The sequence below is a fragment of the Streptomyces pseudoechinosporeus genome, from assembly GCF_054783935.1.
Window position 1 is genome coordinate 113,254 of record NZ_BAAGPS010000005.1, and the last position, 57,048, is coordinate 170,301.

General features: G+C 70.3%; 47 protein-coding genes, 1 tRNA gene and 2 pseudogenes (2 of these 50 cut by a window edge). 27 read left to right on the forward strand and 23 right to left on the reverse strand.

Annotated features, from left to right (window positions below; genetic code table 11):
- The 4 genes in view from ACYVO6_RS07165 to ACYVO6_RS07180 are tightly spaced (at most 9 nt apart) and all read left to right on the forward strand, a layout consistent with a single transcriptional unit that may run on beyond the window.
- Window positions 1-1,535 carry the 3' portion of a hypothetical protein gene (locus ACYVO6_RS07165; RefSeq protein WP_461058428.1) on the forward strand. The gene continues 781 nt to the left of window position 1, outside the view, so 1,535 of the gene's 2,316 nt are visible here — the last part of the coding sequence; its start codon lies off the left edge, out of view; its stop codon occupies window positions 1,533-1,535.
- A gap of 6 nt (window positions 1,536-1,541) precedes the next feature.
- Complete coding sequence (locus ACYVO6_RS07170; protein WP_461058429.1) at window positions 1,542-3,437, forward strand: hypothetical protein; 1,896 nt, start codon at window positions 1,542-1,544, stop codon at window positions 3,435-3,437.
- Between the two features lie 5 nt (window positions 3,438-3,442).
- Entirely contained in the window at window positions 3,443-5,782 is a 2,340-nt protein-coding gene (locus ACYVO6_RS07175) for a WD40 repeat domain-containing protein (protein WP_461058431.1), read from the forward strand.
- A gap of 9 nt (window positions 5,783-5,791) precedes the next feature.
- A complete protein-coding gene (locus ACYVO6_RS07180) occupies window positions 5,792-7,402 on the forward strand; it encodes an Hsp70 family protein (protein ID WP_461058433.1) in 1,611 nt (536 codons plus the stop codon).
- Window positions 7,403-7,439: 37 nt separating this feature from the next.
- On the opposite strand, the gene ACYVO6_RS07185 is transcribed toward ACYVO6_RS07180, so the two are convergent.
- The 4 genes from ACYVO6_RS07185 to ACYVO6_RS07200 form a co-directional block, all read right to left on the reverse strand.
- Window positions 7,440-7,856 carry a PIN domain-containing protein gene (locus tag ACYVO6_RS07185; protein WP_461058435.1) on the reverse strand — a complete coding sequence of 139 codons (417 nt, stop codon included), beginning with the start codon at window positions 7,854-7,856 and terminating at the stop codon, window positions 7,440-7,442.
- Window positions 7,853-8,068 (reverse strand): type II toxin-antitoxin system VapB family antitoxin, encoded by a 216-nt coding sequence (locus ACYVO6_RS07190; RefSeq protein WP_461058437.1) that lies wholly within the window; start codon window positions 8,066-8,068, stop codon window positions 7,853-7,855. Before ACYVO6_RS07190 ends, ACYVO6_RS07185 begins: the two co-directional genes overlap by 4 nt.
- A gap of 130 nt (window positions 8,069-8,198) precedes the next feature.
- Window positions 8,199-9,593 (reverse strand): Tat pathway signal sequence domain protein, encoded by a 1,395-nt coding sequence (locus tag ACYVO6_RS07195; RefSeq protein WP_461058439.1) that lies wholly within the window; start codon window positions 9,591-9,593, stop codon window positions 8,199-8,201.
- 288 nt (window positions 9,594-9,881) lie between these two features.
- Window positions 9,882-11,171, reverse strand: a complete 1,290-nt coding sequence (locus tag ACYVO6_RS07200; RefSeq protein WP_461058441.1) for an RNA-guided endonuclease InsQ/TnpB family protein — start codon at window positions 11,169-11,171, stop codon at window positions 9,882-9,884.
- 28 nt (window positions 11,172-11,199) lie between these two features.
- Between ACYVO6_RS07200 and ACYVO6_RS07205 the strand changes: the two genes are divergently transcribed.
- Window positions 11,200-11,352, forward strand: a complete 153-nt coding sequence (locus tag ACYVO6_RS07205; protein WP_461058443.1) for an Arc family DNA-binding protein — start codon at window positions 11,200-11,202, stop codon at window positions 11,350-11,352.
- Here ACYVO6_RS07205 and ACYVO6_RS07210 read toward each other — a convergent pair.
- Window positions 11,279-12,469 (reverse strand): DUF6397 family protein, encoded by a 1,191-nt coding sequence (locus ACYVO6_RS07210; RefSeq protein ID WP_461058445.1) that lies wholly within the window; start codon window positions 12,467-12,469, stop codon window positions 11,279-11,281. The two genes, ACYVO6_RS07205 and ACYVO6_RS07210, sit on opposite strands and share 74 nt — an antisense overlap.
- Before the next feature lie 284 nt (window positions 12,470-12,753).
- Window positions 12,754-13,119: a YybH family protein gene (locus ACYVO6_RS07215; protein WP_461058447.1), complete on the reverse strand. Its 366-nt coding sequence runs from the start codon at window positions 13,117-13,119 to the stop codon at window positions 12,754-12,756.
- A gap of 98 nt (window positions 13,120-13,217) precedes the next feature.
- Between ACYVO6_RS07215 and ACYVO6_RS07220 the strand changes: the two genes are divergently transcribed.
- From ACYVO6_RS07220 to ACYVO6_RS07230, 3 genes are read left to right on the forward strand one after another with little or no spacing between them, the layout of a single operon-like run.
- Complete coding sequence (locus tag ACYVO6_RS07220; protein ID WP_461058449.1) at window positions 13,218-14,108, forward strand: LysR family transcriptional regulator; 891 nt, start codon at window positions 13,218-13,220, stop codon at window positions 14,106-14,108.
- 50 nt (window positions 14,109-14,158) lie between these two features.
- Window positions 14,159-14,437 (forward strand): hypothetical protein, encoded by a 279-nt coding sequence (locus ACYVO6_RS07225; RefSeq protein WP_461058451.1) that lies wholly within the window; start codon window positions 14,159-14,161, stop codon window positions 14,435-14,437.
- Window positions 14,434-14,826 carry a type II toxin-antitoxin system VapC family toxin gene (locus tag ACYVO6_RS07230; protein ID WP_461058453.1) on the forward strand — a complete coding sequence of 131 codons (393 nt, stop codon included), beginning with the start codon at window positions 14,434-14,436 and terminating at the stop codon, window positions 14,824-14,826. The genes ACYVO6_RS07225 and ACYVO6_RS07230 overlap by 4 nt, the downstream gene beginning before the upstream one ends.
- 287 nt (window positions 14,827-15,113) lie before the next feature.
- On the opposite strand, the gene ACYVO6_RS07235 is transcribed toward ACYVO6_RS07230, so the two are convergent.
- Complete coding sequence (locus ACYVO6_RS07235) at window positions 15,114-17,198, reverse strand: hypothetical protein (RefSeq protein WP_461058455.1); 2,085 nt, start codon at window positions 17,196-17,198, stop codon at window positions 15,114-15,116.
- Between the two features lie 201 nt (window positions 17,199-17,399).
- Complete coding sequence (locus ACYVO6_RS07240) at window positions 17,400-18,587, reverse strand: lipase family protein (protein ID WP_461058457.1); 1,188 nt, start codon at window positions 18,585-18,587, stop codon at window positions 17,400-17,402.
- Window positions 18,588-18,980: 393 nt separating this feature from the next.
- Between ACYVO6_RS07240 and ACYVO6_RS07245 the strand changes: the two genes are divergently transcribed.
- From ACYVO6_RS07245 to ACYVO6_RS07275, 7 genes are all read left to right on the forward strand, one after another.
- The gene (locus ACYVO6_RS07245; RefSeq protein WP_461058459.1) at window positions 18,981-21,338 is read left to right on the forward strand and encodes a GMC oxidoreductase; all 2,358 of its coding nucleotides are present in this window, start codon (window positions 18,981-18,983) and stop codon (window positions 21,336-21,338) included.
- Complete coding sequence (locus ACYVO6_RS07250; RefSeq protein ID WP_461058461.1) at window positions 21,331-22,848, forward strand: patatin-like phospholipase family protein; 1,518 nt, start codon at window positions 21,331-21,333, stop codon at window positions 22,846-22,848. The genes ACYVO6_RS07245 and ACYVO6_RS07250 overlap by 8 nt, the downstream gene beginning before the upstream one ends.
- A 155-nt stretch (window positions 22,849-23,003) precedes the next feature.
- Window positions 23,004-23,426, forward strand: a complete 423-nt coding sequence (locus tag ACYVO6_RS07255; protein WP_461058463.1) for a hypothetical protein — start codon at window positions 23,004-23,006, stop codon at window positions 23,424-23,426.
- Window positions 23,416-24,072, forward strand: a complete 657-nt coding sequence (locus ACYVO6_RS07260) for a hypothetical protein (protein ID WP_461058465.1) — start codon at window positions 23,416-23,418, stop codon at window positions 24,070-24,072. The genes ACYVO6_RS07255 and ACYVO6_RS07260 overlap by 11 nt, the downstream gene beginning before the upstream one ends.
- A 2-nt stretch (window positions 24,073-24,074) precedes the next feature.
- Window positions 24,075-28,847, forward strand: coding sequence for a putative T7SS-secreted protein (locus ACYVO6_RS07265; protein ID WP_461058467.1), 4,773 nt, complete (start codon window positions 24,075-24,077; stop codon window positions 28,845-28,847).
- Between the two features lie 13 nt (window positions 28,848-28,860).
- A complete protein-coding gene (locus tag ACYVO6_RS07270; protein WP_461058469.1) occupies window positions 28,861-29,619 on the forward strand; it encodes a hypothetical protein in 759 nt (252 codons plus the stop codon).
- Window positions 29,620-30,144: 525 nt separating this feature from the next.
- The gene (locus ACYVO6_RS07275; RefSeq protein WP_461058471.1) at window positions 30,145-30,483 is read left to right on the forward strand and encodes a hypothetical protein; all 339 of its coding nucleotides are present in this window, start codon (window positions 30,145-30,147) and stop codon (window positions 30,481-30,483) included.
- A gap of 10 nt (window positions 30,484-30,493) precedes the next feature.
- Here ACYVO6_RS07275 and ACYVO6_RS07280 read toward each other — a convergent pair whose 3' ends face one another.
- On the reverse strand, window positions 30,494-30,910 hold the full coding sequence (locus tag ACYVO6_RS07280; RefSeq protein WP_461058473.1) for a heavy metal-responsive transcriptional regulator: 417 nt from the start codon (window positions 30,908-30,910) through the stop codon (window positions 30,494-30,496).
- Window positions 30,911-30,986: 76 nt separating this feature from the next.
- Here ACYVO6_RS07280 and ACYVO6_RS07285 point away from each other — a divergent pair, with 76 nt between their 5' ends.
- Both ACYVO6_RS07285 and ACYVO6_RS07290 read left to right on the forward strand, forming a co-directional pair.
- Window positions 30,987-31,706 (forward strand): tRNA-dependent cyclodipeptide synthase, encoded by a 720-nt coding sequence (locus ACYVO6_RS07285; protein WP_461058475.1) that lies wholly within the window; start codon window positions 30,987-30,989, stop codon window positions 31,704-31,706.
- Window positions 31,707-31,716: 10 nt separating this feature from the next.
- Entirely contained in the window at window positions 31,717-33,915 is a 2,199-nt protein-coding gene (locus tag ACYVO6_RS07290) for a heavy metal translocating P-type ATPase (RefSeq protein ID WP_461058477.1), read from the forward strand.
- 82 nt (window positions 33,916-33,997) lie between these two features.
- Here the strand turns inward: ACYVO6_RS07290 and ACYVO6_RS07295 are convergent, their stop codons facing one another.
- From ACYVO6_RS07295 to ACYVO6_RS07320, 6 genes are all read right to left on the reverse strand, one after another.
- The gene (locus tag ACYVO6_RS07295; RefSeq protein WP_461058479.1) at window positions 33,998-34,642 is read right to left on the reverse strand and encodes a class I SAM-dependent methyltransferase; all 645 of its coding nucleotides are present in this window, start codon (window positions 34,640-34,642) and stop codon (window positions 33,998-34,000) included.
- 128 nt (window positions 34,643-34,770) lie between these two features.
- Complete coding sequence (locus ACYVO6_RS07300) at window positions 34,771-35,034, reverse strand: cation transporter (RefSeq protein ID WP_461058481.1); 264 nt, start codon at window positions 35,032-35,034, stop codon at window positions 34,771-34,773.
- Complete coding sequence (locus ACYVO6_RS07305) at window positions 35,034-36,173, reverse strand: urease accessory protein UreH domain-containing protein (protein ID WP_461058483.1); 1,140 nt, start codon at window positions 36,171-36,173, stop codon at window positions 35,034-35,036. Before ACYVO6_RS07305 ends, ACYVO6_RS07300 begins: the two co-directional genes overlap by 1 nt.
- Before the next feature lie 122 nt (window positions 36,174-36,295).
- On the reverse strand, window positions 36,296-36,727 hold the full coding sequence (locus ACYVO6_RS07310; RefSeq protein WP_461058485.1) for a hypothetical protein: 432 nt from the start codon (window positions 36,725-36,727) through the stop codon (window positions 36,296-36,298).
- Between the two features lie 191 nt (window positions 36,728-36,918).
- The gene (locus ACYVO6_RS07315; RefSeq protein WP_461058487.1) at window positions 36,919-37,173 is read right to left on the reverse strand and encodes an SHOCT domain-containing protein; all 255 of its coding nucleotides are present in this window, start codon (window positions 37,171-37,173) and stop codon (window positions 36,919-36,921) included.
- A gap of 196 nt (window positions 37,174-37,369) precedes the next feature.
- Window positions 37,370-38,101 (reverse strand): hypothetical protein, encoded by a 732-nt coding sequence (locus tag ACYVO6_RS07320; RefSeq protein WP_461058489.1) that lies wholly within the window; start codon window positions 38,099-38,101, stop codon window positions 37,370-37,372.
- Window positions 38,102-38,293: 192 nt separating this feature from the next.
- Between ACYVO6_RS07320 and ACYVO6_RS07325 the strand changes: the two genes are divergently transcribed.
- The 5 genes from ACYVO6_RS07325 (at window position 38,294) to ACYVO6_RS07345 (ending at window position 41,815) form a co-directional block, all read left to right on the forward strand.
- A complete protein-coding gene (locus ACYVO6_RS07325) occupies window positions 38,294-38,434 on the forward strand; it encodes a hypothetical protein (protein ID WP_461058491.1) in 141 nt (46 codons plus the stop codon).
- Window positions 38,435-38,462: 28 nt separating this feature from the next.
- A complete protein-coding gene (locus ACYVO6_RS07330; protein WP_461058493.1) occupies window positions 38,463-38,684 on the forward strand; it encodes a hypothetical protein in 222 nt (73 codons plus the stop codon).
- Window positions 38,681-38,926, forward strand: a complete 246-nt coding sequence (locus ACYVO6_RS07335; RefSeq protein WP_461058495.1) for a hypothetical protein — start codon at window positions 38,681-38,683, stop codon at window positions 38,924-38,926. Before ACYVO6_RS07330 ends, ACYVO6_RS07335 begins: the two co-directional genes overlap by 4 nt.
- Complete coding sequence (locus tag ACYVO6_RS07340) at window positions 38,923-40,878, forward strand: copper resistance CopC/CopD family protein (RefSeq protein ID WP_461058497.1); 1,956 nt, start codon at window positions 38,923-38,925, stop codon at window positions 40,876-40,878. The genes ACYVO6_RS07335 and ACYVO6_RS07340 overlap by 4 nt, the downstream gene beginning before the upstream one ends.
- A gap of 73 nt (window positions 40,879-40,951) precedes the next feature.
- Window positions 40,952-41,815 carry a F510_1955 family glycosylhydrolase gene (locus tag ACYVO6_RS07345; protein WP_461059316.1) on the forward strand — a complete coding sequence of 288 codons (864 nt, stop codon included), beginning with the start codon at window positions 40,952-40,954 and terminating at the stop codon, window positions 41,813-41,815.
- Between the two features lie 813 nt (window positions 41,816-42,628).
- Here ACYVO6_RS07345 and ACYVO6_RS07350 read toward each other — a convergent pair.
- On the reverse strand, window positions 42,629-44,482 hold the full coding sequence (locus tag ACYVO6_RS07350; RefSeq protein WP_461058499.1) for a sensor histidine kinase: 1,854 nt from the start codon (window positions 44,480-44,482) through the stop codon (window positions 42,629-42,631).
- Entirely contained in the window at window positions 44,472-45,173 is a 702-nt protein-coding gene (locus ACYVO6_RS07355) for a response regulator transcription factor (protein WP_461058500.1), read from the reverse strand. Before ACYVO6_RS07355 ends, ACYVO6_RS07350 begins: the two co-directional genes overlap by 11 nt.
- 92 nt (window positions 45,174-45,265) lie before the next feature.
- Between ACYVO6_RS07355 and ACYVO6_RS07360 the strand changes: the two genes are divergently transcribed.
- From ACYVO6_RS07360 to ACYVO6_RS07380, 5 genes and pseudogenes are all read left to right on the forward strand, one after another.
- Window positions 45,266-45,916 (forward strand): hypothetical protein, encoded by a 651-nt coding sequence (locus tag ACYVO6_RS07360; RefSeq protein ID WP_461058502.1) that lies wholly within the window; start codon window positions 45,266-45,268, stop codon window positions 45,914-45,916.
- Entirely contained in the window at window positions 45,903-47,219 is a 1,317-nt protein-coding gene (locus ACYVO6_RS07365; RefSeq protein ID WP_461058504.1) for a hypothetical protein, read from the forward strand. The genes ACYVO6_RS07360 and ACYVO6_RS07365 overlap by 14 nt, the downstream gene beginning before the upstream one ends.
- Window positions 47,216-47,926, forward strand: a complete 711-nt coding sequence (locus ACYVO6_RS07370; RefSeq protein WP_461058506.1) for an ABC transporter ATP-binding protein — start codon at window positions 47,216-47,218, stop codon at window positions 47,924-47,926. Before ACYVO6_RS07365 ends, ACYVO6_RS07370 begins: the two co-directional genes overlap by 4 nt.
- Window positions 47,923-49,170, forward strand: coding sequence for an ABC transporter permease (locus ACYVO6_RS07375; RefSeq protein WP_461058508.1), 1,248 nt, complete (start codon window positions 47,923-47,925; stop codon window positions 49,168-49,170). Before ACYVO6_RS07370 ends, ACYVO6_RS07375 begins: the two co-directional genes overlap by 4 nt.
- 140 nt (window positions 49,171-49,310) lie before the next feature.
- Window positions 49,311-49,628 (forward strand): annotated as a pseudogene (locus tag ACYVO6_RS07380) (tyrosine-type recombinase/integrase); the annotation flags it as partial.
- Window positions 49,629-49,704: 76 nt separating this feature from the next.
- On the opposite strand, the pseudogene ACYVO6_RS07385 reads toward ACYVO6_RS07380, so the two are convergent.
- The 6 genes and pseudogenes from ACYVO6_RS07385 to topA form a co-directional block, all read right to left on the reverse strand.
- A pseudogene (locus ACYVO6_RS07385) lies at window positions 49,705-49,836 on the reverse strand (IS630 family transposase); the annotation flags it as partial.
- A gap of 355 nt (window positions 49,837-50,191) precedes the next feature.
- Window positions 50,192-50,265 (reverse strand) — tRNA-Thr (locus tag ACYVO6_RS07390).
- A gap of 102 nt (window positions 50,266-50,367) precedes the next feature.
- Window positions 50,368-51,969, reverse strand: coding sequence for an alpha/beta hydrolase (locus ACYVO6_RS07395; RefSeq protein WP_461059318.1), 1,602 nt, complete (start codon window positions 51,967-51,969; stop codon window positions 50,368-50,370).
- Between the two features lie 213 nt (window positions 51,970-52,182).
- On the reverse strand, window positions 52,183-53,388 hold the full coding sequence (locus ACYVO6_RS07400) for a DNA polymerase III subunit delta' (protein WP_461058510.1): 1,206 nt from the start codon (window positions 53,386-53,388) through the stop codon (window positions 52,183-52,185).
- 145 nt (window positions 53,389-53,533) lie between these two features.
- Window positions 53,534-56,713, reverse strand: coding sequence for a dTMP kinase (tmk, locus tag ACYVO6_RS07405; protein ID WP_461058512.1), 3,180 nt, complete (start codon window positions 56,711-56,713; stop codon window positions 53,534-53,536).
- A gap of 124 nt (window positions 56,714-56,837) precedes the next feature.
- Window positions 56,838-57,048 carry the 3' end of a type I DNA topoisomerase gene (topA, locus tag ACYVO6_RS07410; protein ID WP_461058514.1) on the reverse strand. It continues 2,609 nt past the right edge of the window, so 211 of the gene's 2,820 nt are visible here — the last part of the coding sequence; its start codon lies beyond the right edge, outside the window; the stop codon is at window positions 56,838-56,840.

The following is a 57,048-nucleotide window of genomic DNA, read 5'->3' on the forward strand; positions in this document are numbered from 1 at the left end:
GGCATTCCGCACAGGACGACTTCGCTTCGCTCACTGGGCAGGAGCGCGCCTACTTGGTACGGCAGTTGGCTGATCTGGGTGACTGGGAACGCCTGTGGCCCCTCATCCTGCTGTTGCCGCTGACCGAGGCCGTGATGGCCGTCCGCGGGTTCGGCGACTGGCGGCCCTCCGGCGAGGACGACCGCCGTGTCTTCGAGGCACTGCGCGCCGCGGATCCACAGACTGTGGACGGCTCCGCGAGCACCCTGCTCGGAGCGCCCGAGCCTTCGCCTGTCCCGCACACCCGGATCAGGGTCTCTGACCTCGACGAGCGGCTCAGCGATATCGTTGACCTCGATTTCTCGCCGGATGGTAGCCAACTCGCTTTGGTGGGCGGCTTTCGGGGCGAAACGATCCCCTGGGCGGGGATCGTCGACCTTGGCTCGCGAACGCTGTCGCGGCTGCATTTCGACTTCACCCTTCCGCTGCACCGGGTCGCGCATCTGGGCTCCGACACCATGGTTGTCACGGAGGACGGTCTGTACGACATGGACCTGGCCTATTCCCGCACGGCAAAGATCCACTATGTGGACCGCATCGGCGTAAAGACACTTGACCCGGGCGCCCGCGGATTCCACGGCCTGGTGCGGATTGCCGGACACCTCGCCTTCGCCGTGTCCGCAGTGGTCGGCGACGCGGGTGGTCACAAGCGTCCGGAGTTGTTCATCGGCGGGCCCTTCGGCGACCTCGTCGCGAGCGGAGTACTGGACGATCTGGTCGAAGACTTCAGACCACTGATCGCCGCGGTGGATCCCGACGGCAGGTTCGTCGCCGTATTCGACGGCGAACTTGTGGAATACCCCGAATATCCCGTGGTCGCCGACCTCGGCAGCGCTGTGGTGAACAAGATCAAAGACGACCAGGAAGCGTGGAAGCTAAACATCCCCACACCGCCCGTCGCCCTGTCGCCTTCCACCCTCGTCAGATGCACCGACGCGGGCGACCTGAAAGTGTGGCACGAGCCGCTCACCTCCACCGAACCGTCGATGACGATCCCAGCCTGGTCAAGGGCGACCTGTCCCACCGCCCTCGAATGGTCGTCCGCACTGAACCGGTTCGTCGCGGTCAACTTCACCTCCGAGCCGCACCTGGAATTCCTTGATGTGCCGCCGACCCGCGACGCTCCCGTGCCCGACGAGCTCGTATCCGAGCGAATGTCACTTGCCGACGAGGTTCGCATCGACCCCATCGCGCGGCTGTCGCCGAAGGGCGACGTGCTGGCCGTGGGAGGTTCGGACGGCATCATCGACCTCTACGACCTGACCACCCTCACCCTGCGCCCGTTCATCGCCCGGCCCATGGGCCTGATGACCCATCAAGAACTTGCACAAGTGGTCGAGGTGCACGAGCACTCGCTGCTCGACGAGGCGTCCCGTACGACGCTGGCGCTGCTACGGACCTGCCTGGAGCACCGGTTCCGGCACGACGTGGGCATAGGGGACACGGCGGGTACAGCGCTCGCGGGGGACTCCGAGATCGAGCTGGGCGAGGTGTAGGGGGCGATGGTGCTCAGCACGGAAAGAGCAGCCCGGCTGATGCGGCGGGCCGCGCGGCGGCGGTCGGACGGATCCCGGGGGCCGTGGGCGCGGGGAGCGTGGCAGCGGCTGGTGCGGGAGTGCGCGGAGGGTGATCCGGCCGCGCAGGAGGCGGTACGGGCCGTGGCCGCCGATCTGCCCGAGGCCGATGTGCAGGAGCTGCTGGCTGCTGCACCGGAGGAGCCAGCCGACGCCGCCGCGTATCTGGTCCTCATCGGGCAGGGCGACCAGAGCCGGGCGCTGGATCCGGAGGGGGCGCTGCTGGCCCTGGCCTACCGGGCCGCGGCCCCGGACCTCCGCGATCAGCTGCGTACGGTCATGGCCGCAGAGGTCGATCCCGAAGTGATCCGCGTGGTGGTCACCGGCGACCAGCGCGACCGGATCGCCGAGATGTCGTACGCCGAACTCGACTACCTCGGCCACCAACTGGCCGAGCACCGGCGCTGGGCCGAGCTGCGCCGGCTCGCGCTCGACCTGCCCTTGGCCAAGGCCGCGGCAACCGCGCGTGTCCTGCCCGCCGATGAGCGAGGGGCGCTCCTCACCGCGCTTGCCGAAATCCCTCCCGAGCGGCTGGCCGCCACCATCGAGAGGCTGCCCCGAAAGAGAGTGACCTCGTGCGCCGGCGGAGCAGGAGGACCGGTTTCCTTCTCCCCGGACCAGGCCGAACTTGCCGTGGCCGCGCCGCAGACGCTGCCCGGCATGCCCGCCTCCACCGCTCTGCCGACTCCCACCGATCTGATGGAGACCGTGCGGCTCGCGACCGGCGAAAGCACCGTGCACGTTCTTGACGGGCAGCCAGAGCGTGGGCTGGCAAAGGGCGTCCTCACGCCGGGAATGAAGGCCACCTCGATCCTGCATCTGGGCGACGAGCTCTACCGGATGGATTCGTTGCTGTGGTGGCGTCATGACGGTGATGCCATCACCCGTGTCCATCCCGCATGCGACACGCTGCCTCTGGCGCGCCCGCAGGTGATGTCGGGAATGGGCCGGGCGAGCACGGGTGTTGTCGCGGTCACGACGGCCGGGCTCGTCTTCTTCGACCGCGGCGTCTTCTGGCCCCGGTACGTCTCCGTTCCCCGGATCACCGAGGAGGCCGGCGCGCTCCCCGGGCGTCGGCTTCCAGAGCTTGTCAAGTGCTGGATCGCGACGCTGCCGGAATCCCGGCTGATCGCGATCTCCACCTACGGCTGGATACTCGTGGTGGACGAGCAGGGGACCGTGCTCCACTACAAGCACGGCGGCGCGATCGCGATGAGCTTCCTCGGCCCGGATGCGCTGGCGTTCATCCCGATGCCCGAGGATGACGAACCCAGCAAGGTTCAGCTCCTCTCGGCATCCCATGGCATGCCGCACGATGCCGGACATCCCTCGTACCAGGGCGCGTTCGACAGGATCCAGACCCTCGCGGCAGGCAGCAGAGGAGATGCGGCGTTTCGGAAAGCCTTCGAGGGGCTACGGGAACATCCCCTCGACGCTCATTTCGCCTCGGTGTTCTACTCGTTGGGCCATGCCCAGGGCCGGCCGCCGGTCGCGGTGTCCGCGTACGGAGACATGATCGTCACTTCCGCACAGGCGCACGGCGAACCCGAGAGCAGCGCCCCAGGCGGCCTCGAGGTGCACAGCCCTCATCTGCCCTCCGCACGCGAACTGCTGGAACAGCCCCTGCTGTACACCGGACCGCACGATGTGCAGCGCATACGGGAACTGCGCCCGAAGATCGGCGACCCCGCGGTGCAGGAGACGCTCGATCTGCTGGCGCGCGCGCTCGAGGATCGCTTCGGCGCGGACATCGCTCTCGGCACCAGCCCGGTGTCCCCGGGAGGGCCGCACGACATCGCGCTCGGCGCTGAAGGGACGGAGTGAGGCCGATGGGGGTACGGATCGCCGTGCTGGTGCTGCGGCTGCGGGCCACCCCGGACTCCCAGCTGGGCCGCCGGGCCCTCGGTGCCGTGTTGCGTGCGGCGGATTCCGGCGCGCCCGCGGCCCTGCGCGCCGTCTCCCGCGCCATGGAGACCCACGGCCAAGAGGCGGTGCTCCGGTTGTGGCTGACACCGTCGGTGTCCGGCCCGTCGCCGAAACGGTGGGCCTCTCCCCTTGTGGCGGGACTCGCGCAGGGCTCAACACCCGTACCCACCATGCTCGTTGACGCCGCGTGGCAGGACTGGCTCGACCAGCACGGTGCCCAACTGTGGTCACTGCTGCGGCGCTGGGGCCCCGCCCCGACGACCTCCGAGCCCCGAGTGCGCTCCCTCAGCCGCCTGGCACTCGGCGCCGACGACAGCGACGTACCCCTGGAACCTGGCACGCTCGTCGATGCCGCGCTCCGCTTCGACCACCCGATCGGAGAACATGCCCGGGCCCGGCTGCTCGCGCCGGTCGAACCCGAAACCGTCGACCTGTTCTGTGCGGCGGCACTGAACTCGCCCGAGGCGGCGGCCTTCTGCGCCGAGCACCACCTCGCGCCCGCCGATCAGGTCCAGCGCGCCATGTTCTTCGTACGTACCGGGCAGCTGGAGCAGTACCGGGCGCTGGACCCCGACGGCTCGCTCCTGGCGCTCGGCTACCGGGCTGCTTCCGCCGAGGACCGCTCGGCTCTGCGGGACGCGATGAGCGGACTCGGCATCCTGGATGTGCTGCGTGTGCTGGCGGGACAGGGTTCCCAGCAGGAGGACTTCACCTCCCTCGACGAGCATGAACGTGAGTACCTGGTACAGCAGTTGGCAGATCGGCGGGACTGGGACCGCTTGTGGTCCCTCACGCTGCTGATGCCGCTGCCCGAAGCGGTGCGGACGGCCGACGAGTTCGGTGACTGGCGGCCGTCCGGCGAGGACGACCGCCGCGTGTTCGAAGCACTGCGTGCCGCGGACCCGGATGCCGTACGCCGATTCGTGGGCGCCCTGGCCGGCGCAGGTCCGCTCGACGCACTGCGTGCCGCGGAGTCGGATGCCGTAACCCGATTCGTGGACAGCCTGGCCGACGCAGGTTCGCTCCACTCCATCCCCCGCACCCGGATCTGGCCGACCGACACCGATGAGCAGTCGATCGCGGTTGACCATCTCGACTTCTCCCCGGACGGCACACAACTCGCCTTCGCCGGGCGAGGAACCGAACATTGCGCCGGGATCGTGGATCTCGGCAGCCTGACACTGGTGTGGCTGGACGACGAGCTCCCACATCCGGCACAGCGGATCGCGCATCTGGGCTCTGACGCCATGATCGTCGTGGCGGACAAGCAGATTCACTACGCCGACGAGAGCGGCACGCGGGCGCTCGACGACCGGCCCGTCGATGTACGCGGCGTGGAGCGCATCGCCGGAGACCGTGCCTTCATCGTGACCGCAGCGGACACCCAGACGGTGACCGGATGGACGCTGTTCGTCGGCAGCTCCGACGGGCCTCTCACCGACAGCGGCATGCTGCGCGGGCAGAGGCATACCCGTCCGCGGACCTCCGCAGTGGATGCGGAGGGGCGGCTGATCGCCCTGGTCGATGCAACCGGCAACATCGTGGTCGCCGACCTCGCCAACCCTGCTCTGAACAGTCTCATTCGCCCCGGAACCTTGAGAGACGGCATACAGTCGGCCGCCATCTCACCTTCCGCGCTTGTCTGCGGCACCGGTTCCGGCGGCCTGCACGTGTGGCACGACCCCCTCGCGACCTCACAGGCGCCGATCACGACCCGTCCCTGGACGTACGGGACATCCCCGGTCCACCTCGCCTGGTCACCCGCACTGAAACGGTTCCTCGCCGTTACGGGAACGCATCTCCAACTCCTCGACGTACCGCCGACGCCTGACACGCTCATGCCCGAAGATCCTGTGTCCGAGCAGGTCCCCCTACTCGCCGACAACCCTCGTGCCAGGGCGCGTTGCGCACAGGTGTCACCGAGAGGAGACCTACTGGCGGTGGGGGGCCTGGAGGAGGGCACCGTCGACATCTACGTCCTGACCGCCCTCACCCTTCGCCCCTTCATCGCCGAACCCATGGGCGTGATGACCCACAAGGACCTGACCAAGGTGGTCGCGGTGATGGAGCACCCGGTCCTGAACGAATCGTCCCGGCAGGCGCTGGGTCTGCTGCGGACATGCCTGGAACACCGCTTCCGGCACGATGTCGGGATCGGCGAGGCGACGGGAGTGCCGGCCCCGGCGGGCTACGAGATCGAGCTGGGCGAGGCTCTGGAACGTAAGCGAGCGTCAGGAACGTAAGGGAGAGGCATGACCACCCGTATAGGCATCGACTTCGGCACCGCCAACACCGTCGTGGCGGGCTGGGACCACGAGGCGGGCCGCGGCGTCCCGATCCCGTTGCCCGGTGTCGACGTGCTGCGCGAGGCCGGGCCGGGTCCCACCCAGCGGGTCGTGCCCTCGCTCATCGCCTACTTCGACGACGGCGGTACGCGGCGCCTGGGCGCGCAGGTCGCTCCGGATCTGTACGAGACGGCCGGGGTCACCGTCTTCGCCTCCACGAAGATCAATGTCGCGGGGCACGTCTATGACGCGGCCCGCCCGGTCGGCGATCGCAAGATCACCGGGCGGGAGGCGGCCACCCAGTTCCTCAGCGACATCATGGCGCTGGCCCTGCTCACCGTGGAGGACGACGACCTGGAGATCGTGGCCACCGCGCCCGTCGAGTCCTTCGACGGATACCGCGACTGGCTGGTGCGGGAGGTACGCGAGGGGCTGCCCACCGCCCGGCTGCGGGTGGTCGACGAGGCGACCGCCGCCGCCGTCGGCTACAGCGCCCGGCTCAACCCCGGCGACGCCTTCGCCGTGTTCGACTTCGGCGCGGGCACCCTCGACATCTCGGTCGTACGGGTGCAAGAACCCGACGCGGCGGGGTCCGGCGCCGGCGTACGCACCCTCGCCAAGAAGGGCCTGGACCTGGGCGGCAACACCATCGACGCGCTCCTCGCCGAGCACGCCCTGGCCCAGCTGTCCCTGCCGCAGGGCGACCAGATCGGCCGCAACCAGGTGTTCCGCCGCCTCCTGGCCTCCGCCGAGCAGGCCAAGCGCGCCCTGGCCACCGCCGAGCACGCCACCATCACGGCGCGCGCCGCACGCACCGACGCGGAGCACCAAGTCACCGTCACCCGCGGCGAGTTCGACGCGTTGCTGCGCGACAAGGGCGTACTGCGCCGGGTGAACCAGGCGCTGCGCTCCTGCCTGGACGCGGCCTCGGCCCGCGGTTACGGCGTCGACGACATCCGGCAGGTGTTCCTGGTGGGCGGCAGCTGCCTCATCCCCGCCGTGCAGGACGTGGTGCATCTGCACTTCGACCCCGAGGTCGTACGCCTCGACCGCCCGCTGGAGGCGGTGGCGGCGGGCGCGGCCGGTATCGCGGGCGGCAGCGAACTGTACGACCACATCCAGCACGACTACGCCATCCGGCACGTCAACCGCGACACCGGCGCCTACGAGTTCGAGGCCCTGGTGGAGGCGGGCACCGCCTATCCCACCGAGGACCCGGTGAAAACCCTCACGGTCAAGGCGGTGCACGAGGGCCAGCGCCGCCTCGGTCTGGCCGTCTACGAACTCGCCCACGCCACCTACCGCGACGCCGGCGCCGACCTGGAGATCGCCTTCGACGCGGGCGGCGGCGCCCGCACCGTGGCAGTCACCCCTCAGCAACGCCAGCAGCGCTCCATGCTCTGGCTCAACGAGGACAGCCCCACGTTCCTGGAGGCCAACCCTCCGGCCACCGCGGGCGAGGACCGCTTCCGCCTCGAGTTCCGCATCGACACCCACAAGCGGCTGACAGTGACGGCGTACGACTTGCGCCGCCACACCGTGGTCCTGGACCGGCAGCCGGTGATTCGGCTGGCTTGAGCGGCTGGCGCCTTGAGGCGTCCGAAGGCCGTGGCCGTCAGTCAGCTGTTCCGGGCGGGAGGACCCAGCGCATCGGCTGGCCGGTCACGCTCGCGATCATGTCGTAGTCGCCGTCGTAGTGCAGGACGGTTACGCCATTGCGTTCAGCGGTCGCTGCGATGACCAGGTCCGAGACCGACAGGGCCTTCCAGTTCCCCGTCGCGATCAGCCTCGTCTGCACGTCCAGCGCCCGGTCCCACGCCTCGTCGGGCGTCGGCAGCCAGTCGAAACCCCGCATCTCGTCGCGGATGCGTTCCGCGTCCGACTTGGACCGGGTGCTGTGCAGGACCTCAAGCTCGACAGCCCCGCACACGGCCAGCAGACCCGCGTTGTGCAGCGGGTCGATCACTGCGCGGACGGCCGGCTTCGGGTAGCGGGCGAGGGCGGACTTGTCGATGAGGAAGCGGTCACTCATGCGGCCTGATGGGGTTCGTCAGCCGCCTCGACCGGGCCGGTCAGGTCAGGCAGCCCGCCTTCCGCGAGCCAGCCCAGGAACGACGCACGCTTCCGCCGCTTGATCGCGTCCTCCAAGGCCGCGTTCACGGTCGCGACTTTGGTCGTGGTGCCAAAGATCTCAGCCGCCTCGGCGAGCATTTCATCGTCGACATCGATGACGGTTCGCGCCATGCGTCCTCCTCGATCCGGGTGCCCCCAAGACCCTCACGATATCAAAATCTGCGGCAGATGATATCGACTCCTGGTCAAGGCCAATACCCACCGCCAACCAGCCTCTGGTCACACCCGGGCCCGCCATCGGTCAGGCCCGCAACGGGTTGGAGCGTGCCGCCGCCAGCAAGTACCAGGCGGTCGCCCCCGTGTGCCGGTACGGGTAGTAGCCGAAGCCGAAACCCGTGTCGAGCGGGCTGCTCGCCGAGACGACCCCGGCCCGCGCGGGAAGCGCCCTGCCGCCGACGGTCTGGTCGCCGCCGAGCAGGTCCTGGGCCCGCTCGATGGAGGCGATCAGCCGATGGGCGCGCGCCTCGTCGCCACGACCGTGCCGGTCCCGCAGGGCGAGCGCGAGGTGGGCCGTTCCCTCGAACCACACGCCGTTCCGGTCGGGCTTGGGCTGGAACTCGGCGATCGGGGCATCCTCGTCCGCCAGGAGACTGGCGGAGCTGAAGGTGACTCCCTCGTACGTCTGGCCCGCCGGCACCGTGCTGTTGGGCCGGTCGGCGTGGTCCAGAACGGCCAGCTCGGCCGCAGCCCAGTCCAGCGACCGGGAGTACGAGCGCGAGTCGAGCGCGAGGTGGGTCCAGGTCTGGGTGTCCGCCGGGATCGGCGACTTGTTGACGGTCACACCGTCGTTGGTGCCGGTGTAGAAGAAGCCGCCGGACGGCTCCCACATCTTCCTGACGAAGGCTTCGGCACGCGCGCGCCGCTCCAGCCACACCCGGTCGCCGGTGAGCCGGGCGAGCCGTCCGAAGAGGCAGACCAGGTCGGTGTTGTGCTCGGCCGAGGTGAAGGGCAGTTTCTCGTCGGCCCCGTTGACCCCGAACTTGTAGCCGCCGAGGGGTTCGTCGGTACGGCCGGTCCGCTCGATCCACGTACCGATCCGCACGGCACCGTCGAGGAAGCGAGGGGCCCCGGTCCGGTGGGCCAGTGCGCTCAGCGCGATGCCCGCCCAGGCCATGTCGCCCACGGCCGTGCCGGTGAAGCCGAACTGAGTGCCGACGTTGGCGGTGCCGTCCGCCCGTACGAAGCCGTCCGGCTGCCGCGAACCGTCGAAGAAGGTGTACGGCCCTACGTTGTAGGCCTGGCGGAGCCTGCCGTCGTCGTACGCGGGGTCGTGGGCCTGGGCATAGAGCAGCGCGTCGCCGAGCACCCCGGCTCTGGCCCGGCCGTCAGCGGTACGTGCCGCGAGGTGGGCCAGGATCGCGAGGGCGTTGTCGTAGGTGAACGCGGTGCTGAACAGGCCCGCCTGGTCGGTGTAGCTCTGGGTCAGGCGGATGCTGCCGTGGTCGGGATAGGCATCCATGGCGGCGGCGAGAAAGGCGTACCCCCGGCGCTGGGCGGAAGTCCCGGCGGCCGCCGCGGATCCGGCCGCGTGGGCCGCGCCGGAGCCGACCGCCGCGGTGAGCACTGCGGCGGCGGCACCGAGGCCGGTACCGATGAGCGTACGGCGGCTGGGCCCTGGGCCTTGTCTGCCGGTCATGGGTCTCCCTTGCGGAGTGTGAGAGCGCTCTCATGAGTGCGGGATCATTGTGCTGGTACGCCTGGAGCGGGTCAACGCACTTGGCATGCACGCTGGTTGGCGAGGGGGAAGGGGATGGGACAGAGGAGGGAAACGCGGGGTGTCCTCCACACCGGCGTTGCCATGACCGCATGCGCAGCGGCGCCGCGTAGACGCCACTCCGCCCGGCCTCGGCGCGGGCGGCCAGCAGGGCGATGGCGTCGTGTGTCTTGCCGGAGCTGGTGGGGCCCAGTTGACATCCTCCCCCTCTTAAAAGAGGGGGATTCCAACCCGTGCGGGTTGAGGTTCACGGGCGCTCGAACGGCCGGTGGCCGCTGTCACCCCTCCGGCACCGGCTGAGCGCCGGGGGCGGGGGATCCCGCCCTGTCCTGCCGCGACGTTGGTTGCTGCATTGGTGTCCGCGTTGCAGGTGAAGCCGCAGGATACGCAGACGAACTCGGCTTGGCTCTTGCGCGAGTTCTTCTCGATCCATCCGCAGGCGCTGCATCGCAGGCTGGTGTACGGGGCGGGTACGTCCTCGACGCGGCCGGGGGCCTTGTGTTCGGTGCGCTGACGCAGGAGGCCCCAGCCCTGGGCGAGGATGGCCCGGTTGAGTCCGGCCTTCTGCCGGACGCTCGTGCCCGGTTCGGCGACGGTGCCCTTGGCCGAGCGGGTCATGTTCTTGATGTTGAGCTTCTCGAACCGGATCAGGTCACAGGTGCGGGCGAGCATGGTGCTGGTCTTCTCGCACCAGTCCTTGCGCCGGTCCGCTTCGCGGGCCTTGAGCCGGGCGACCTTCGCGTAGGCGGCGGACTTCTCCGGGCTGCCCTTTTCCGCCCGCGCTGCGCGCCGCTGGTGTTTGCGGATCTGGGCCCGCTCCTTGACGGTGAGCTGGGGGCAGTTGAGGGTGCGGCCGTCGGAGAGGGCGGCGGTGATGGTGACGCCCCGGTCGATGCCGATGACCTCGCCCGTTGCGGGCGCGGCGATCGGCTCGGGGATGGCGGCGAACGCGATGTGCCACTGGCCGTTGCGGTAGGTGACGCGGAACGTCTTCGCGGCGGGCACCTCGGCCCGGGTGAGGCGGAAGCGCACCCAGCCGCAGCCGGGCACCCTGACCTGTGCCCACCGGCGGTTCAGCTTCTGCACCACCACGGAGCGGCCCATGACCTGCTTGCCGGTCTTGGCGTTCAGCTTCGGCGATCCGTCCCCTTCGGACTCCGGCATGCGGTCGGTGCCGATGACGCGGAAGCCCTCGTGCACGAACTTCCTGCGCCAGGTCGGCTCGCCGAACCCGGAGGTGAACCGGGCGTTCTTGGCCTTGGTGAAGTCCTTCAGCGCCTGCTGCTGCACGTCGGCGTTGCCCTCGCGCAGCCATGCGTTCTCGCGCCGGGCCTCGGTGAGCTGGCGGCACTGCTCGGCGAAACCGGGCGCGGCCTTGCGTCCCTTGCGCCAGTGCGAGTGCTGCTCGACCGCCAGGTTCCACACGTACCTGGCGTGCGCGCAGTGCAAGAGCATCTGCTCTTCCTGCGCGCGCGTCGGGTACATCCGGAAACGTGACATGGCCTCAATCTAGCCTCATACTGAGGTCATGGTCAACTTCACGTTCCGTATCCCCGAGGACCTGTACGCCAAGCTGAAGGCCCTCGCCGCCGACGACGACCGCTCCGTCAATGCCGAGTTGCTGTATCTCGTGCGACGCGCTGTCGCGGATGGTGAACGCCGTTCCGCCCAGGGGGCGTAACGGCTATTCCTGCCCTGCTCCGCAGGAGCTCGCATTCGCCCCCGGCCTGAAGGCCGGGCACCCTGCGAGGAAACGAGGTGGAAGGTGACCCTGGGGTCGGCTGTCCGTTCCGGACGTGGGCGCGGGCACGCGCGGCGGCTGCGTGCTCGCGCCCCTCTCGCAGCCGCTTGGCGGCCTGTTCTGCTTCCCGGGCCGCCTGCCGCTCGTCCTTCCGGCGCTGCGCGTCCCGCTGTTTACGCACCGCCGCGACCCGCGCCGGGGCGGGCACCGTGGCCAGGCCATCAGCCACGCTCTGCTCGAGAAGATCCACGGGGACGCCGCGGTCGCGGTACTCGTCCGGGATCTGCTCCACAGCGCAACCGAGTCGCGCCGCCGCATCGGACGGGGCAACCAGCTCGGGCGCAGGGCGACTGCGCCGGGCCCTGCGCAGCGCGGCCTTGAACTGCCGGGCAGCCTCTGCCTGCTCCTCGGAAGTGACGGGATTCGCATGCGAGCCCAGCACTTCGGTCAGTCCCTCCTCCGCGGCACGCCTTTCCAGATGGACGGCCTCGGCCTGGCTGAACTGCCCACCGTCGACGGGCGGCTGTGCGGAATCCAACCAGTACGACCACGCGGCGGCCTTCGTCCAGGGGTCACGCAGCATCAGCAGCGCCTGGGCACGAAGCCGCGAGCGGTGGCCCTCGGCCCGGCGGTCGGCGCCAGAGGCCAGTTCGGCCAGGTAGGGGCCGGGCAGCCGGGCCCCGAGCAGCTCGGGACGGCGCTCGGGCAACTGGCGGGCGTCAGCGGCCGAGTACTGCCAGACCTCGGCGTGATAGCGGTTGGTGTACGACCGGACCGGCCGGATGGCCCCGGCGCGCGCCAACTGGTCGAAGCGGTGCCTGCTGATCCCCGCGAGCCCGGCAGCCTCCGTCGCGTGCACCAGGCGGGTGAGCTCGGCGAGTTCACCCGGGGCCGCGCGCCATCGGACGACCTCGCCTGCTCTGACGCACAGCTCGCCCCCGCTCCAGCACGTACGGATCACGCCGTGCTCGATCCCCAGGGTGAACTCCTCCCGCCTGAGGCCGAGTTCCCTGCGTGCCGCTTCGAGCGTGAGGCGCTGTGCTGTCGTACCGGTCATGATGTCCCTCCCCCGTGATCACCCTGCTCCCCACTGTGACACCTGGGTCTGACAATCGGTGACCGCTCCGTCACTGGAGGCGAGCTGGGTCAAGGAACAACCAGGTCACCCGACGCCGCGGGCCGGGCCGTGTGCCCCGGTCAGCGGCGCCGTGGGCCCAGCCCGTGTGCCCTGGTCACCGGCGTCGCTTGCTGCGCTTCTTGCCTGCGGTGCGGCGGGCGTTGCGGGCGCGGCGCCCGATGCGGCCCGCGCCCGGGCGGCCAGTTGCCTGGGCGTCGAGGGGCTCAGCGGGTGGGAGGGACGAACTCGGGTTGGTCGAGCAGGCGCAGCCAGCTTCCGTCGGGCTGGCGCCGGACGACCTGCGCCCGGGCACCGGCCCCGTCCTTCGGCGGGGTCGAGGTGAGGGCGATGTCTCCGCTGACCAGCGTCGGCAGCGGTTGTTCCGGTTCGAAGCGGGGACGGTTGGCCAGCACCTTCTCCCACAGCGCACGGATCGCCTCGCGGCCCACCGTCTGATTGCCGGGCGGGTAGGCCATCACCGCATCCTCTTCGTACAGTGCGGCGACCCCGGCCGCGTCACCGGCATTGGATCGTTCGACGAACAAGCGGGTGAGGTCCTCGGGCCGCATGGCCTTCTCGTATTCCGGCATGGGTTCCTCCTGATGTCGGGCTTCAGTGCTTCCCAGCGTGGTCGTCCACCCGCCAGAAATCCAACAGATGGATTTGCTAGGAACTAGAATCTGTAGTCATGGAATTGAGGCAGCTGGAGTACTTCGTCGCAGTCGCCGAAGAGCAGAACTTCACCCGGGCTGCTGAGCGGGTGCACATCAGCCAGTCCGGCGTCAGCGCCCAGATCCGCCAGCTGGAACGGGAACTCGGTGCCGAGCTGTTCGACCGGTCGGCGCGTACCGCCACCCTTACTGTCGCGGGAAAGGCCGCGCTCGAACACGCCCGCGCCGCGCTCGCCGCAGCAGGGGCGGTCGGCCGGGCGGTCGGTGACGTGACCGGCCTGATCCGGGGTCGGCTCACGGTCGGGATGGTCATCGGCTGCACGCTCACGCCGCTGTTCGACGCCCTCGCCGCGTTTCATCGTGCGCATCCCGGCGTGGAGATCTCACTGTTGGAGGACAACTCCGACCGGCTCGTCGAGGGGGTACGCGCCGGCACCATCGACCTGGCTCTCATCGGGACCGCGACCGCCACCCCCGACGGGTTGGATGCGCTGACAATCATCAGCGAGCGGCTCGTCGTAGCAGTTCCGGCCGGGCACCCCTTGGCGAAACAGCGGCGGGTCACTCTGCGCGACGTGGTCGCCTATCCGACCGTGTGTATGCCACCCGGTACCGGCCTACGCACGGTGTTCGACCAGGCGTGCGCGGCACAGAGCCTCCAACCCACGATCGCGCTGCAAGCCAGCGCCGCGGACGCCATTGCCGACCTCGCCGCCCGCGGGCTCGCCGTCGCCATCCTCAGCAACTCGATGGCCGCGAGCTACCGCGACCGGCTCACCGCACGCACCATCGATGACATCGAGACACCAGCGTTGCTCGCTTTGATCTGGAAGAGCACGCACAGCCCCTCAGTGCGTGAGCTGCTCCTGCACAGCCGGCAGGCATTCACCGAGTCCGACCCTGCGTAGCGGGAGCCACTCGATCCACTCAATAACAAGAGTTTTGTTAATGTGGCTCCATGGCCACCACCCCCGACCCCGCTCCCGGCGAAGGCCCCGTACGTCCCGTCTCCGTCTCCCTCCACGAAGGCACCATCGCCGCCCTCAAGGCACGCACCGGCAAGCGCGGCATGTCCGCCTACGTCGAAGCCCTCATCCAGCGCCAGCTCGAGCGGGACCGGCTGCGCGAACTCATCGAAGACGCGGAGAGCGAGCACGGGCCGGTGAATCAGGCAGCGGTCGAGGCCAAGCGGGCGCTCCTGCGCGGCGACGCAGCCGGCTCGGCCGACGCCGCATGAGCGGCATCCTCGTCCTGGACTGCGAAGGCCTGTCCAAACTCGTACGCCGCACACCGGAGCTCACCGAATGGCTGGCTGCGGCCGAGGCCGAGGACATCCGCGTCATCACCAGCTCCGTCACCCTCGTCGAAGCCCGTGACCCCAAGACCAACCAGGCCCGCTTCGACTACGCCGTCTCCCGCGTGAACATCGTCCCGCCCACCGAAGCCATCGCCCGCCACGCCAGCAAACTCCTCGCGGCAGCCGGCCTGCACGGCCACAAATACGCCCTCGACGCCCTCGTGGCTGCCACCGCACTGGCCTCGCCCGCTCCCGTGACCATCCTGACGTCAGACCCCGAGGACCTCCGCATGCTGTGCGGCCCTGGCGTCCGCATCGCCAAGGTCTGACTCGGCGGGCTTTCCATCTGCGTCGGAGCGGTACACGGACCGCTTTCTCCCGCCTCATGCGCGGGTCAAAGTCGCTGTACGGGGAGCCTCGGGCAATAGCCCTCCTCTACCAGCCAGGCGCGGGCCCGGCCACGCTGCCGCTCATCGCAGAACCGGTGGTACCGGCGCCAGGAGCGCTCGTCACGGGCGAGGACGTCCTTGAAGCGCCGGAAGGCGCCCCGCCCACTGATGGCGATCCGCAGCCGGTCGGCGAGGGCGGCGTCGCCAAGCCCGCCCGTGTACCCCGCTCACCGGCGTCGCTTGCGGCGTTTCTTGCCCACGGTGCGCCGGGCGTTGCGGGCGCGGCGCCCCGATGCAACCCGTGCCCGGGCCGCCAGCCGCCTGAGCTCTTCGAGCCCGGCCCGGTCCGGGTGCGCGGAGTCCAGTGCGGCGGCGATCGCGTCCCTGGCCTCGAAACCCTGGGCGCGCAGCGCCTCCTCGGCGCCGTCCCTGCCGCCCGCCAGCTCCACGAGCTGGAGCAGGCTCTCGGCGAGCACCAGCAGATGCTCGGCGTCGGTCATGTCCTCGGGGGACAGCAGCTCATGGTGCGCCAATGCGCTCAGGACGAGCGGCGCCAGTTGGGCATCGCCGCGCAGCCCGCGCAGCAGCCGCTCGCCCTCGCCGTCCGGCAGCGCCGTCAGCAGTACGGCGAGCATCGCCTGCGCACGCACACGGAAGGGCATGGACCGTACGGCTTCGACGAGTTGCCGCAGCGCGGCATCCCGCTCGCCGTGGGCCGCGAGCCAGCCGGCCAGCTCTGTACGGGCGGCGTCCGGGTCGTAGTCGTCGGCCAGCACGCCCAGCAGACCGGCCGCCGGGGCCTGGGCAAGTTCGCCGATCAGCGGTGCGTCCCGGCCGACCGCCAGGAGCCGCTGCCGTACGGCCCGGGTGCCCAGCTCGGTGAGACGGAGCAGTTCCACCGGCCCGGCGGTCAGCTCCTCACGTTGGGCGCGGGCACGCTCCTGCGCCGCCGGGTCCGTTGCCGTCCCCGCGACACCCAGGAGCTCCGCAAGCTCCGGCGGCATGTCCGCGGGCAGCTCGGGCCCGGAGTCGGAGAGGTCGACCTCGAGGAACACCGGATCGGCCATCCCCCGGTCACGCTCGATCGCACCCAGATCCCCCAGCGCGTCGAGCACCGTGCGCAGGTCCCGGTCGGCGTGCTCGAACCACATCCGATGCTGGAAGTCCGACCCGCCATCCAGTTGGAAGCCTGCCCGGTAGCCCAGGTGTACGGAGTCACGCAGCCGCGGCCAGGGCATCGGGTACGGCAGGCTGTAGAGCGTGTTCAGCACATCCTCCAGCATGTCCTCGTACACATCGAACAGCATCGACTCCACATGCCAGCCGCTGCGCGCCCCGATCAGCGCCTGCCGCAGCTCGAAGCACGCGTCGAAGGCGCGCAGCCACAGCTGAAGCGGATCGGCCAGCACCGGCCGGGCCTTGGCCACCGCGTACAGCCGCCCCTTGGCCACCCGGACCAGCCGCGCCTTCTTCGCCCACTCCACCAGCAGCCCCAGCCGCGGCAGGTCCGCCGAGGAGCGCACTCCCTCGACCTTGTCGCCGGTGCCCAGCATGTCCACCAGCTCGCGGGCATCGGCCATCCGCAGCCGCCCCGCCGCCGTCACCGCGCGGCCTTCGCGTCCCGCCCACTCGGCGAGCCCGCGCAACTGCGCCACAATCGCCGACGCCTCGGCCTGTCGGCGCAGTTCGCCGTCCGGGGGAAGCGCCACGGGCAGTTGCGGCTCGGCGCGAGCCGCATCGGACAGCAGGCGGCCGGTCAGCCGCCGTTCCATGATCGCGTCGAGGGCGTCCTCGTCGTAGGCGACCTCCTCGCGCTGCGCCCGCTCCGCGAATCGCTGCAACGCCGCCTCGTCCAGGATGTCCACGCCCTGCTCGGCAGCCGTCGTCGTCCAGAACTTCGCCAGACCCCAGCGACTGCGGTCCGCCATCGCCGCCTCGTACTGCTCAGCCGCCGTGTCGACCGCCACGAGGGAGTCCTCAAGTGCGGGGCCACGCGGGTCCGCCAGCTGCGCGGTGTGCAGATAGCGCAGCAGCGTACGCAGCGTGCTCGGGGCGTCGCCGCGTTCCTCCCCGGGAAGCTCGGTGACCTTCTGGGGCAGCCAGTGCAGCAGCAGTTCGTCCACATGCCGCGGCTCCCACAGCCCCAGCCGGCCGTCGGCGGTGGCCCGGTGCCGGTACTCCAGCGCCGCCTCGGCCAGGAACCCGTCAACCGGCAGCCCCTGCTCCCCGGCCCACCGCACCAGCCGGTCGACCAACAGCCCGCACGCCGCCTCGAACTCGTCCTCGGCCCCGGCTTCGAACCGCATCCGCATGAACCCGCCCAGTGTGTCCGCAGCACTCCTTGCCACGCCACGCTATCGCCCAGCCGCGACGCGCAAGGCAGTTGGGGAAGAGCGGCCGACTACCCCATGGGCAGCACGTTGACCGACTCCGGCGGGACACCTGCCTTCGTCGACAACGCAGAGTCCCCGTCAGCGAACTGACGGGGCTCATGAACGATCAAACGACCGAAATCAATCGCCGAATTCATCCGGTACGCGCCCAGGGGTCAGCGCCCCGATGTAATGGGCGGGAAGGTGGTCCTCCAGCGAGTACACGACTGGAAGAGCCCGCAAGATCTGGGATTTCCGTGCGGCCAGCGTCGTCGCGCCCAGCGCGAAGCCGAGGAAGCTCGACATCTGTGACGTGTACGTATCCGTTTCGCGCCATGCCCCTGTCTGCGGCCGGTACGAGGATCCCAGGTATCTCAACCAGCCGGACACGCTCTGCTGAAGGTGCGAAATCCGGTACCGGTACTCGCGCCCGAAGTGCTCGTACGGCCCTGCTGTCACCGGCGGGAAATGCGGAATGACATCGTCGCCGTGAACGTACCGGATGATCTTCCTGCTGAATTCCCGGTCATTCTCGCAGGCTCTGGCGAAACTCGGATCGCCGATCATCGGCTGACCGAACGTGTATACCCCCTTGAGGAGTTCGGCGACAGCCGCGTATTTCTTCTCGTGCCGCAGCATCACAGCCAGCATCGAGGCCATGGCCCCTCCGAGACTGTGCCCGGTGATGTACAGCGCCTCGAGCTTCCCCGGCATCTTGTCGGATTCACCCTCCACCGGTTTACGCACCGATCGCCCCGCCACGGCGCGCCGCAGCGCCTCCATGACCTCGTGGCGCGATGCCCGGACATTGCGGTAGAAGCCGGCGTGCACGCTGGCACAGGGATCTTCGAACTGGTAGTTGATCTTCTCCGGTTCCACATCGACGTCGGTCAACCCATTGGCCAGATTCGTCGGTTCGGTCCCTCTGTAGCAGAGGATGACCACCTTCCCGTCGCCGCTCTGGATCAGAAACGCCCTGGAGCAGATGAACATGGCGTCGACGGTCGCCGAGATCAGGCGGCAGTGGTTGTTCTCGAGCCCCAGCCTCGCCGCGATCATCGAGACGGTTTCCACCCCTGAATACGCGTAGCCGGAGCAGACGGCCATGACATGGGCTGCCACCGGATCGGGATGCTCCTCGATGTCCGCCAAATGCGTCGACAGGCCTTTGTGGACCGGGAAGCCGTCGGTCTCCCAGTACGCGGCGCTCGCTTCGTCGGCTTCCGGGAGCTGGGAGTACCGCGCCCCGTCCGGCTGATTGAACGGCCGGAGCTGCCGGTACGACGGAGCCTGAGTGTCGACGGTCCACAGCCCGCCGGTTTCCAGCACGGATCGCATCATCCGCGCGTCATGCCCATCGGGGGACGGCACATCGGTCGCTGTCGGGGGACTCTGCGTCAAGGTGTCCACCTCTTGGGTCGGGGGAGTTCGGGAAACGGCTGATGTGTCGGCACTTCTCGCGGGCCGGGTCCTTGCGGCGAGGAGCGGAATCAGTACCGGGCATGCGTCGATCTACGCTTTCCGTGCGTGGGCGGCCCCGAATCCCGGATTCGCAGGCAACCACCCATTTGGCCTCATCGGCCGCCCATAGGGCCCCGCCCATAAGGCGCCGTCCATAAGATGCCTCATCAGGCCTGGACAAACGTCCTCATATTGCACGCGGCCATCCCTGCGGTGAAGCTCGGACAGGGCGGATCCCATAGCGAAAGGAGGCTGATACGAATGCGCCGAAGCTACGACGCACTCGTGATCGGCACCGGTTTCGGCGGCGCGGTATCCGCCTGCCGACTGGCTCAGGCGGGCCTGCGGGTCGGTGTTCTGGAGCGCGGGCGGCGCTACCCGCTGGGTGGCTTCCCACGAGACTGGGACAACCCGCTGAACGGCTGGCTGTGGTCGAAGGACCAGGGGCTTTTCGACGTACGGCCCTTCAGTGAGATGACCGTGGTCCAGGGCGCGGCCTACGGCGGCGGCTCGCACCTGTACGCCAATGTCAACCTCCGCGTGCCCGAGGACGGGTTCGAGCGGGGCTGGCCCAGCGGTTACCGCCGCGCCGCGCTCGATCCGTACTACGACCTCGTCGCCTGGATGCTGGACCTCACTCCGGTCAGCGAGCGGCAGCCGCTCGGGTTGCCGCCGAAGACGACGGCGATGCGGGAGGCGGCGCGGGCGATGGGTCGCGAGGGACAGTTCGCGCTGCTCCCGCTCGCGTTGAACTTCGGGGAGCCGGAGGTCATGCGGCCCAACAAGTTCGGCGTGCCCCAGTCGGGCTGCCGCCATTGCGGTGAGTGCGACATCGGCTGCAACTTCCAGGCGAAGAACACCCTGGATCTCAACTACCTGGCTGTCGCGGAGCACCACGGCGCCGAGGTGGGTACGCGCTGCGAGGTGACCCGGATCGAACCGCTGTCCGGCGTCACCGGCTACCGGCTCACGTACACCGATCACGCGACCGGAGCCGATCAGACGGTCAGCGCACCGGTCGTGGTCCTGGCGGCGGGCGCGGTGAACAGTACGGAGTTGCTGCTGCGCTGCCGCGACGAGTACGGGACACTGCCGGAGCTGTCCGAGCGGCTCGGCCACCGCTACTCGGGCAACGGCGACTACCTCGGGTTCGCCTTCGGCACCGCCAAGGCCGTGGAGCCGTCCCGAGGGCCGGTGATCACCTCGGGCATCGTGCACGACCGCGGTTCCGGCAGCGGCCGCCGCTGGTTCGTCTTCCAGGAGGGCGCCTTCCCACGCGAGATCGCCGGGCTGATCCGGCTCCTCGACGAGGGCGATCCGCGCTTCGCCGGCCTGCTGCGCTCACAGGACGAGGCGCTGGCGGCGATCCGCAGGGCCGGGCGGGAGCGGATCGGCGCCCGGGCGGACCGTACGGACGTTGCGGATGAGCACACGGCGGTGTTCCTGGCGATGGGCCGGGACACGGCCGACGGACGGATCTCGCTGCTTCCGGGCAGCCGCGATCTGCGGATCTCGTGGAACCTCGGCGACAATCTCGGGCTCTACGAGACCGAGGAACGGTTCTGCGCCGATGTCGCCGCGGCGCTGGGCGGCCGGTCCGGAACCAATCCGCTGTGGCGGTCGCTTCGCATTCCGGTCTCGGTCCACAATCTGGGCGGCTGTGTGATGGCCGACGACCCGGCGGACGGAGTCACCGACACCGGGGGCGAGGTGTTCGGTTACCCGAACCTGTTCGTGCTGGACGGCGGCTGCCTGCCGGAAGCGACGGGCGTCAATCCGTCCTTCACCATCGCGGCGGTGGCCGAGCGGAACATCGAGGCGGCGATCCGCCGGATCACCGGCCGGGCCGAGTGGCGCGCACCCGAGCGGGAGTTCGCCGTGCCGGTGCCCGATCCGCTGGACGAGGTGCGGATCCCGGTGGGCGGCACCCCGGCGCCGAGCGCCCCGGGAACCGGCCTGACGTTCACCGAGACCATGCACGGCACCGTGCGAGGCGGTGCACCGCGCGAGGAGGCGGCGCCCGCCCGGTTCCGGGTGACGGTGGCCGCCCCCCTACTGGCCGACACCCTCGACGACCCGGCCCACCCGATGGCCGCGACGGGCACGGTGCACGTCCGGGGAGTCACCGGGACGCAGGGAGCGAAGGTGTCAGGCGGGGTGGTGAACCTGTTGACCGCCGGTGACGCTCCGGCGACCCGACGGATGCTGTACACGCTGCCGTTCTTCGGGGCCGACGGGCAGCCGTATCTGCTGGACGGTGTCAAGGACGTGCGGGACCACGGGCGGATCGACGTCTGGGGTGACATCTGGGGTACGACCACGACGCTGCACACGACGGTCCGCCGTGGGCACACGCCCGACGGCGCGGCGCTGTCCTCCGGAGTGCTGCGGCTCGGCGCTGTGGACTTCCTGCGGCAGCTGACGACCGTACGGATCACGGGAACCCGGAATCCGGTGCGCCAGGCCGAGGCCCTGGCCCGGTTCGGGGCCTTCTTCGCCGGGTCGGTGTGGGACGTCTTCGTACAACCCCGCATTCCATACATTCCGCGCATTCCGCTGACCGGCCCTCTTTCCCGTCTTCCCCGTCTCTTCCGCACCGAAGGAGCGTCCGATGACTGATACGGCGCCTGAGACCGCACCCCCACGTACCACCAAGCGGTCCCTGATCCTCGCCGGCGGCGGGATCAAAGTGGCGTTCCAGGCGGGCGTGCTGCAGGTGTGGCTCGACGAGGCGGGGCTGGTCTTCGACCATGTCGACGGCGCGAGCGGCGGCACGTTCAACCTCGCGATGATGTGTCAGGGCATGTCCGGGACCGAGATCGCCGACGCATGGCGCCGGACCGAGCCGAAGGCCGGGGTGTCGGTCAACGTCCGCCAACTGGCGCGGCTGGCGTATGCCGAGTCGCTGTTCACTCTCGACGCGTACCGCAGAAACGTCTTCCCGATGTGGGGGCTGGACTGGCGGAAGATCCGGTCATCGGCCCTCGACGCGACCTTCAACGTCTACAACGTGACCCGCCAGGAGCTTGAGGTACTGCCCCCCGCCCGGATGTCCGAGGACTTCCTGGCGGCGTGTGTGTCGCTGCCGATGTGGTTCCCGCCGGTACGGATCGACGGCGACACCTACATCGACCCGGTGTACGTGACCGACGCGAACCTGGAGGAGGCGATCGACCGCGGCGCCGACGAGATCTGGGTGATCTGGACGGTGAGCGAACGGGGCGAGTGGCGTCCCGGCTTCGTGGCCGAGTACTTCCAGATCATCGAGGCCGCGGCGAACGGTACTTTCCGCCGCGTGGTGGACCGCGTCGAGCGGAACAACGCGGCCGTCGCGGCAGGCCTGCCGGGCGAGTTCGGCCGGCACATCGAACTGCACGTCCTGCGCGCGGAAGTACCGCTCCACTACCTGATCAACTTCAGCGGCGACCGGCAGCGCGAGGCGGTCAACCGCGGGGTTGAGACCGCTCGTTCGTGGTGCGCGGAGCGGAAGATCCCGCTGGCCGACCCTCTCCCCCAGCCGCTCCTCGAGACGCCGGTGTCACTGCGGTTCAGCGAGGACATGCGCGGCGGGGTCACCTTCGGGGCGGACGGTCAGTCCGTACGCCTCTCGGTGCACCTCACGATCGCCACCGACAACGTCGAACGCTTCGCCGACGACCCGCGGCACACCGCGTCGGTCACCGGACAGGTACGCTGCCCGGCCTTCGGCGGGGTACGGGAACTGACCGGCGGGACCTTCCAGTTGTTCGTCGACGACGGCGATCCCACACGCAAGGAGATGCGCTACCGGCTCCACTTCACCGACGACCAGGACAAGCCGCTCACCCTCGTCGGGGTGAAGACCGTCGACAGCGGCAACCCGCTGCGGATGTGGAGTGAGACCACCACCCTTCGCACACGGGTACTGCGCGGACATGTGCCGGAGGGCGAGGAGGCCATCGGCGAGGTGACGGCCGAGGGAGTGCTCCGGCTGGGCGTACCGGACTTCCTGAGGGAACTCACCACCTTCCGGGTGGAGGGCTCCTCCCCCGCCGCCCGCGCCGCGGGACTGGCCAGATTCGGCCTGCTGTTCCTCGGCAAACTGTGGGACGTGTACGCCCGCCCGGTCCTCCACCCCGGCCCGGTCTGACGCTCCGCCAGGAGCGCTTCAGAGAGAAAGCCCAGGTCAGATTCCTCTGACCTGGGCTTTCGGATGAGCCGCCTTCGGGATTCACGAGAACCGGCCCTGTCATGCCGCGCGTCTTGATCTACGGTGCCATCAGTCACCCACGACGGGGAGGGCCCGTGGAGCAGACAAGTACAGCGCTGGCCGAGCGAATTGCCGAGCGGAGAAGGGGAGTCGGTGACCCTCGTGCGCTGGTCGGTGAGATGCGGCGCTCGGTCCTTCTGGTGCCGACGGCCGGCGGAGGCCTCTGGTCGGCGCGGTCGGGCGGGGTGCGGTGGATCTGCGGGTTCACCGACGAGGCCGCGCTGGCCCGGTTCGCCCTGCTTCGCGGATCCGGTGATCAGCCCATGGACTACGCGGCGCTGCTGGGCGCGCGCATCGTCGACGAGGTCGTGCCGTCCCTGGACGAGCCCGCCGGACTCGCCGTCGACATCGCCACCGAGGACGGGTCGATGTTCTTCCCGCCGGTCGTCGGCATCGTCCCGGACGGCGTCGCCGTCGACTCCGGCGAGGCACAGGAGGGGCGCGGCCATGGGCGGTGACGGGGTTGACCTGCAGTTCGACAAGGCGTCTGTCGCGAAGTTCACGCAGGGCGTGGGCGCGACCATCGACCAGCTCGGTGAACTGGGCGGTGCCACCGGTTCGGTGATGGGCAAGGGCTTCTCGGAGCTGTCGATGACCGGGATGGAGGCCGGGCACCACGGCCTCTCGGTCGACTTCGAGGACTTCTGCGAGCGCTGGGAGTGGGGTGTGCGAGCCCTGGTGAGCGACGCCAGCGCGCTCGCGAACCGCCTCGGCCTGGCGGCGGGCACCCAGTGGGAGCACGACCAGTACGTCGAGGGCTCACTGAAGGTGGGCGTCAACTCCGTGATGGGCGGCAACCCGCACGCCACCGAGGAGGAGATCACCCAGCAGGACTGGGGCGAGGTGTTCACGCCGGACGCCCTCGACCCGGACTGGAGCGCCGAGTCGTGGGAGCAGGCCGGTCAGGAGATGGAGCAGACGTGGAAGGACACCGGCCGCACCGTCCTCACCGAGGGCCAGGGCGGCCAGCGGTCCGAGATGCTGGGCGACGCGCTCGGCATCTCCGACGACCAGTGGAACCAGGCGCTGGACGACACCTTCGGCCCGTCGCCGGAGGAGCGCGCCCAGCAGGCGCAGCAGCAGGGTGAGTCCGGGGGGAACTGACTGTGGGTATCGGCGACTTCATCAGTGACATCACGCCCGACTCGGTCGAGAACGCGGTCGAGGACGGCGTCGAGTGGGCCGGCAACCGGGTCGAGGACGCCGGGAACTGGACCGCCGACCGGCTGGACGACGTCGGCTGGGAGTCCGGTGCGGACTGGGTGCGCGAGCAGTCCCGTTCGGTCGCCAACCGGATGGGCGCCGAGGTCGACGAGATGGACCTCGGGCAGACCGAGGACAAGACCAAGCTGATCTACGGCAGCCCCGCCGAGCTCGACGCCACCGCCAAGAAACTCCGGGCCTTCCAGACGGCCTTCGACGGCACCGGCGACGGTCTCAGGGGCCTCGACTCCTCCCGGCTCAAGGGCGAGGCGGCCGAAGCGCTGCGCACCGCGGTGAGCACCCAGCCGCCCAAGTGGTACGCCGCCGCCGACGCCTGCGCGAAGGCGCTCGGCGCGCTCGACGCGTTCGCCGACACCGTCACCTGGGCGCAGGGACAGGCGCAGGCGGCGATCGACAAGTGGAAGGAGGGTGTCAAGGCGTCCGAGGACGCCGCCGACGCCCACCGCACGAAGGTCGACGGCTACAACGCCGCCGTCGACCGCTACAACGCCCAGCCCGCCGACGAACGCAACCCGTCCTCGCTCCCTCCCAGGCCCGCGGAGACGTTCCACGACCCCGGCAAGCAGCTGATGCAGGATGCCCAGGACATCCTCGCCGAGGCCCGCAAGCAGCGGAACTCGGCGGCGGAGACGGCGCGTACGGCGGTCCGCGCCGCCCGCGACATGGCCCCGGAGAAGCCGTCGTACGCCGACCAGTTGAGCGACGGCGTCCAGGAACTGCAGATCATGGGCGACCACGTCGGCGGCGGCATCATCAAGGGCACGGCGGGGATCCTCAACTTCGTACGGGGCATCAACCCCATGGACCCGTACAACCTCACGCACCCGGCCGAGTACGCCACGTCCCTCAACAGCCTTGCCGCCGGTCTGGTGGTCGCCGCCAACGACCCGGTCGGCACCGGCACCCAGATCGTCAAGGACTTCATGAAGGACCCGGCCGAGGGCTTCGGCCGTCTGTTGCCCGACGCCGCGCTGACCGTGGCCACCGGTGGCGGCGGCGCCGCCGTGAAGGGCGTGCGCATCGCCGAGGAGGCCGCCGACGCCGCGCGGGCGCGCAAGCTGATCGACGACGACCCGGACGGCACCCACAACACCCCGGACGGCGACCGCAACCAGGGCGGCGACCCGGTGGACCTCGCCACGGGCCGGATGTACCTGCCCCAGACCGACGTCGAACTCCCCGGCATCCTGCCGCTGGTCTTCACCCGCCGCACCGAGTCCGGTTGCACGGTCGGCCGCTTCCTGGGGTCCTCCTGGACGTCCACCGTCGACGAGCGTCTGCAGATCGACGCCATCGGCGTCGTCCACGTCACCGCCGACGGGCTCCTGATCCCGTACCCGCACCCGGTCCCCGGCGCGCCCACCACGCCGGAATCGGGCAGGGCCCGCACCCTGCTGACCCGCGACGCCGACGGCGACTACACGGTCGCCGACCCCGACAGCGGCCTGACCTTCCACTTCACCGCCCCGTCCGGCAGCGAACCGGGAGGCGACGGTACGGCCTGGCTGTCGGGCATCACCGAACGCAACGGCCACACGATCACCGTCGACCGCGGCGAGGACGGCCTGCCACTGGCCCTGGTCCACTCGGCGGGCCACCAGGTGAAGCTGTCCGTCGCCGACGGCCTGGTCACCGCCCTGTCCCTGGCCGGGGCGGGCGAGGGCGGCGCGGATCTGCCCCTGATGAGCTACGGCTACCAGGACGGCGACCTCACCACGGTCACCAAGCCGTCAGGCGCCACCACCACCTTCGTCTACGACGACCGCCGCCGCGTCATCGCCTGGATCGACTCCAACGGAAGCCGCTACGACTACGTCTACGACGACCGCGACCGCGTCGTGGCGGAGGGCGGCGAAGCCGGCCACGTCCAGATCACCCTGACGTACACCGAACCCGACACCGAGACGGGCCACCGCACCACCACGCTCACCACCGCCGACGGGCACGCGACCCGCCACCTGTTCGGCCCCGGCTGCCGTCTCCTGGCCGTCACCGACCCGCTCGGCCACACCACCCGGTTCACCTACGACGCGCGCGGCAACCTCCTGACCCGCACCGACCCGCTGGGCCTCACCACCGCCTTCTCCTACGACGAGGACGGCCGGGCCGTCTCCGCCATCCGCCCCGACGGAAGCGAACTGCGTACCGTGCGCGGCCCGTTCGGCTTGCCGGTGGAGGTCGTCGGGCCGGACGGCGCCCGCATGGTCCATGAGTTCGACGAGCGGGGAAACCGCACGGCGGTCACCGACCAGGCCGGCTCCACCACCCGCTACACCTACGACCACGCAGGCCGGCTCACCTCGGTCACCGACGCCCTGGGGGCCACGACACGCGTGGTGTGCGACGCGGCGGGGCTGCCCGTGGAGGTGACCGATCCCGGCGGCGCCGTCACCCGCACGGAGCGGGACGGCCTCGGCAGGCCGGTGCGTGTCACCGATCCGGTGGGCGGCGTCACCGGCCTGGAGTGGCACGCCGACGGGCAGCTCGCCCGGCGCACCGGCCCCGACGGCGCCACGGAGTCGTGGACCTACGACGGCGAGGGCAACTGCCTCACCCACACCGACGCGTCCGGTGGCGTGTCCCGCTTCGAGTACACCCACTTCGACCTGCCGGTCGCCCGCACGCGGCCCGACGGCGGCCGCTACGAGTTCGAGCACGACGCCGAGCTGCGCCTCACCCGCGTCACCAACCCGCAAGGTCTGACCTGGACCTACGAGTACGACGACGCCGGCGACGTCGTCTCCGAGACCGACTTCGACGGCCGCACCCTCACCTACCGGGTGGACGCCGCGGGCCGGCTCGCCGCCCGTGTCGACGCGCTCGGCGGGACCATCTCGTTCGAGCGTGACCAGCTCGGCCAGGTGGTCCGCAAGGACGTCGACGGCCGTGTGACGACCTACGTCTACGACAGGGCAGGACGCCTGCTGGAGGCGGCCGGACCGGACAGCGAACTCCGCTACCAGTACGACCGACGCGGACTCACCAAGACGGAACTGGTCGACGGCCGCCCCATCTTGTACGCCTACGACGCCCTGGGCCGCCGTACGCGCCGCACCACGCCCACCGGTCACGTCACCTCCTACTCCTACGGCGCCGACGGACAACCCCACCGCCTGACCAGCGGCGGTCACCGGATCGACTTCACGCACGACGCCGCCGGCCGGGAACTCGCCCGCGTCTTCGGCGACGTGATCACCGTGTCCTCCGCCTGGGACGAGGCCGGACGGCTCTCCGCGCGGCACATCACCGCCGGAGCACGCGCCGTCAACAGCCGTGCCTACACCTATCGCGCCGACGGTCACCTGATCTCGGTCGCGGACCGGCTGTCGGGCACCCGCACCTTCGATCTCGACCGGGCGGGCCGCGTCACCGCCGTCCACGCCCAGGGCTGGACGGAGCGCTACGCCTACGACGACGCCGGCAACCAGACCTCCGCATCCTGGCCGTCCCGCCACCCCGGCAGCGAGGCCACCGGACCGCGCGCCTACACCGGCACCACCATCACCCGGGCCGGAGACGTCCGCTTCGAACACGACGCCCTCGGCCGGGTCACCCTGCGCCAGAAGACCCGCCTCTCCCGCAAGCCCGACACCTGGCGCTACGAGTGGGACACGGAGAACCGCCTCACCTCCGTCACCACCCCCGACGGGACCCGGTGGAAGTACCGCTACGACCCCCTGGGGCGCCGCAGCGCGAAACAGCGCCTGGCGGCCGACGGCGAGAGCGTGGTGGAGGAGATCCGCTTCACCTGGGACGGCCTCACCCTGTGCGAACAGACCAGCCACCAGCCGGATGTCCCGAACACGGTCGCTCTCACCTGGGACCACCGGGACGTCGTCCCCCTGGCCCAGACCGAGCGCATCCTCACGGCCGACGACCGCCAGGAGGAGATCGACCGCCGGTTCTTCGCCATCGCCACCGACCTCGTCGGCACGCCGACCGAGCTCATCGACGAGACGGGCGACATCGCCTGGCGCACCCGGAGCACGCTCTGGGGCACCACGGCCTGGTCCCGGGACAGCAGCGCGTACACCCCACTGCGTTTCCCCGGCCAGTACTACGACCCCGAGACCGGCCTCCACTACAACTACTTCCGCCACTACGACCCCGAGACCGGCCGCTACACCTCCCCGGACCCGCTGGGCCTGGCTCCCTCGCCGAATCCGGTCGGGTACGTGGACAACCCGTATGCGGGGTGCGACCCACTGGGCCTGATGCCCAAGTACACGAAGGAGGAGAAGGCCCAGAAGGCCCGGGAGGACGCCCTCAAGGCCATGGACGAGGTCATCGAGAGAGCACAGGGCGACAAGATGAAGAAGGCCGGCAATTACCACGCGGATACAGACCACGGCTTCAGCGACGAACGGGTCCTGGAGATCCTCAAGGAGCCGGACGCGGTGTACCACTCGACGGCGAACAGCGGGAACCTGATCTTCCGCCAGGGGGAGGACATCGCGGTGGTCCGCAGTGACCGTGTCGGGGCGGGCAATGTCATCACGGCATACGGCCCGTCGGGCATCAGGGGCGACTCCGGAGCCACAGCGCTGGGCGGCCTACCCACCGATCCCGGTGGGCCGATCACGCACGCGGACGTGGTGGAAGGCAGGATTCCAGCCAAGAACGGCTACATGGCTCCCGCAGTGCAGGTCAGATGAGGTGGCATTCACGATGAAACTCACCATCGACGAGGACTGGACCGCAACGGTGACGGGCGATCCGCTGCATATCACGCCGCGTTTCGATTTCTGGGACTTTCGTGTGCGCATCGCAACGTACGCCAACGTAGAGGAACGCGGGCGGTTCCTTCTGGACACCTTCGGCAGTCAGCCGTGGCTGTGGGACACACCTGACGAGCTCCGGTTCGATCCGGCAAGCCGGGAACTGGTAGGCGCCGAGTTTGAGATCGCCGGTGAGGCCGCCGATGCTGAGGACTCGGCCCGCGTTCCCGCCACACCCCCCGTCCACCCGGGCGGTCTCCGTGCGGACGAGGCCCGGGACTTCCGCCTGGAGGTGACCACGGAGCTCTGCCGCGCCCCCGGGGACGCCGTGCTGACCTGCCTGCGCGACCTCGACGTCCTCGACGAGCCCCTGGAGGCCCGCATCGGCATCGCCCCCGACGTGGCACTTCTCGTCCAGCAAGGCACCGTCGTCGGCTGGAGCCTCACGGACCCCGCGCGGTACCTGACCCCCGGCTTCGCCGCCCCCGACCCGGCTCCCCCAGTCCCGGCCACGCGTCGCCTGCTCACCGAATGCCTGGACCTCATCACCACGCCGCTGCTCGACGAGGTGAGGCGCCGAGACCCGGCCGCCCTGGCCCAACTCCGGGCACTCGACAAGGCCCTTCGCGACCAGCACGAGGACCGGCGCCGAATCGACGCCCTGACCGTGAAGATCGCCGCCTTGGTGGAGGATTACGGGGACTGGTGACGGCAAGCCGACGAAGCTGAGCGGCCCGCAATTGAGACCACGGGCACCAGGGCGGCCCGCGCCCGCCGCCGACGCCGCATCCGCTGAACGCAAAAGCCCAGCTCAGACATCGTCTGGGCTGGGCTTCAAGGAGAGCCGCCTTCGGGATTCGAACCCGAGACCTACGCATTACGAGTCAGCACATGATCATCACGATCCTGATCAACTTTGCTCTGATCTGGAGAAAGTAGCAGGTCAGAGGTGGTGCCGATACTTAGTCCTGCTCGGTCTTGCCGCATCGTGCGTGATCCTTCCGTTCCCATGAGGTTCCCATCGGTTCCCGTGGAGCGGTGCTAGATCCGTGATGAACGGCAGCGTCGCTGGTGGGAGCGTGGAGCCATCCGAGGAGCCTCACACCGGCATTGGGATGAGAAGGACGTCCCGTCCCCCTTCACCAGGGGCGGAGTCGATGGCAGTTCTCGCAGGTCAGCCCGCGTGGCAATAGCGTAGCGCAGCCGAGAAATGCGGGGCCCTGATGAGGGTTTCGTGACGGGCATCCCGGTCGACACGCCCTTCACCCACCCTCTGGTGGCCTTCTACCGCGGGCTGCTCGGTTTGATGGTCAGGCACAAGGAGCCGGACCGGGTGCGACTGCGCGCACCGAGGGCGAGGCTACCTTTCGTTCCAGACCGAGCCGGCGTACGTGATGCCGGCCGCGATCCAGCAAGGATGCTGCTGCACCTGGACGTCCTCAGCACGGGCGGTTCGCTCCGGGCAGCAGCGGCAGACCGAGAGGTAGGCGACCGGATCCGCCGCACCGGCCAGGAAGCCGCCTGGGGTGCTGGCCAGTCGCGGACCGTGATGCACGGCGGGATGCCGCCGTAACCTGCGCTGCTCAGGTCCCCTCGCCGGAGGCAGAGTTCTCGATGATCCGGCACACCAGGGCCTCTTCCCCGCGGTCGGCGGCCTGGTCGGCCTGTGCGCGGGCGTGCTGCAGGGTCGTGCGGAGGGCCTGGAGATCGGCGATGCGGCGGTCGATGTCGGCGAGGTGCTGGTCGAGGAGGTCGGTGACGAGGGCGCAGGGCTGTTCGCCGCGGCGCTGGAGGTCGAGGATGTCCTTGATCTCCTTGAGGCTGAGTCCGAGGGCTTGGGCTTGGCGGATGAAGCCGAGGACGGGGACGGCGTCGTCGGTGTAGGTGCGGTAGCCGGCGGCGGTGCGCTGGGGCGGGTCGATGAGGCCGTTGGATTCATAGAGGCGGACGGCCTTGGGGCTCAGCCCGGTGCGGGCGGCGATGCGGCCGACGGTGAGCATGAGGGGGCTCCGTTCGTGTGAAGGGTGCCAGTCTGCGCTTGACCTTGCCCTAAGGGCAAGGTTCTAGCGTCCGGTCATGAGCACAGATCGAGGTGACGGCTGCACGGCGGCGATGGCGGTGACACCGTTGAGCGGCCGGTGCGCCGAAGTCGTCGAGCGGGCCGAGCACGCCTGTTTCGGGATCAGCCCGTTCAACAGCTACTTCTCCACGGCGCGGATTCGGGGGCTGGCGGCCTGGGGGCTGGAGCGGTTCGGACGGGTGGACTTCTTTGTGCCGGACGCGCCGAGCGCCTTCACCTTCGAGGCGCTCGGCTACGCCCCCGAGAAGGCCGCGTGGAAGGCGCGCAGGCAGGGTCAGTACACCCGCAACAAGATTGTCACCGCGCTGGGTTCGCTCGGCGTGGCCGACGCGGACCAGCGGGTGCTGGGCTGGGCCGAGTTGGAGAGCAATGCGGCGTTCAGCCGCCTCCATGAACGTGGACTGCGCCGGTACACCCAGGACGCGGGCTTCCGGGATGCCTGCCGGGAAGCATCGGCATGGGTGCTGGCCGGGAAGCTGCCCGCCGGGCAGGCGCCGGACGAGAAGCAGGTCGAGCACGCGGTGCGGTACTTCCTGGCCGAGTTACCGCTGTTCATCGACACCCCGGCCATCGTCGGCGCCGGCACGTCCGTGTTCTGCTACCACCAGCCGCCTGCTGTCCTGCGCCGCCTGTACGGAGGCGAGCTGAGCTGGCGTCCCGCCTCCGGACAGGGCTTCGCCGTGGTCGCGCCCACCGTACGAGACTCAAAGAGGTAAGGAACCGACCATGGCAACCAGCACGCGGCCCGATGCCGAGCAGTCCATAGCACTGGCCATAACCGGGATGACCTGCGCCTCCTGCGTGGCACGGGTCGAACGGAAGCTGGGCAAGCTGCCAGGCGTGAGTGCGACGGTGAACCTCGCGACCGCGACCGCCCACGTGACGCGGGAGAGCCCCGAGGTCGGGGTGGAAGAGTTGGTAGCCGCCGTCGAGGCCATCGGCTACGGCGCCGAGGTGCCCCGGGCCGAAGCCCCGGCCGCCGGGGAAGAGGCGGTGGACGCCGAGGGCGCACACATAGCCGGGCTGCGCCGCCGCCTGATCGCCTCGACGGTGCTGGGTCTGCCCGTGGTCGTCGTGTCGATGATCTCCACCCTGCACTTCCCCGGCCGGGAGTGGGCGGCGCTGCTGCTGGCCACCCCGGTGGTCGCGTGGGGTGCGTGGCCGTTCCACCGGGCGGCGGCGCTGAACCTGCGGCACGGGTCGGCGACGATGGACACCCTGGTGTCGCTGGGAGTGCTGGCCGCCTATCTGTGGAGCGCCGGGACCCTGGCCATGGGCGGGGAGCACCTGTATCTGGAGGTTGCCGTCGTGCTGACGGCGTTCTTGCTGGTGGGCCGGTTCTTCGAGGCCCGGGCCAAGCGGCGGGCCGGGGATGCGATCCGGGCGCTGATGGACCTGGGCGCCAAGGACGTCGCCGTACTGCGCGACGGCACGGAGATACGTATCCCGGTGGAGCGGTTGACAGTCGGGGACCTGTTCGTCGTACGGCCCGGGGAGAAGATCGCCACGGACGGTGTAGTCGTCGAGGGCGCCTCGGCGGTGGACGAGTCCCTGCTCACCGGGGAGAGCGTGCCGGTGGAGGTCGAGCCCGGCTCGGCCGTGACCGGCGCCACCGTCAACAGCCACGGCCGCCTCACCGTACGGGCCACGCGCGTCGGGTCGGACACCAAGCTTGCGCAGATCGCCGCCCTGGTGGAGCGGGCACAGACCGGCAAGGCGGCGGTGCAGCGCCTGGCCGACCGGATCTCCGCAGTTTTCGTCCCGGTCGTCATCGCCCTGGCCGCAAGCACCTTCGCCATCTGGCTGCTGACCGGCGCCCCGGCCGCCACCGCCCTGACCGCCGCCATCGCCGTGGTGATCATCGCTTGCCCGTGTGCGCTCGGGCTGGCCACGCCGACCGCGCTGATGGTCGGCACCGGGCGCGGCGCCCAGCTCGGGCTGCTGATCCGAGGGCCCGAGGTACTGGAGTCCACCCGGCGCATCGACACCGTCGTCCTGGACAAGACCGGCACCGTCACCGAGGGCAGGATGCGCCTCGTCGACGTCGTACCGGCCGACGGCGAGGACGAACAGGAGGTGCTGCGGCTGGCCGGCGCTCTGGAGGACGCCAGCGAACACCCGATCGCCACCGCCATCGCCAACGCCGCACGCGAGCGCCTTGGTTCGCTCCCCGCCGTGACCGGCTTCGCCAACGCCCAGGGCCGGGGCGTGAGGGGGCAGGTCGAGGGACGTACGGTCCGTGCGGGGCGGGTCGCGTGGCTGGAGGAACACGGCCAGGTACTGCCCGACGAGCTCGACCGCGCACGGAAGGAGGCCGAAGCCGAGGGCCGTACGGTCGTCTTCGCCGCCTGGGACGACCGGGTGCGTGGCGCGCTGGTGGTCGCCGACACCGTCAAGGCGACCAGCGCCGAGGCCATCGCCGACCTCAAGCGGCTCGGTCTCACGCCCGTGTTGCTGACCGGCGACAACACGGCGGCGGCCCGAGCGGTGGCGGCCGAGGTCGGCATCGAGAAGGTCATCGCCGAGGTCCACCCCGAGGACAAGGTCGCCGAGGTCCAGCGCCTCCAGCAGGCAGGCCAGATGGTGGCGATGGTCGGCGACGGCGTCAACGACGCGGCCGCCCTCGCCCAGGCCGACCTCGGTCTGGCCATGGGCACCGGCACGGATGCGGCCATCGCGGCCTCCGACCTCACCCTGGTACGGGGCGACCTGCGGGCGGCTGCGGACGCAATCCGGCTGGCCCGCCGCACCCTTCGCACGATCAAGGCCAATCTGTTCTGGGCCTTCGCCTACAACGTCGCCGCGCTGCCGCTGGCCGCGCTCGGCCTGCTCAACCCGATGATCGCCGGAGGCACGATGGCCTTCTCCTCGGTCTTCGTGGTCTCCAACAGCCTGCGGCTTCGCCGCTTTCAACCGCTGCGCTGAGCCCTGCACGAAGGAGGGCGCCGGGGCCAGGCTCCGGCGCCCCCCTTCGGCGTGCTCAGCGGCCCGCCCACCCGGCCGTGCATCACCCGTCGGCAGATCCGGTTGCGGGCTTGCGGGCGGCGAGGCGCTCGACGATGCCGAGCTTGAACCGGTCCCGCTGCTCGATCTCCAGTCCTACCGCCTGGACGCGCCGCAGCGGTCGGCGCATGAAGTGCTCCCCGCCGAGCGGAACGGTAACGAGTTCGCCGAGCCGCTGGAACGCACGGACGGGCCAGGCGGAGCTCGCGATGTGGTCCAGCAGCAGCAGCCGGCCGCCGGGCTTGAGCACGCGGCTCATCTCGGCGACGGCGCGCTGGTCGTCGGGGATCGCGCACAGCGACAGAGTGCACACCACGGTGTCGAAGGCGGCGTCGGGGAACGGCAGGGCTTGGGCGTCGCCTTCGCGCAGGTCCGCGGAGCGGCCGAGCTCGTCGGCGCGGCGCCGGGCGATGGCCAGCATCTGCGGGCTCCACTCGATGCCGGTCAGCCGGACGCCCGGAGGGTAGAGGGGAAGGTTCAGTCCGGTGCCGATGGCGACCTCCAGCACGTCGCCGGTGGCCTGCGAGCAGACCCAGGTACGGCTCTCGCCGAACAGGCTGCGGTCGAAGAACCGCATCTGCCGGTCGTAGGAGCGGGCGTGCTTGTCCCAGTAGCGGCGCAGCCGCTCGTTGCTTCTCGGCTCGGGCACGGTGTCATCCTCTCCGCTACCGGCCTCGCCCGCAATCACGGTGGGCCCGCCGGTCGGCCCGGCCGGGAGGATTTCCCGGCCGGGCCACACTGCAGAGCTTCTGCCCGCCCTCTGGGGCGGTGTCTGTGTCAGTCGGCGGGCCGTGCCGTGTAGTCGCCGGCCTGCTCCACCGCCGCGACGAGGGCGGCGGTGTCCACGTCGGCGCCTTCCTCCAGGCGGACGGTGGTGCGTGCGGCGTTCACGTCGGTGCTGGAGGAGCGGACCTCGGGGATGTCTTCCAGCTCGTCGTCGATGAGCAGGCCGCAGCTGGAGCAGTGCATGCCCTCGACGAGGAGCACCACCTGCGGACCGGTGGCGGCGTCGGTCTTGTTCTTACGGTTGAAGAGTTTCATCACAGGTCCTTCTTGAAGTCGATGGTGCCGGTCTGCATGCCCATGGCGCAGGAGAAGCGGAGAGTGCCGGGCTTGCGGGTGCCGAGATCGACCTTGGTGTCGCCGTCGCGCTTGACGATCTTCTGGACCCCGAGTTCGGGGATGGTGAAGGCGCGGGCGCAGCCGCCGGAGTCCTTGCCGCGCAGCACCAGCGTGGTCGGCACCCCGGCCTTCGCGGTGAACTGGGTCGGGACGTAGAAGTCGGTGACGGTCAGGACAACGGTCTGCTTGCCGGAGGCGTCGATGCTGACCGGCCCCTCCGATGCCCCGCTTCCGCCTCCCGACGGGGCAGGTGCGGCGGCCACCGCAGGCGTGGAGCCGGTGTTGAAGGAGGCCCACCCTCCGGCCTGGAGTCCGGAGCCGATGGTCCAGGCCGCGACGGCCAGCACCACGACGCCGGTAGCGATGCCCAGGCGGCCGGAAAGCACTCTGGTAGAGCGGCGGAAGAGGTAGCCGAGGACGGCGAACAGCGGGGCGGTGCCCAGCACGAACCCGGCCATCACCGCCGCCCCGGCCAGCGGGGACCCCGCGGTGATCGCGACCAGCTCCATCGACAGCGTCACCCCACAGGGCACCAGCACCGTGGAGAAGCCGACCAGCGGCGGCGTGGCCACCGATGCGGTCTTGGTGCTGCGCCGCACCAGCCGTCCGAAGGAAGCCGGGGGCCGGGGGACGAGCCGGCCCACCGCCTTGACCCCGAAGAGGTCGAGCGCGAAGAGCACCATCAGCGCCCCGGCAATGATCAGCAGCACCGCCTGCGCCCGGGGACTGGGCTGCAGCGCGGCGCCGAAGATCCCCAGCAGCATGCCGAGGATTGTGTGGGAGAGCAGCTTCCCAGCGAGGAACGCGCCGACCGGGGCCAGATGCCCGACGGTCTGTTCCGGGGAGGCGGTGGCTGCCGCGCGCTGGGCAAGGGTCGGGCTCGCGGACCGGGGCCGCTTGTTGGCGGATGAAGAGGGCGTACGTGCGGGGGCCTGGGCGGGATCGCGGCGGGTGACCGCTCCGGCGAGCAGACCGCCTTGGACGGCGGCGCAGGAGGCGCCGCCAGCAAGCAGACCGGTGCTGACACCGGTGATGAGCAAGGTGATGGACGACGGCATGCGTCGTGACTCCTGTTCGGATACGACGGCACGCGCCCAGATATGGGGGATACGGGCGTGCCGAGGCGGACATGAGCGATGTCGGCGCCCCACGAGGCGACTGCCTCATGGGCGGAACGCCATCACGTCCGCGACACGCACAACCGGTGCAGATCAGGAGGGGGCAGTGCCGGAGGCGACGCGCCCGGCTGGGCCTCGGCCGCCTGAGAGCAGGCTGCTGCCACTGGCACATCACTCAGGGCCGGGCTCGGCTGAACGTCGTGTCCCAAGGTGGCCTGCGGCGACGGGCACTGCTGCTCGACCATCGGGCAATGCGCACCGTGCTGGGCCGAGCCACTCACCATCGGCATCGCTGCCGACTGCCCAGCCGCCTCGGCCTGCATCGCCGAGGAGGAGTGGCCGCCGGCCGCGGCCGGAGCGGCCATCTCCATCGAGGCCATTGAGGAGGGCATCGCCATCGCCGGCCGGGCAAGCCCCGCCAGACAGAGCATGAGCGTGCACACCAGCAGCGCTCCGGACCACGCCCGGAGCGGCATCTGCACGCCTCGACACATGCGCGCCATGCTAAGGCACGCCTACCGGCCGCCTGCTGCGAACACACCGGTCGGCTTTGCCGCTCGCCGTGCGACGGCGGCCAGGGAGACGAGGCCGCTCATCCGCAGCCAGGAGAGCACCGGGACACCGGGAATCCACGCCCCTGAATCACTGTGGTGGGGGCGAAACAGGGATGTTCGACTAGAGCTGATCATCTCTGGCCGAGCCCGGTCATCCGGCGCAGGTACTCGTCCTCGTCGATCTCACCCGCAGCGTAGCGACGTCGCAGGATGTCCTGCGGAGCCTCGGCGTCGGCGGGCCTACTCGTCGTGTTCTTGCTTGCCGTAGTCCCGATCAGGACGCGGGCCAGCCACGCCAGACCGAGGATGATCAGCGCCAGGAAGACAAGCCCCACCAGGCCCCACAGGAGCATCCAGGCGCCCATACCGCTCATCATGCCGTTCATCGAGCAACCCATGGTCGTATCACCCGCTTTCAGCGTAGTGCGAGGCTGGACATCCTCAGCCTGTGCAGCGGTTTCATGAGATGCATTGCGGTCGCTTCTGCTCCGCGGTACTTGCGCAGATTTGGGGATCTGCCGCGCGGCCCGCACCGGTCGTCGGGATCCGGTCCGGCAGCGCCCGTCCCCTGACGGGCGGCATCTACTCGCCCTCTGGCCAGTCGTAGCTGCTGGGGACCTCGACCTTCTGGCCCGCCGGCCCGTAGACGATCGCGATCTCGTCGTGCTCCTTGAATTCGATCGCGGCCGGGTTGCCGGTGTACGGCTTGCCATTGACGTACGCGCGGAAGCTGTTACCGCCGTCGGCCTTGAGTCCGCCGATCGAATCCTGGGTGAGAGCGACATCCCACTCGGTCATGAACTGACCGAGGGAGAAGGCGGCCTTGACCGGCGACTCGATATGGATCACGCTGTTCGCCTCGTGTGTGTGCAGCGGGCTGATCTGCTGAGCCTGCTCGTCGATGCCGATGTTCGCGGGGACGGTGACCGGCTTGCCGTCCACGATGACGTCGAGGTGGGCGTGGATGTGCTCCACGTTGCCCTCCTCGCCGAGCATCGGCAGCCCGGCCGCCTTGACCCGCGCTGCGGGATCGCCGGGGGCGTTCCACGGCGGGTCGGTGGTTCGGCCCGACGCGGTCTTCATGGGAGTCGCGGGGATGCTGACCTCGCTCGGAGTCCGGGGAGTGGACGACCCGCCACCCTGGTTCGAGACCACCGCAACCGTGATGGCGGCCACGATCCCGAGCACCGCGACACCCGCCACCAAGATGACCAGCAGGCGACGGCGGCGCTCAAGGCGGGCCGATTGCTCGCGCAGCGCGGCAGCCCGCGCGCGGCGGCCCGCCGATCCCTTTTCGGGAGGTGTGCGAGACATGCGGTCGTATCCCTGCCTTCCCGGGCCGACGCACAACAATGGACACAGAGATAAATATTTCGGAAGAAAAGCCTGCATTCAGGCTAGGCGGCGAAGGCGGACGGTGAACTGTGCAACGGCTTCCTTGACCTTGCCCATGGGGGAAGGTTTTAGCGTCGTGTGTGGAGGACGAAGCACGAAGGAGGTCCCGTCATGCCACTGGTGACAGGCGAGGTGTACCGGTGCGTCGAGTGCGGCTGCGAGATCACCGTGACCCAAGGCGCGGCCCTTGGCCATGGCGGGGACCAGAACCCCACCTGCTGCTCCGGGCACCCCATGACCAAGGTCCACTGACCGACCCGCACCACCCCGAGGACCCGCAATGGAAAACCTGCTGTACCTACTCCCCGCGCTGGCCTGCCCCGTCGGCATGGGCCTGATGATGTGGTTCATGATGCGCGGCAAGCGCCCCGCCGACGGCCGGCCGCACACCGCCCCCACCACCGCCCAGCAGCAGGAGCTCGCTCGCCTGCGCAAGGAGGTCGAGGCCCTGCGCGGCGAGCAGACGCCAAGGGCCGACCTCCGCAAGGACTCCCCGGCATGACCAGCACCTGGCTTCCCCTGGCCGCGACCGCGCTCGCCGCAGCCCTCACCTACTGGTGCTGCATCCGCCCAATGCGCAAGCACAACGGCTCGAGCCCGGCCGGGCTCGAGCGCACGAAGGCCAGCGTCGACGAGGAGATCCGCCGCACCCGTGAGGAACTGCGTCTCCTGCGCGCGCAGGCCGCCGTCAAGGCAGACCCTGTTGCCGCTCCCGAACGGGGACCGGAGACCATCAGATCGTGACCTCCCCTGCTCCACGCCCCGTCTCTGGGGGCCGGCCGCCCCTCCACCGGGCGGCCGGACTGCTGTTCGCCGGCCTCGTCCTCGCACTCGCCGCCCTCATCGGTAGTGCCCCGCCCGCCTCGGCGCACGCGACCCTGCTGTTCACCAGTCCGGCAGCGGACGCGACGGTGGCCGACTCGCCCGACTCGCTAGTGCTCGTCTTCGATCAGCCCGTCGGCCTCAACGGAAGCACCGTGCGCCTGGGGCCAACGGCGGAGCTCGGCACACCCGCGCTCAGCCGGGGCGACCGGACCCTCACCATCCCCGTCCGCTCTTCCCTGGGCGAGGGCGTCCACACCGTCGACTGGCAGGTCACAGCGCGCGACGGCGACATCATGACCGGCAGCTACCGCTTCGCCGTCGGCCCCCGCACCGTGGCTCTCGGCTCCGGGCAGACCACCGCCGCCAAAGACGCCACCCCCACGGCAGCACTGCGCTGGCTGCTGTTCACCGCGCTCGCGCTGATGCTCGGCGAACTGGCGGCAAGCCGTCTCGCTGCGCGCGTCCCCGACGCCCCCGCCCGCCGCCCGCGCCCCTGGATGCTGCCCGCATCCCTTACCGGTTGCGCGGCCGCCCTCGCGCTGGCCGCTCTTCAAGTCGGCGGCGGCTCCCTGGCTTCCGTGCTCGACACCCGGCCTGGGGTGCTGTCCGTGGTCGAGATCGCCGGGTTCGCCCTGGCGGGTGCGGCCGTGCTCGTACGCCGCCGCGCCTGGGCCCTCGTTCCGCTGGCCGCCGTGCTCGTCGCCGAGGCCCTGCGCGCCCACCCGCAGGCCGAACAGGCCGTCGCCGGACCGGTGCTGACCTTCGTCCACCTCACGGCCGCCACCCTTTGGGCCGGGACGCTGGTGCAGGTGCTGCGCACCATGGCCGTCTGGCGCGGCGAACGTACCGCCGCCCGTGCGCTGCTGCTCACCTACGCCCGCCTGGCCGCCTGGCTGTTCGCCGCCGTCGTCGCCACCGGCCTGATCTCCGCCCTGCTCCTCGTCCCCCTCGAGGACCTCGCCACCACCGCCTACGGGCGGGTCCTGCTCGGCAAACTCGCCCTGGTCGCCACCGCGGCCACGCTCGCGCTCGCCGCACGCCGACGCCTCCGGCATTCCAACCGAAACCCCCGGCGTCCGGCCCGCGCCGAAACCGGCGTGCTCGCCGTCGTCCTCGCCCTGTCCGCCACCCTCACCGTGCTGTCCGTCCCCGCGGACGCCGACCGCCCGCTGCCCTTCGCGCCCCCTGCCGACGGCCCGACCGTGCCCGTCGGCACCCGAGCCGGGGAAATCGGTATCAGCGCACGCGCCAGCGCCGGTCAGCTCGTTCTCGACCTCGCCACGCCCCGGACCGGTGACAGTGCAGGCCAGTCCTATGCGCTCACCGCCACTCTCGCCGACCCGCGCGGCGCCACCCGCCCCCTGAAACTGCGCGGCTGCGGCACCGGCTGCTTCTACGCACCCGTCTCCTGGCGGGACGGCACCAGCCGCCTCACACTGACCGCCGCTGCCGGCCCGTGGCAGGGCGGGCATGCCGGACTGACCGTGACCTGGCCGCCCCGCCCTGACGCCGGCCTGCTGCGCGAGGCCGTGGCCGCCATGAAGGCCGTACCTCGCTTCACCCTGCACGAACTGGTCACGAGCAACACCGCCCGTGACCTCGGCAACCTCAAGGAACTTCCCCTCACCGGAGCCGACTTCCTCGCCTCGGAGCCGTACGGAAGCGGCACCGCCTCCGTCACCACCAGGCTGCCGGACGACAACGGGAACCGCCGGATCGCCCTCGCCTTCCCCGCCGAGCACACCCAACTGGAACTCACCCTCGACGACGACGGCCGCATCCTCCACGAGACCATCGCCGCCCCCTACCACCTCGTCACCCGCACCTTCGTCTACCCCGAACCCGACGAGGAGACCAGCCATGACCACTGACCGCCCCTCCCTGCTCGGTGCCCGAAGCGGTGGCACACCTCCCAGGACCACCAGGACAAGGAAGAAGAAGCAGATGCGGGCGTGGCCTCTCGCGGCCACCGCAGTCCTCGCGCTCACCCTGGCCGCATGCTCCAGCGGCACAGACGGCGAGGGCGATGCCCCGGCGGCATCCCAGCCGACGGTCAGCCACATCCACGGGCTCGGCGTCGACCCCGCCGACAGCCGGCTCTACGTCGCCACCCACGAGGGCCTGTTCACCCCGGGGAAGGGTGGAGCGGCTCAGCGAGTCGGCGACAGCCAGGACGACTTCATGGGCTTCACCGTGGTCAAGGCGAACACGTTCCTGGCCAGCGGCCACCCCGCCCCCGGCGCCGACGGACCCGGCAATCGCGGCTTGATCGAGAGCACCGACTCCGGCAAGACCTGGAAGACCCGCTCCCTGGCGGGCGAAGCCGACTTCCACGCCCTCGACTACGCCGACGGCACCATCTACGGCTATGACAGCACAGGCAGCCTGCTGCGCGTCAGCAAGGACGGGGCCGCGTGGGAGGACCGCGCGCGCCTTGAGGCCCTGGACATCGCCGTCAACCCCGACGCCCCCGACACCGTCCTGGCCACCACCGCCCAAGGCGTCGCGAAGAGCACCGACGCGGGCGAGACCTTCGCCCCCGGCAAGGGGCCAGTCATGGCCTTCGTGTCCTGGGCGAAGGACGACGCGCTGTACGCGATCGACACCTCTGGCGGTCTGAACCGCAGCACCGACGGCGGAACCACCTGGAAGAAGACGGCAACGGTGCCCGGCGGACAGCCCCAGGCGCTCACCGCCGTCGACGCCCGGCGGATCCTGGCCGCCACCCAGGACGGCGTCTACGAATCCCGGGACAGCGGCAAGACCTTCACGAAACGACTCGCCGTCTCCAGCAGCAACTCCCATTGATCCGCACAGGGGCAGGGAGACACCGCTCAGCCAAAACATCAAGCCCCCGGATGACGCCACAGCACCACGTCTGCGCACCCATGCTCATGGCTGGCAACACCAAGTGTCGATAGCGCAGTCAGCGTCAGGTGATCCCAAGACCTACCTCCGACGATCAAGACTGGACATAGGGGACTTATCAGAGAACCATCGTTCCCAGGATGTTCCCATCCGGGCAAAGAAAAGGCCCTCCATGATCTTCATGGAGGGCCTTCAAGGTTCTGACCTGGGCTTTCTTGAGCCGCCTTCGGGATTCGAACCCGAGACCTACGCATTACGAGGGCGTCAGAGATCGTGACGGGGTGTGGCACGTGGTCGCATCAGATCCTGTTTTTGCAGATCAGAGCCCGGGACACGGTCCCGCTGCTCGCATGCCGTGTTGCACCGTCCACAGGCGTCCGCGCTCCCCTTGCGCTCCCCGCCCGATAGCAACGCGCTCAATCGGCCTGCATGGCTGGGAGGGGACACCATGGTGGCACGGCTTGTCGAGATCGCACATACGAGATGGTCATCATCACTCGCAGGCTCTTCGCTCACATCCCTCACGCCGACGTGCACAGCGGCATGCGCAGCAGCAACAGCAGGCCGACGAGAGAAGGCCCTTTTGCGTCTCGGGTGTCGCGGCCGTCGGCTCTTCGATACGGGCGGGCTCGGGTACATCGATGTCGAGCGGCTTGAGCAGGTCAGCGGTGACGACCCGGTGGACGCCGCGTGAGCGGCACGCTCGCCCCGGACTGCGAGACCACCCCGACAGGCGCAAAGGCGTCCGTCCCTTCAGAGTGGCAGGCTGAGTGTGAAGACCGTTTCCTTGTTCGGGGTGCTGGTCACCGAGACCGTGCCGCCGTGGGCCTCGGTGAGTTGGCGGACTATGGCCAGGCCCAGGCCGCTGCCGCCGGTCTGGCGGCTGCGGGACTTGTCGGCGCGCCAGAAGCGGTCGAAGACGCGGGGCAGGTCGTCGGCGGCGATACCGGTGCCGGTGTCGGCGACTTCGATCACGACCTGGTCGCTGGTGCGGCGGCAGCGCAGGGTGACGTTGCCACCGGGAGGGGTGTGCCGGATGGCGTTGGACAACAGGTTGCCGACGGTCTGGCGCAGGCGCACGGGGTCCGCGAAGAGGGTGGGGGCGTCCTCGGTGTGGGTGGTGAGTGTGACGTCGGCGGTGTCGGCCCGGCCGCGGTGGGCGGCGGCCACATGGTCGAGGAGTTCCCGCAGACGCAGGGGTTCGGGGTGCAGCCGGAGCTGGCCCGCGTCGGCCTGTGCCAGGTACTGGAGGTCGTCGACGATGTGCTGGAGCAGCAGGGCCTCCTCCAGCAGGGAGGCGACGAATGCGTCGTCGGAGGCGGCGTAGCCGTCCTGGGCTGCTTCGAGCCAGCTGCGGATCGTGCTGAGCGGGGTGCGCAGTTCATGGGCGACGTCGCTGACCATGGCCTTGCGCTGGCCCTCCATGCGCTCGCGGCGCTCTGACAGGTCGTTGAAGGCAGCGGCCAGGTGACCGATCTCGTCGTTGGTGGTCACCGGTACTCGCAGGTGCTGCTGGGTCGGGCTGCGGGCGGCGTCGGTCAGTGCCCGCAGGGGTCTGACCAGCCGGGTGCCCACTGCGACGGTGACGGCCACGGTGAGGACGAGCACGAGGGCGGCGACGCCGGCGACCCGCACCGTGTTGGCCGGGGAGAGATCGAAGCCGGGGCCGACCGATCCGGCCGGGGTGGTGACGAACAACAGCGCGGGCGGAGCGACATACGGGGCGAGTTGCTCGCGGCGGGCGGTGTCAATGCACTGTTGCACGGCCTCGTCGCCGTTCCCGGTGGAGGCGAAGCTGAGACCGACCGTCACGGGGCTCAGGTTCTGGCGTTTCACGCACTCGCCGACCAAGGCGTTGAGCTGGTCGAGCGCCCGTTGCTCGGTGGGAGTGGGGGTGTCGAGTGTGTACAGGGCGCATACCGCGCTGACTTTCTGTTGGACTCCGTTGTCGCCGGGGACGATGATGGAGGGCCTGCCGCCCGGTGCTTCAGTGACTCCGGCGGTGTGGCCGACGCCGCGCAGACAGGACTGCAGCATCTCCGCACGGCCATGTAGTTCCTTGCGCTCGGCTTCTGGCAGCCGGTACGGGCCGACCACTCGTGGGTCGATACCGTCCGTCTTGACACCGGGCAGCAGCGCCGGGTCGGCTCGCAGAGGGTCGACGAGCGCCGAGGCTCTGGTGGGGAGGGCGGTGGTGGAGCCGGAACCAGCGATGGGCCGGCGGTCCTGGGTGGTCAGGGTGATATGGCGCCTGGTCTGCTCTGCCAGCCGGCTCAGGGTCGGCTTCACCGCGGACCAGTCGGTGTGGCCGGCGGCGTAGCCGATGAGCGTGTCGTAGATCTGGGCGTCGTCGGCGAGGACTTGTCCCTGCTCGTCCTGGAAGGCGTTCGTGACGGTGCGCGCGGCCAGCCATGCGGTGGCCGCGACCGAGCACACGGCGATCGTGATCGACGCCGCCAGCAGCCGGACCAGCAGGCTCCGGCGCAGCGGCAGCCTGCCCCTGCTCCTCCTGCTCCTCCTGCTCCTCCTGCCGCCTCTGCCCCAGCCCCAGCCCCTGCCCTCGGCCTCGGTCCTTGCTGCGGCCCGGGCCTCCGTCTCAGCATCCACGGCTGCCGTCGGTGAGGCGGTAGCCGACTCCGAACACGGTCTGCAGATAGACCGGCTGCCGGGGAACGGGTTCGATCTTCTTGCGGAGATTCAGCACGTGTACGTCGATGGTGCGTTCGGTGATGTAACGGTCGTCCCCCCGCGTCCGGGCCAGTAACTGGCGCCGGGTGAAGACCCGTTCCGGTTCGGCGGCCATCGTGGCGAGGACGTCGAACTCACCCGGTGTACAGGTCACTCGCCGGCCCTCGATGTCGACGACGCGGCGGACGGGGTCGACGGCGAGGGCACCGACCCGCAGCACCGGGTCGTCCGGCGCTGCGGCGGATGCCCGGGTCCGCCGCAGCAGGGTGCGGATACGGGCCATCAGCTCGCGGGGGCTGTAGGGCTTGGTCAGGTAGTCGTCGGCGCCGAGGTCCAGGCCGAGCAGAAGGTCCTCCTCGGTGCTGCGGGCGGTCAGCATCAGCACCGGCAGCTCGCTTTCGCTCCGCAGGATGCGGCACACGTCCAGACCATCGACGACGGGCATCATCACATCGAGGACCAGCAGGTCGGGCCGGTGGCGGCGCACCTCGTCGAGCGCCGCGCGCCCGTCATGGACGACCAGGGCGGTGTGGCCCTCACCCTCCAGATAGCGGCGGATCACCTCGGCCTGTTTGGTGTCGTCCTCGGCCACGAGGACACGTGCGCTCATGGGAGTCAGATTAGTTGCGGCGAGATGAGGCCAGACGGATCTCTGACTGTGCCCTGACAGGATCCTCATATGGTCGGGCCATGGTCTGCGCCATGGCGAAACTCACCGATCGAGCGGGGCCGGACCATCACGGCCCCGAGCCGGGGCCTCGCGCCCGCAGCCGGGTGCCCTCCCATCTCGCGCGGCCGGGGCGCAGTCGTACCCTCCGGGCTGCGGGGTTCACTTCCCTAGGCGCGACCGCGCTGGTCCTCATCACCGCGTGCGGGGGTGGTGACGCGGGCGGCGGAGGCAGTACGGACGAGGGCGGTCAGGGCGATGTCGCCTCGATCACCAGCCCGGCGGCGGGCGGTGGTTCGGGAGAGTCGACGAGCGATCCCGACGCGGGCCGCCCGCAGATCCGGCTGGACAGCACCCAGGAAGAGATCAATCGCATGTACGAGGCATGGGCCGCCTGTCTGGATGAGAACGGGGCGTCGAAGAAGGATGAGCCCAGCCCCGACTCCCCCGGCGTGAAGGCCTGTAAGGGGAAGGAGCCGCTCGATCCGCCGGAGATGGACCCGGCCAAGAACCCGGACTACAGCGACGACGTACGCACCATGGTGAAGTGCATGAACGAGCACGGCATCAAGAGCGTCGTCACGGCGGAAGGCTGGGGCCTGGAAGACGGAGCCAGCATGAACGTTCCCGACTACCCCAAAACCCTGGTCGACTGCCAGGTGAAGGCGTTCGGTGGAGACGAATGACAGCGGTCGAGCCGCCCGTCCGCCACGCCGCCGGCGGGTGGTCATCGGGGCGGTGGCACTGGCGGTCGTCATGGCGGGCGCACTGACCGTGACGGCGTGGCAGGGCCGCGACGGGAAGCCGGACACCAAGGCCGGCAGCGACGCGCGAGTCGCGACGGCCGTCGTGACCAGAACCGACCTGTCCAATGACCAGACACTGGACGGGACCCTCGGCTACGGCCGGGCGACAACGGTGAAGGGCGGCAAGGCGGGCCTGATCACCTGGCTTCCGGCGACGGGAGCCACGGTGCGGCGGGGCGAGCCGCTGTACCGGGTGGACAACGTTCCGGTGCCGGTCTTCTACGGCAGCACGCCGCTGTACCGGACGCTGCAGGCCAGGGGCACCACCGGCCCGGACGTGAAGGTGGTGGCCGACAACCTCAGGGAACTCGGCTACGACATCGGCGCACAGCCCACGGTGGGCACGTGGATCGCCCAGGAACCGGTCACGCCCGGTGAGCCGGGCACGGGACAGACGGCCGGGGGCGCGGGGCAGACGCCCGAGGGCGCGGGGCAGGGTACGGCGGGCTCGGCCACGGAGAGTGGCCCGCCAGATGCCACCGGGACCACCAGACCGAGTGCTCTATCCGGTTCCGCCCCCTCCACCCCGGCGCCCGTCCAGGTCAAGCGCGGCGACGGGGTACTGACCAGCAGCCTCGTCGCCGCGATCAAGCGGTGGCAGACGAGTGCCGGCATGCCCCCCACCGGCGTTCTGGGCGTCGGCGACCTCTCGGTGCTGTCCGGTGCCGTGCGGGTCGAGGGCGTGCAGGCCCAGCTCGCCGACGCCGCTGACGGGACCGCGCTGATGACGGTCACTTCCACCGTCAAGTCGGTGACCGTCGCGGTGGAAGCGGGCGAGGCGGGCTCGATGAAGCGGGGCGACTCGGTGGCGGTGAGCCTGCCCGACGACTCCACGACCCAGGGCACCATCAGCGCCATCGGCGCCACCGTCCAGAGAGACGACTCGGAGGGCGGCAGCGGCCCCGGTCAACCCCAGTTGACCGTCGGCATCGCACTGCGCGACACCGCGGCGGTCCGCAGGCTGGACTCCGCCCCGGTACAGGTGCGGTTCACCTCGGAGACCCGCAAGGGTGTGCTCTCCGTGCCCGTCGGCGCTCTGCTGGCGCTGCGCGAGGGCGGCTACGCGGTCCAGTTGCCGGGCGGCCGGCTGGTGGCGGTGAAGACCGGCATGTTCTCCAAGGGCGTGGTGGAGATCAGCGGCAGTGGCATCGAAGCCGGGACCAAGGTGGTGACGACCACATGAGTTCACGCCCGGTCCTGGCGGTGCGCGGCGCGAGCATGGTGTACCCCGGCGGGGTCACGGCGCTCGACGATGTCTCGCTCGCCGTCGAGCAAGGCGAACTGCTCGGCATCATCGGCCCGTCCGGGTCCGGCAAGTCGACCCTGCTGAACATCATGGGCACGCTGGACCGGCCGACGAGCGGCACGGTGGAGATCGGTGGCCAGGACGTCGCGGAACTCTCCGACCGCAGGCTGTCGGCGTTGCGGGGCCGTCAACTCGGCTTCGTGTTCCAGCAGTTCCACCTCACCGACGGGCTGACCGCCGCCGAGAACGTAGCCACCGGTCTGCTGTACGCCGGAGTGCCGCGCGGCAAGCGCCGCGCGCTGGCCCTGCAAGCGCTGGAGCGGGTGGGGCTGGCACGCCGTGCCCGGCATCTGCCGCACCAGCTCTCCGGCGGTGAGCGGCAGCGGGTGGCCATCGCCCGCGCGCTCGTCAACCAGCCCGTCCTGGTGCTCGCGGACGAGCCCACGGGCGCACTGGACACCGCCAACGGCATAGCCGTACTGGATCTGCTGACCACGTTGAACCGCGAGGGGACCACCATCGCGGTCATCACCCACGACCGGGACATCGCAGGCCAGTTGCCCCGCCGGGTGGAGGTCCGCGACGGCCGCCTCCTCTCCGACACCCGCACCGACGCCCCCGCCCGTACGGAAAGCTGGTCATGACCATCACATCGACGCGGCCCGCCGCGGGCCATCCCGCCGACGGGGTCGCCGACAGCAGGCCGGTGCGGCTGGCGCCGCTGGACATCCTGAGCCTGGGACTGCTGGGCATCCGTACCCGCAAGGTGCGGGCGGCCCTGTCCGCCCTCGGCATCTCGATCGGCATCGCCACCCTGATCGTCGTCACCGGGATCCCGGCGTCCAGTCAGAAAGCCCTGATGAACAGGCTCTCCGCGCTGGGCACCAACATGCTCCAAGCCGTGCCCGCCCGCCAGGAACCCCCGGTGCTGCTGCCGCCGGAGTCGGTGGACATGGCCGGCCGGATCGGGCCGGTCACGGTGGCCAGTGCGGTCGCCAACACCCATGCCGAGGTCTTCCGCAACGACCGCACCAGCGCCAGCGACTACTCGGGCCTGACCGTCCTGGCCGGCAAGGTCAACCTGCTTGAGGCGACCAACGCGAAGGTGGGCTCCGGCCGATTCCTCAGCGCGAACACGGACAAGTTCCCCACGGCCGTCCTCGGCTCGGGCGCCGCCTCTCTCCTCGGTATCCCGAAGATCACCGCCGAGCAGCCCGCCCCGCAGATCTACATCAACCGCCGCTGGTTCACTGTCATCGGCATCCTTGAGAGGACCCCGCTGTCACCGGAGATCGACCGCTCGGTCCTGGTCGGCTGGGATGCCGCGCGCGATGTGCTGAAGTTCGACGGCCACCCGACCGTGATCTACATCAAGGCCGCGGAATCGCAGATCGAGGCCGTACGCGACGTGCTGCCCGCGACCATCAACCCCGAACTGCCCGGCCTGGTCCAGGTCAGCCGCCCGTCGGACGCGCTGGCCGCCAAACGGGCCACCGAGAGCACCTTCTCCGCGCTCTTCCTCGGACTCGCCGGGGTCGCCCTCCTCGTGGGTGGCATCGGAGTGGCCAACACCATGGTCATCTCTGTCCTGGAGCGCCGCCGGGAGATCGGGCTGCGCCGCGCTCTGGGCGCCAACCGGGGCCAGATACGCAGCCAGTTCCTCACCGAATCCGTCGTCCTGTCGGGGCTCGGCGGCCTGACCGGCACCATACTCGGCGCCCTGGCCACCGTCGGCTATGCCACCCATCAAGGCTGGCCGCCGGTCATCCCCCTCACCTCGGTGGCCGCCGGGCTCGGCGGCGCGATCCTGATCGGCATGCTCGCCGGTGTCTACCCGTCCGTCCGCGCCGCCCGCCTGACCCCCACCGCGGCCCTCGCAACGACTTAGCTCGGCGTTCGACGTCGGCGGGCTTGGTTGGGCCCAACCTGCCCGTAGAGCGCACGTGTCCCCGGGTGCCGCCGTGGCGGGCGACGGAAGTACTCAGGCCCGGGCCGCCAGTCGCCCCAGCTCACGCGACCCGACGGCCCTCAATCGAACCCGGCACCCTCACGCGGCACTTCAACGCCCTGCTTCGGCAGGCCGTGCTCCGATAGATCTGGTTTCACGACCTGAGGCACTCGACCGCGACGCTCCTCTTGGAACAGGGCGTCGAACTCGTCGTCATCAAGAAGCTGCCGGGACACGCCCACATCGGCGTCACGGCAACGGTGTACGTCCACGTCCGGCTCCGCCTCCAGCGCCAGGCCATCGACCTCCTGGGCCACGCCCTCCATGGGCTCGCGGAGCCCTCCCCTGAGCCCGACGACGGCGACGACCCATCACTTTGTGCAGCACAGGTCCGCTGATGCGATGAAAGGAGCGGGCCTCCCGCTCCTGCCGGGTGCGCAGGATGCGGCGAGGCCGTCGATGAGGCGGGGACGGGGCTGCGTCCATCAGGCGGGCGTAATCGGTCTCGGTGAAGCCCTTGCGGCGGCCCTTGGCCGGTCCACGGTCGAGGTGGATGCGGTAGATCAGTCGGGGCCGGTGGCCGGACTTGGTGCAGATCAGCGCCGCCGGCGGACGCGGCAGCACCAGGAGGCAGCGCGAAGCTGACACAGCTCGACTGACTGCAAGGAAGACCCCGAGGGCTACGGAAACCCGGGGACACCGAAGGCCCGGCCGTAATCCGGCCGAGCCTTGGGCCGCATTCCTGTCCCCCCATCCCGGCACCGACACACCGACGGCCACAAGACTTCAGCAGCGGAACCGCCGTTCGCTACAAAAGGTTAGGTCACAGGCCTGGATCACCAATCCCGATGCGCTCCCCTTGCGCTCCCCTCGTGCGACGACCACCCCACAAGCCGACCAACCACCAGGAGCCACGGCACAAAAGACCAGGTCAGAGGGCATCTGACCTGGTCTCAAGAAGAGCCGCCTTCGGGATTCGAACCCGAGACCTACGCATTACGAGTGCGTTGCTCTGGCCATCTGAGCTAAGGCGGCGGGCTGCCCGCACTATGGTGCGATCGGCAACGTCGGTAAGTCTACACAGTTTCCGGGGGTGCTCCGTACGTGCCCTGGGGGCACCCCCGGTGGGCCTCGCGATCAGGTGGCTGAGCAGCGCTTTCCCTTGGTCGGAGGGGTGCCTGCGAGGAGGTAGCGGTTGACCGTGGAGTCGATGCAGGCGCTGCCGCGGCCGTATGCCGTGTGGCCGTCGCCGTCGTAGGTGAGGAGGGTGGCGGAGGAGAGCTGGGCGGCGAGGGACTGGGACCAGGCGTAGGGGGTCGCGGGGTCGCGGATGGTGCCGACCACCACGATGGGGGCGGCGCCCCTCGCCTCGATGCGGTGGGGTTCGCCGGTCGGGTGGACGGGCCAGTACGTGCAGTTCAGGGAGGCCCAGGCCAGGGTCTCGCCGAAGACCGGGGAGGCCTTCTCGAAGGAGGGGAGGGCTTCTTCGAGCGCTTCGGGGGAGGAGAAGGCGGCCGGGAGGTCCAGGCAGTTGACTGCCGCGTTCGCGAACATCAGGTTCGCGTACCGGCCGTCGGCGCCGCGCTCGTAGTAGGTGTCGGCGAGGGCGAGCAGGCCCGCGCCGTCCTTGTTCTTCATGGCCGTGGTCAGGGCCTCCCGCAGTCGTGGCCAGGCCGTCTCGTCGTACATCGCCGCGATGACGCCCATCGTCGCCAGCGACTCCCCGAGCTTGCGGCCGTCCGCGTCGCCTGCCTCGACGGGCGTGGCGTCGAGCTGCCGGAAGAAGGCCTTCAGGTTCTTGCCGACCTGGTCAGAGGTGGCGTGCGCGCCACCGAGCGGGCAGTCGGACCTGCGTACGCAGTCCTTCGCGAAGGCCCGGAAGGCCGTCTCGAAGCCGGCCGTCTGGTCCTCGTTCATCCGGCGCGCGGGCAGCGACGGATCCATCGCGCCGTCCAGGACCAGCCGCCCCACCCGGTCCGGGTACAGACCCGCGTACGTCGCCCCCAGGAACGTCCCGTACGAGGCACCGACGTACGTCAGCTTCTCGTCGCCCAGCACTGCCCGCAGAACGTCCATGTCGCGGGCTGCCTCGACCGTGGACACATGCCGCAGCAGTTTGGCCGAGCGCCTCCCGCAACCCTCCGCGAACTCCTTGACGGCGTCGACCAGTTGGCCTTTCTCGCGTCGGTTGTCGGGGGTCAGGTCCGTCTGCGTGTACTCGTCCATCTGCCGGCCGGTGAGGCATTCGACCGGCTCGCTGCGGGCGACGCCGCGCGGGTCGACGGCGACCATGTCGTAGCGGGCGCGGATCTCCTTCGGGTAGCCGACAGCCGCGTACGACTGGAGGTAACCGACCGCCGAGCCGCCCGGGCCTCCCGGGTTGACCAGCAGCGAACCGAGTCGCTTGCCCGGGCCCGTGGCCTTCTTGCGGGCGACGGCCAGCCTGATGTCGCCGGAGGCCGGCTTGGCGTAGTCGAGGGGGGCCTTGAGTGTGGCGCACTGGAAGCCGGGGGCGCCGCAGCCACGCCAGTTCAGCTTCTGGCCGTAGTACGGAGCGAGCGCCGCCGTGGCCTTGGGCAGCGCGGCCAGTGCCGAGGCCCCTGCCCGGCCCGTGGAGGTCGTCGAACTCCCCATGGAGCAGGCGGAGATGAGCAGTCCGGCGAGGGCGAGGAGAGTGCCGCACACGCGGAGGAACCCACTGGAATAGTGAGAATGGTGGCGAGGATGGCGGGAACGCATTGATCTGATCCGGATTCGCCCGAACTGGCGCCTGATATGCATCAAGCGAGCGTAACCCTGTGCAATGGATTGACCACCGAAGGTCGTCGTCGCGCCTCGTACGAGTGACCCAGTCAACCCGCCTCATCACCGCATCGCCGCATCGCCGCAGCTGCAAGCCACCCCTGAACCGCATCGCATGACAACCCCCTGAGCCCACTGCCCCCGTAACCCTCACCCCGCCCGCAACGCCATCGTCATCGCCTCCACCGCCAGCAGCGGCGCCACATTGCGGTCGAGGGCCTCGCGGCAGGCGGCGATCGCTTCTATGCGGCGCAGGGTGGTCTCGGGGGTCGTGCCGCGTGCGAGGCGCTCCAGCGTGTCCTGCATCTCCGTGTTGGCGAGAGCGAGGCTGGTGCCGAACTGGAGGGCGAGGACGTCGCGGTAGAAGGCCGTGAGGTCGATCAGGGCGAGGTCCAGGCTGTCGCGCTGCGTACGTGTTCTGCGGCGCTTCTGCTTGTCCTCCAGTTCCTTCATCACGCCCGCCGTGCCGCGCGGCATGCGCCCGCCCTGGGATGCGCCGAGCGCCGCCTTCAGCTCGTCGGTCTCCTTGGCGTCGGTCTCCTCAGCCATCTGCTTGGCGTCCTCGGAGGCCGCGTCGATCAGCTCCTGGGCCGCCTTCAGGCAGCCGCCGATGTCGTCGACACGGAGCGGGAGCTTGAGGACGGCGGCGCGGCGCTCGCGGGCGCTCGGGTCCGTGGCCAGGCGGCGGGCGCGGCCGACGTGGCCCTGGGTGGCACGGGCGGCGACGGCCGCGACCTCCGGTTCGATGCCGTCGCGGCGTACGAGGATGTCGGCGACCGCCGCCACAGGAGGCGTCCGGAGCGTGAGGTGGCGGCAGCGGGAGCGGATGGTCGGCAGGACGTCCTCGATGGAGGGCGCGCACAGGAGCCACACCGTGCGGGGGGCGGGCTCCTCGACGGCCTTCAGCAGAACGTTGCCCGCGCCCTCCGTCAGGCGGTCGGCGTCCTCCAGGACGATGACCTGCCAGCGGCCGACGGCCGGGGACATCTGGGCGCGGCGAACCAAGTCACGGGTCTCCTTGACGCCGATCGAGAGGAGGTCGGTGCGGACGATCTCCACATCGGCGTGCGTACCGATCAGGCTCGTGTGGCAGCCGTCGCAGAAACCGCAGCCGGGGACTCCGCCGAGGGCACGGTCGGGGCTCACGCACTGGAGGGCCGCCGCGAAAGCCCGCGCCGCCGTGGAGCGGCCCGAGCCCGGCGGCCCCGTGAACAGCCAGGCGTGCGTCATCCTCGACGCCTCGGGCAGCGGGATGTCGGCGGCCACCGCCGTGACCAGGGCGTCAGCATCCCGGGCGGCGGCCTCGAGCTGCTCGCTCACCTTCTCCTGGCCCACCAGGTCGTCCCATACGGGCATGGGTTGCCGCCCCTCCGTCGCACATCTGCCTTGCCGCGTCCCATTGTGCGGGAGGGCACTGACAACGGGGCTTCACGCCCTATCGCCCCTCACGCCTTCGCGTCAGCGCCCGCGACCAAGCCGTCAGCGTCCCCAGCCCAAGCCGTCAGCGCCCTCGCCGCCCCCGCCCACGCCTCTCGTCCAGGTCATCGTCCTCACGCGGGCCCAGCAATTCGTCCGCCAGCGTCGGAAGATCGTCCAGCGGGGTCTCCTCCGCCCAGTCAGAGCGGTTGCGTCGACGCGGGCCGCCCTCGGCCTCGACCTGGGGCAGCTCGCGGGTGCGGGCGTCGGAGCCGTCGGGTGCCGGCCGCTCGTCCCGGAAGTACCCCGGGGGAACCCGACCCGCCGCGTCACCGCCCCGCTGCTCGCCGCCACGGTCCTCCCGTACGGCCTGGTCCTCCCGTACGGGAGGAAGGACGGCCGTCTCGTCCGCGTCCGCCCCCACCGGAGGCAACACCGCCGTCTCGTCGGCGGCCCCCTGCGGCGCCGGAGGCTGCGGCAGCACAGCCGTCTCCTCCGCATCGGGCCCGGCTTCGGGAGCGTCGCCGGGCGGCACGGGACGCAGCACCTTGGTCTCGTCGTCCACCGGCCCGCCAGACGCGTTCGTCGGCGGCACGACGGGCGTGGGCGTCGGCACCGTGACCTCGTTGTCGGGGGTGGTCGCCGGGGTACCGGAACCCGAACCCTCCGTCGCGGCAGCAGCCTCAGCCGCCGCAGCCGCCCCCCTGCGGGCCTCCTCCGCCCGGAGCAACGCCTCCTCGGCCTTCCGCTGCTTCTCCAGGCGCCGCGCCTCAGCCTCCGCCCGGAGCCGCGCCTCCTCTTCGGCCTGCTTGCGCAGGCGCTCCTGCTCGGCCGCGCGGGCCTGCTCCTCCGCGAGCCGTCGGGCCCGCTCCTCCTCGGCCCGCCGACGCGCCTCTTCGGCCTGCTGCCGGGCCACCTCGGCCTGCCGCTCCAGCTCGCGCCGCTGGGCCTCCTCCAGCTCGCGCCGCTTGCGTTCCTCTTCCTCCGCGCGCAGCCGGGCGAGCTGCTCCTGCCGCTCGCGCTCGAGGCGCTCCTCCTCGGCCTTGCGGGCGGCCTCTTCCTCGGCACGTCGCCGCGCCTCTTCCTCGGCCGCCTTACGGGCCTCCTCCTGGGCCTTCACCTCGGCCTCGGAGAGCGGCAGCATCACGTCGAGACGGTGCCGTATCACCGTCGTGACGGCCTCGGACTCCTGCCCACCGTCGACCACCAGGTAGCGCGTGGGGTCGGCGGCGGCGAGCGTCAGGAAACCGGCCCGCACGCGCGCGTGGAACTCGGCGGGCTCCGACTCCAGCCGGTCCGGCGCCTCCGTGAACCGCTCCCTCGCGGTCTGAGGCGACACATCGAGCAGCACGGTCAGATGAGGCACCAGCCCATTGGTCGCCCATCGCGAGATCCGCGCGATCTCGGTCGGGGACAGATCGCGACCGGCCCCCTGGTACGCCACGGACGAGTCGGTGTAGCGGTCCGAGATGACCACCGCGCCCCGCTCCAGCGCGGGCCGCACCACGGTGTCCACGTGCTCGGCGCGGTCGGCGGCGTACAGCAGCGCCTCCGCACGGTTCGACAGCCCGGCCGAGGACACGTCCAGCAGGATCGACCGCAGCCGCTTTCCCACGGGCGTGGCCCCCGGCTCGCGCGTCAGCACGACCTCGTGTCCCTTGGAGCGGATCCACTCCGCGAGCGCCTCGGCCTGCGTCGACTTCCCGGCCCCGTCACCGCCCTCCAGGGCGATGAAGAACCCGTTCGAAGCCGGTGCCTGCGCGGGATCGTCCCCGCCCCGCAGCGCGTCCCGCAGGTCGTGCCGCAGCGGTACGCCGGACCGGTCGTCGACCTTCGCCAGCACCAGCGCCGCGACCGGCAGCAGCAGCGCGCCGACCAGCATCAGTGTGAAGGCCGCGCCGCCGTGGGCGAACACGAACTTGCCGTTCTCCAGCCGGTGCGGCCCGATCGCCGCCGCCAGCACGGGGGCCACCAGGGCACCCAGGGCGACGTAGACCCGTACGACCGCGTGCAGATGCTCCGTCGTACGCGCCCGCCGGTGGTCCTCGGCCTCCTGGTCGAGCAGCGTGTGCCCGGTGTTCGCGGCGATGCCCGCGCCGATGCCTGCGAACGCCGTGATCAGGATCACCGTGGCGACGTCCGGCACGATGCCGGCGGCGAGCAGCGCGAGGCCCGTGAACGCGATGGCCAGCGAGAGCAGCCGGCGCCGCGACAGCGGCGGCAGCACCTTCGGAGCCGTACGGATGCCTACGACGACGCCGCCCGTCAGGCCCGCCACCAGCAGCCCGTACGTCACCGGCCCGCCGCGCAGGTCCGTGGCGTGCAGCACGGAGACGGCGACCGCGGCGGCGATCGCCCCGGCGACGGCCGCGCAGGCCAGGACCAGCAGCGGAAGCGAGTCCGTACGCCCCTTGTCGACGCCGGTGCCCGACTTGGGGCGGCGCAGGCCCTCGAGCGGCGACCGCGCGCGGGGGGTGCGTGCGTCGGGCAGTTCGAGGACGGTCAGCACCGACAGGGACGCGGCGAACAGGCCCGCCGCGACGTACGACGCGAGCGCCGCCTGGTGCTGGTCGAACCAGGCCAGTCCGGCGCCCAGCAGGTTGTTGAGGAGCCCGGCCACGACGAGAGCGGCGGCCGCCAGGGGCACTGCCACGAATCCCGTACGCAGCGACAGGCGCCGCAGCGTCTCCGTGTGGTCCGGCAGCGGCCGAACCGCCGCGCCCTCCAGGGGCGGCGCGGGCAGCAGGGCGGGCGCCGCGCTCTCCCTGCACACCGTCCAGAAGCGCTCGGCGACCCCGGTGACGAACGCGGTCACCAGGATCACGGCCAGCGCGTCGTCGGGCGTCCAGTCGATCCACAGGGGCGCGATGATCAGCAGTACGGCCCGTACACCGTCCGCGCCGACCATGGTCCAGCGGCGGTCGAGCGGCCCCTCCTGGGAGGTCAGGGAGGTGAGCGGTCCGAGGAGTACGGCTCCGAAGAGCAGCGTCGCGAGTATCCGCGCCCCGAAGACGGCCGATACCGCGAAGGCCACCCCGCGGTAGTTGCCCCCGAAGGACCCCGCCGCAACCGCCGCCTGGAGTGCGAGCACGACCAGGACGAGCAGCGCGAGAGCATCGCCGACGCTGCCCACGAGCTGAGCGCTCCACAGCCGCTTCAATTGCGGTACACGAAGCAGCGCCCTCACGGCGCGCTCGCGTGAATCTGCGACCAGGGCGTCGTCGGGGGCCGGGGTGTGGGCCGTTGGCTGCTCCGCTCGCGTCATGCGTTCAGCCTATCGGGAGGCACCGACAACCCCGAAAGGGCGCCCACCACATGCGGACGCGAGGCCTCCGCAGGGCGCTGGCACAGCTCCAAGAAGCTGAAGCGCAGCCCCGGGACGCTCAAGCTCAACCCTCCGAAGCCGCCGCCTTCTTGGTGGCTGCCTTCTTGGCCGGAGCCTTCTTGGCAGCCGTCTTCGAAGTCGTCGTCTTCTTGGCTGCCGTTTTCTTGGCAGGTGCCTTCTTGGTGGCCGTTTTCTTGACGGCGGCCTTCTTCGCCGTCTTCTTGGCGGGTGCCTTCGCGCGCTTCTCCGCGAGCAGTTCGTAACCCCGCTCCGGA

Excerpts from the sequence above, each read along its gene's own strand:
- ACYVO6_RS07170 (WP_461058429.1), top strand. The coding sequence starts at position 1,542 with ATGGTGCTCAGCACGGAAAGAGCAGCCCGGCTGATGCGGCGGGCCGCG.
- ACYVO6_RS07175 (WP_461058431.1), top strand. The coding sequence starts at position 3,443 with ATGGGGGTACGGATCGCCGTGCTGGTGCTGCGGCTGCGGGCCACCCCG.
- ACYVO6_RS07180 (WP_461058433.1), top strand. The coding sequence starts at position 5,792 with ATGACCACCCGTATAGGCATCGACTTCGGCACCGCCAACACCGTCGTG.
- ACYVO6_RS07185 (WP_461058435.1), bottom strand. The coding sequence starts at position 7,856 with ATGAGTGACCGCTTCCTCATCGACAAGTCCGCCCTCGCCCGCTACCCG.
- ACYVO6_RS07190 (WP_461058437.1), bottom strand. The coding sequence starts at position 8,068 with ATGGCGCGAACCGTCATCGATGTCGACGATGAAATGCTCGCCGAGGCG.
- ACYVO6_RS07195 (WP_461058439.1), bottom strand. The coding sequence starts at position 9,593 with ATGACCGGCAGACAAGGCCCAGGGCCCAGCCGCCGTACGCTCATCGGT.
- ACYVO6_RS07200 (WP_461058441.1), bottom strand. The coding sequence starts at position 11,171 with ATGTCACGTTTCCGGATGTACCCGACGCGCGCGCAGGAAGAGCAGATG.
- ACYVO6_RS07205 (WP_461058443.1), top strand. The coding sequence starts at position 11,200 with ATGGTCAACTTCACGTTCCGTATCCCCGAGGACCTGTACGCCAAGCTG.
- ACYVO6_RS07210 (WP_461058445.1), bottom strand. The coding sequence starts at position 12,469 with ATGACCGGTACGACAGCACAGCGCCTCACGCTCGAAGCGGCACGCAGG.
- ACYVO6_RS07215 (WP_461058447.1), bottom strand. The coding sequence starts at position 13,119 with ATGCCGGAATACGAGAAGGCCATGCGGCCCGAGGACCTCACCCGCTTG.
- ACYVO6_RS07220 (WP_461058449.1), top strand. The coding sequence starts at position 13,218 with ATGGAATTGAGGCAGCTGGAGTACTTCGTCGCAGTCGCCGAAGAGCAG.
- ACYVO6_RS07225 (WP_461058451.1), top strand. The coding sequence starts at position 14,159 with ATGGCCACCACCCCCGACCCCGCTCCCGGCGAAGGCCCCGTACGTCCC.
- ACYVO6_RS07230 (WP_461058453.1), top strand. The coding sequence starts at position 14,434 with ATGAGCGGCATCCTCGTCCTGGACTGCGAAGGCCTGTCCAAACTCGTA.
- ACYVO6_RS07235 (WP_461058455.1), bottom strand. The coding sequence starts at position 17,198 with ATGCGGATGCGGTTCGAAGCCGGGGCCGAGGACGAGTTCGAGGCGGCG.
- ACYVO6_RS07245 (WP_461058459.1), top strand. The coding sequence starts at position 18,981 with ATGCGCCGAAGCTACGACGCACTCGTGATCGGCACCGGTTTCGGCGGC.
- ACYVO6_RS07250 (WP_461058461.1), top strand. The coding sequence starts at position 21,331 with ATGACTGATACGGCGCCTGAGACCGCACCCCCACGTACCACCAAGCGG.
- ACYVO6_RS07260 (WP_461058465.1), top strand. The coding sequence starts at position 23,416 with ATGGGCGGTGACGGGGTTGACCTGCAGTTCGACAAGGCGTCTGTCGCG.
- ACYVO6_RS07270 (WP_461058469.1), top strand. The coding sequence starts at position 28,861 with ATGAAACTCACCATCGACGAGGACTGGACCGCAACGGTGACGGGCGAT.
- ACYVO6_RS07280 (WP_461058473.1), bottom strand. The coding sequence starts at position 30,910 with ATGCTCACCGTCGGCCGCATCGCCGCCCGCACCGGGCTGAGCCCCAAG.
- ACYVO6_RS07285 (WP_461058475.1), top strand. The coding sequence starts at position 30,987 with ATGAGCACAGATCGAGGTGACGGCTGCACGGCGGCGATGGCGGTGACA.
- ACYVO6_RS07290 (WP_461058477.1), top strand. The coding sequence starts at position 31,717 with ATGGCAACCAGCACGCGGCCCGATGCCGAGCAGTCCATAGCACTGGCC.
- ACYVO6_RS07300 (WP_461058481.1), bottom strand. The coding sequence starts at position 35,034 with ATGAAACTCTTCAACCGTAAGAACAAGACCGACGCCGCCACCGGTCCG.
- ACYVO6_RS07305 (WP_461058483.1), bottom strand. The coding sequence starts at position 36,173 with ATGCCGTCGTCCATCACCTTGCTCATCACCGGTGTCAGCACCGGTCTG.
- ACYVO6_RS07310 (WP_461058485.1), bottom strand. The coding sequence starts at position 36,727 with ATGTGTCGAGGCGTGCAGATGCCGCTCCGGGCGTGGTCCGGAGCGCTG.
- ACYVO6_RS07315 (WP_461058487.1), bottom strand. The coding sequence starts at position 37,173 with ATGAACGGCATGATGAGCGGTATGGGCGCCTGGATGCTCCTGTGGGGC.
- ACYVO6_RS07320 (WP_461058489.1), bottom strand. The coding sequence starts at position 38,101 with ATGTCTCGCACACCTCCCGAAAAGGGATCGGCGGGCCGCCGCGCGCGG.
- ACYVO6_RS07325 (WP_461058491.1), top strand. The coding sequence starts at position 38,294 with ATGCCACTGGTGACAGGCGAGGTGTACCGGTGCGTCGAGTGCGGCTGC.
- ACYVO6_RS07330 (WP_461058493.1), top strand. The coding sequence starts at position 38,463 with ATGGAAAACCTGCTGTACCTACTCCCCGCGCTGGCCTGCCCCGTCGGC.
- ACYVO6_RS07335 (WP_461058495.1), top strand. The coding sequence starts at position 38,681 with ATGACCAGCACCTGGCTTCCCCTGGCCGCGACCGCGCTCGCCGCAGCC.
- ACYVO6_RS07345 (WP_461059316.1), top strand. The coding sequence starts at position 40,952 with ATGCGGGCGTGGCCTCTCGCGGCCACCGCAGTCCTCGCGCTCACCCTG.
- ACYVO6_RS07355 (WP_461058500.1), bottom strand. The coding sequence starts at position 45,173 with ATGAGCGCACGTGTCCTCGTGGCCGAGGACGACACCAAACAGGCCGAG.
- ACYVO6_RS07360 (WP_461058502.1), top strand. The coding sequence starts at position 45,266 with ATGGCGAAACTCACCGATCGAGCGGGGCCGGACCATCACGGCCCCGAG.
- ACYVO6_RS07370 (WP_461058506.1), top strand. The coding sequence starts at position 47,216 with ATGAGTTCACGCCCGGTCCTGGCGGTGCGCGGCGCGAGCATGGTGTAC.
- ACYVO6_RS07375 (WP_461058508.1), top strand. The coding sequence starts at position 47,923 with ATGACCATCACATCGACGCGGCCCGCCGCGGGCCATCCCGCCGACGGG.
- ACYVO6_RS07395 (WP_461059318.1), bottom strand. The coding sequence starts at position 51,969 with ATGCGTTCCCGCCATCCTCGCCACCATTCTCACTATTCCAGTGGGTTC.
- ACYVO6_RS07400 (WP_461058510.1), bottom strand. The coding sequence starts at position 53,388 with ATGCCCGTATGGGACGACCTGGTGGGCCAGGAGAAGGTGAGCGAGCAG.
- tmk (WP_461058512.1), bottom strand. The coding sequence starts at position 56,713 with ATGACGCGAGCGGAGCAGCCAACGGCCCACACCCCGGCCCCCGACGAC.